This window comes from Rhodanobacter sp. FW021-MT20, from assembly GCF_041107475.1.
In the GTDB taxonomy this organism is placed as follows: Bacteria; Pseudomonadota; Gammaproteobacteria; order Xanthomonadales; family Rhodanobacteraceae; genus Rhodanobacter_A; species Rhodanobacter_A glycinis.
The window spans coordinates 1-57,354 of sequence record NZ_JBGBPX010000013.1 but is presented as its reverse complement, the minus strand read 5'-3'; the positions used below and the strand labels follow the sequence as shown (position 1 = coordinate 57,354).

Sequence of the window (57,354 nt, the reverse complement as noted above, 5' to 3'; positions counted from 1 at the left end):
TGCACGCTTGACGGTAGCCACGAAGTCGTGCCGTGCGGCAACCAGCGCATCGGAGGTGGCATGCGGCCATGCCGCGACCTGGGCGATCACCAAATCGCGTGCCGGATCGACGTAGACCATCTGGCCGAAGATGCCGATGGCGGCATAGCTGCCGTCCTTGTCGGTCCACCACAGGTAGCCGTAACCGCGATCCGGCGAATCGACGTTTTCCTGATGGCGAATGGCGCCGTGCAGCCACGCGCTGGCCACCACTTGCTTGCCGTCGATGCGCCCGCCGCCGAGCATGAATTGCCCCAGTCGCGCGTAATCACCCAGCGTGGCCGACAGCCCGCTGCCGCCGGTATCGCTGCCATCGCATTCGTCCTTGATCCAGAACGCATCGGAAGCCATGCCGTAGGGCTTCCACACCGTTTGCGAAAGGTAAGCCCCCAGCGAACGATGCGTGGCACGCTGCACCAGGATGCCGAGCAGATCGGTTTCGGCGGTGTTGTAGTTCCAGTGCGTACCGGCCGGCCATTGCCGCGGCATCTTCATCAGGTACGACAGCACGTGTGCGCGGCCATCGGCGCAGGCGCCCATGTACATCTGCGCCACGTCGGACTTGGCATCAGCGTAATCCTCGTTCCAGCGCACGCCCGAGGTCATGGTCAGCAACTGTTGCACGGTGACATCGGCGTAGGCGGTACCGCGCAGTTCCGGGATATAGGTGCCCAATGTGTCCTGCATGCTGTGGATGTAACCCTGCTGCAAGGCGATGCCGAGCAAGGTGGACGTGACCGACTTGGCCACCGAGAACGAGGTCCAGCGCTGCGTCGGCCCGAACCCCAGCGCGTAGCGTTGCAGGCGCACGCGGCCATGCTGCAGCACCATCACGCCGGCCACGTGGTACTTGGCCATGTAATTAGCCAGCCACGCCGAATCGCCCTTCACGCCCAGTGACAGCGGCTTGCCTTGCGGCAGTGCGTGAACCTGCGCGCCATGCGCAACGCGGTCGCTGGGGAAGCGCGCATTCATCTGCCGAAAGCGGGATTCGCGCTGCGCCTGGGTCCAGAACAGCACCGCCTCGCGCTGCTGGCCGATCGTCGGAGCACTTGTCGGCGTCGCCTCGCCGGCCATCGAGGGCACGGCGATGGATACGCACAACACGGCGGCCAACAGGCAGCGACTGATCTTCGAATACATGCTGGCGTGTACCTGGCAATGGCGAAGTCGTCATTTTAACGCGCATGTTGGTATGACTCGGGACTCAGGTGACGGAGCGCTTCGCGCCATGGGTGCTCGTCAGATCGTCCTGCAACACCGACTGTTCCATCCAAGAAAACGCCTATCGCGTCGATTGAAAAAACCGAATGGCCTGCCTGTGCCGTCGCAGGCACACTCGATGAACAAAGCCACTCCCCTCCCCATTCGCCAAAAGGAACTACGCCATGTCCGATTCCACGAGCAAGCCTGCAGGCGCATCCACCACCGGTGCCGGCGCCCCCGCCGTCAGTGACCGCAATTCGCTGACCGTCGGCGCCAATGGCCCGATCCTGCTGCACGACACACATCTGCTGGAGCAATTGGCGCACTTCAACCGCGAGAAGGTGCCCGAGCGCCAGCCGCACGCCAAGGGCGCCGGCGCATTCGGCGTGCTGAAGGTCACCGAGGATGTTTCCCGTTACACCAAGGCCGCACTGTTCCAGCAAGGTGTGAGCACCGACATGCTGGCGCGCTTCTCCACCGTCGCCGGCGAGATGGGCAGCCCGGACACCTGGCGCGATGTGCGCGGCTTCTCGCTGAAGTTCTATACCGACGAGGGCAACTACGACCTGGTCGGCAACAACACGCCGGTGTTCTTCCTGCGCGATCCGATCAAGTTCCCGCATTTCATCCGCAGCCAGAAGCGGCTGCCGGATTCGGGCCTGCGCGACAACCACATGCAATGGGACTTCTGGACAAGCAACCCGGAAACCGCGCACCAGGTTACCTACGTGATGGGCGAACGTGGCCTGCCGCGCACCTGGCGTCACATGAACGGCTACGGCTCGCATACCTACATGTGGATCAACGCCGCCGGCGAGAAGTTCTGGGTGAAGTACCACTTCCACACCCGCCAGGGCATGGCCTTCTTCAACAACGCCGAAGCCGCCGCGATGGCCGGTGAGAATGCCGACTTCCATCGCGCCGACCTGTTCAACGCGATCAAGCGTGGCGATTACCCCGTGTGGGATTTGTCGGTACAGGTGATGCCGTACGCCGAGGCGAAGGACTATCGCTTCAATCCGTTCGACCTGACCAAGACCTGGTCGCACAAGGATTACCCGCTGATCAAGGTCGGCACGATGACCTTGAACCGCAACCCGGAGAACTTCTTCGCGCAGATCGAGCAGGCCGCGTTCTCGCCGGGCAACACCGTGCCTGGCATCGGCCTGTCGCCTGACAAGATGCTGCTGGGTCGTGCATTCGCCTATGCTGACGCGCAGCGCCATCGCATCGGCGCCAACTTCCACCAGTTGCCGGTGAACCAGCCCAAGGTGTCGGTGAACAGCTACCTGTTCGACGGCCAGATGGCGTATCACCACAGCGGCAGTGCGCCGGTATACGCGCCCAACAGTGGCGGGCGCCCCTGGTCCGATGACACCGGCCCGGTCGCCGATGGCTGGGAAACCGATGGCGAGATGGTGCGCAGCGCCTACACGCTGCATGCGGAAGACGACGACTTCGGTCAGGCCGGCACGTTGGTGCGCGAGATATGGAACGATGCCCAGCGCGCCCAGTTCGTCGACCAGGTCGCCGGCAGTTTGCTCGGTGGCGTGCGCAGCCCGGTGCTGGAACGCGCCTTCGAATACTGGAAAAGCGTGGACGCGAAGATCGGCCAGCAGATCGAGGACAAGGTGCGCGCCGGCAGTGCAGCGGAGCCGTCCGAGGGCATGGGCGAAAGCTGAGAGTTCGTGAACTTTTCAAACTCAAAGCACTGGCCATGGCGAGGGCATGGAGGCCCGAGTTGAGGCAACACAGGAGCGGTTGTCCGATGGCCGGTCGTCAGCAGTCACACGAGTGGCTGGTTCGCATGAGCCAGTCCGGGCATGTACAGGACTGGCGATGGAAGAAAACCACGGGAAGTGGTTTTCTTCCATCGCCCCGAACGTCTCCCGCATCGTGAAGAACGCCCGCGAGCCTAGCGGCACAAATCATCCGGGCTGCAAGGCGTACCATGCGGCGCATCTTTCCGCCCCGGATGTTTGCACCGCCCAGGCTCCGAGGCGCACCGTCAATAGGTGGCGCTCCCCGGTCGCGGGTTTGCCGGCATGCTCGCGGCGTTGCCGCCATCGCTTAGCACGCGCCGCAGGAAAGCCATCACCACGCGGTCCTGCCCCGCCCGCATCAGCTGTACGGCGGTATTGCCGTACGGATGGATGGGCGTTTCGTGCAGCCACTCCCACACCGCGCGCCGATCGGGTTCGATGCGCATCGCCAGTGCAAGAATGTCCGGCAGCAGACCGTCTTCGCGTGCAGCGCAACCCTGCAACGACAGCCACCGCCCGGCGACTTGCTTTGCGCGCGCTGCCGCGCCTGTCTCATGAGTGCATGCGTGCATGCGCGATCTCCGCAGGTTCGCGCATGAGATCGACGCCCATGCGTCCCCTCATGCAAAGCCGTGGAAACCAGCCGTCAGCTTCCACATGGATTTCAGGCCAGCCGCATGGACAGTTCGACATCCTCGTCGAACGGCAGCGACAGATAGCCATTGGCCGGTGAACGCACGTAGGCCAGGTATTCGGGGCTGTAGTCGGCGTTGTCGGCCAGCACGAAGGCACCCGCTACGAGACGGCTTTCCAATAGGCCAAGCACTTCCGGATACAGCGCCTTGGCGCCATCGAGCAGCACCAGATCGATACGCTCGGGAAGATCGACGCGCAGCGTCTCAAGCGCATCGCCCTGACGGATTTCCACCAGGTCGGCCAGGCCGCCAGCGGCCAGGTTGTCTCGTGCACGCGCCACCTTGGACGGCTCGAACTCGCTGGTGATCAGCCGACCACCGCCGTTGTCGCGCAGCGCCGCAGCCAAGTGCAAGGTGGAGATGCCGAACGAGGTGCCAAACTCGACGATGCTGCGCGCCCGGCAGCCGCGCGCCAGCATGTACAGCAGGCTGCCGGTAGCACGCGACACCGGAAGCGGCAGGTCCTTCAGGCGACCATACAGGTCGAGGTATTCGGTCTTGCTTCGCATCAGCCGCTCGCGCTCGTCGGACGACAGCGCGGCCACTGCCGGACTGGTCGCGGGGGACGCCGCATCGGCCTGGACAAACAGGCGATCGAGCAGCGATGCAAGGGGATCGGTGGTCAAGGTATTCACGGCGGATCTCCGGTTGAAAGTGCACGTTTTGGAACGCCGGACTAGAATGCGATGGATTCGTCAGTTTCGCTATTCGCATTGGTACCCACGCCATGAACGAACCACGCAAACCAATGATTTCACAGCGGAAACTGCCGCAGCAGGCGCGCTCGACCGCCTCGGTGGCGATCATCCTGGAAGCCGCCACTCAGGTTCTGGCCAAGGAAGGCGCGCAGCGTTTCACCACGGCCCGCGTGGCCGAGAAAGCCGGCGTCAGCGTCGGCACGCTGTACCAGTATTTTCCGAACAAGGCGGCAATCCTGTTCCGTCTGCAAAGCGACGAATGGCGACAGACCACCGACCTGCTGCGCGGGATCCTGGAAGACACCGACAAGCCGCCACTGCAGCGTCTGCGTGCGCTGGTGCTCGCCTTCATCCGCTCCGAATGCGAGGAAGCCCGCATGCGCGTGGCGCTGGACGACACAGCACCGCTCTACCGCGACGCACCCGAGGCGCACGAGGCCCGGGCATCGGGACATCGCGCCATGCAAACCTTCATGGCCGAGATCCTTCCCAAGGCTTCACCGGCCAGCCGCAAGCTGGCCGGTGACCTGATCGTGAGCACCTTCAGCGCGGTCGGAAAGCAGTTTTCGGAAAGCCCGCGCACGGCGAGGGAGATCGAGCACTACGCCGCAGCGATGGCGGACATGTTCTGCGCCTACCTGGAACGCCTTGGCGGGGCTTGAACCACCAAGGCGCACGGGGCCGCGTGCCCCGCGCTAGTCCTCGAGCATGCTGACGTCGCGCACCGCGCCCTTGTCGGCACTGGTCACCAGCTTGGCGTAGGCCTTCAGCGCGGAGCTGACCTTGCGCTTGCGCGGTGATTTCGGCTTCCAGCCCGCGGCCGCCTGGGCACTGCGTCGGCGCTCCAGTTCCTCGTCGCTGACCTCGAAACGCACGATGCGGTTGGGGATGTCGATGACGATGGTGTCGCCGGTCTGCACCAGGCCGATATTGCCGCCTTCGGCCGCCTCGGGCGATACGTGGCCGATCGACAGGCCAGCCGTACCACCGGAGAAACGGCCGTCGGTGATCAGCGCGCAGACCTTGCCCAGGCCCTTGGATTTCAGATAGCTGGTGGGGTACAGCATTTCCTGCATGCCGGGGCCACCGCGCGGACCTTCGTAGCGGATGAGGACGACATCGCCGGGCTTGACCATGCCGCTGAGGATGGCCGCCACGGCGGCATCCTGGCTTTCGAGCACCACGGCCGGACCGCTGAAGGTGAGAATGCTCTTGTCGACGCCGGCGGTCTTCACGATGCAGCCGCGCTCGGCGAGGTTGCCGTAGAGCACGGCCAGGCCACCGTCCTGGCTGTAGGCGTGCTCGCGCGTGCGGATGCAGCCAGCCTCACGATCGGTATCCAGCGTGTCGTAGCGGCAACCCTGCGAAAACGCGACCTGGGTGCGCACGCCGGCCGGGCCGGCACGGTAGAACTCGTGCACGGCGGGATCTTTCGTGCGCGCCACGTCCCACTGGTCCAGCGCCTCGGCCAGCGAGGGGCTGTGGACCACGGGCACCGAGGTATCCAACAGGCCGGCACGATCCAGCTCGCCCAGGATCGCCATCACGCCACCGGCGCGATGCACGTCCTCCAGGTGATAACTGCTCGATGGCGCCACCTTGCACAGGTTGGGCACCTTGCGCGACAGGCGGTCGATGTCGCTCATGGTGAAATCGATCTCGCCTTCCTGCGCGGCTGCCAACAGGTGCAGCACGGTATTGGTCGAACCACCCATGGCGATATCCAGCGAGATGGCGTTCTCGAACGCGGCCTTGCTGGCGATGTTGCGCGGCAGTGCCCGCGCATCGTCTTCTTCGTAGAAGCGTCGCGCCAGTTCGACCACGGTGCGGCCCGCCTGGCGGAACAACTGTTCGCGATCCGCGTGCGTGGCCACCAGCGAACCATTGCCCGGCAGCGACAAACCCAGCGCCTCGGTCAGGCAGTTCATCGAGTTGGCGGTGAACATGCCCGAGCACGAGCCGCAGGTGGGACAGGCGGAGCGCTCGATTTCCTGCACCTCGGCGTCGGGCACGTTGTCGTCCGCGGCGGCCACCATCGCGTCGATCAGGTCGAGCGCAACCTCCTTGCCGGCCAGCCGGGTCTTGCCCGCTTCCATCGGACCACCCGACACGAACACCACCGGAATGTTCAGGCGCAACGCAGCCATGAGCATGCCGGGGGTGATCTTGTCGCAATTGGAAATGCACACCAGCGCGTCGGCACAATGCGCGTTGCACATGTACTCCACGCTGTCGGCGATGATGTCGCGCGATGGCAGGCTGTAGAGCATGCCGTCGTGGCCCATGGCAATGCCGTCGTCCACCGCGATGGTGTTGAACTCCTTGCCGACGCCACCGGCGCGCTCGATCTCCTCGATCACCAGTTGCCCCATGTCCTTCAGGTGCACATGACCGGGCACGAACTGGGTAAAGGAGTTGGCCACCGCGATGATCGGCTTCTTGAAATCGCCATCCTTCATGCCGGTGGCGCGCCACAGCGCGCGGGCGCCGGCCATGTTGCGGCCGGAGGTGCTGGTACGGGAGCGATGGACTGGCATAAGGTTTCCCCGAGGACATTGGCTGGTGGCTGAAACCATTCTGGTTGGACGCTCACCATAGCGTCCAATACAATACAGATAGTCCAGCCATATGGAACGCGAATAGTGGAATTCAGGCAGCTACGCTACTTCGTGGCCATCGTCGAGGAAGGCGGTTTCTCGCGCGCCGCCGAACGCCTGCACATTTCGCAGCCGCCGCTGTCGATCCAGATCCGCAACCTCGAAAACGAGCTGGGCGTGCAATTGCTCGAACGCAGCAACCGCGGCGTGTTGCTGACCGCGGCGGGCACGGTGTTCTACGAGGAAGCACAGGCCATGCTGGCGCGGATGGAGCACGCCCGGGTCAAGACGCAGCAGACCGATCGCGGCGACATCGGCATGCTTTCGGTCGGCTTCGTCTCGATTGCGGACTACAGCATTCTGCCGCCGGCACTGAAAAACTTCCGCGCCGCGTTCCCGATGGTTGAAGTGCAGCTGCACGAACTGACCACCGATGCGCAAATCCGCGAGCTGCGCGCGGCGCGGCTCGACCTGGGCATCGCCCTGGCTCCGGTCGACGAACCGGACCTGGCGTTCAAGGGCATCATGCGCGAGGAACTGGTGCTGGCCGCGCCGTCGACCCACCCCGCAGCGAAAGGCGACGGCCCGCTGGATCTGCGCACGCTGTCGCGAGCCAGCTTCATCGTGCCGCCGCGCGAGATCGCCTCGGGCCTGTACGACCTCACCATCCGCCACTGCCACGCCTCCGGCTTCGCCCCGCAGATCACCCAGCATGCGCGGCAGATGCAGACCGTGATCGGGCTGGTCTCCAGCGGCATGGGCGTGGCGCTGGTGCCCTCCTCCGTGCGCAACCTGCAACGCGCCGGTGTCCGCTATCGACAACTGCGCGGCAAGCCGGCCCAGATCGAGCTTGGCACCGTGCGCCTACGCAACGCCGGCAGTCCGCAGGCGGAGAATTTCATCGCGGCGCTGACCCATGTCGCGAACGCAGCCACGCGCGGCGAGTGACGATACCGCTTTCGTTCATTTTTCCCGGCAAGGCCGGCAAATGGCCCTGCACATCGAGCGGCGCGGCTCACTGGTGCCGTTCTTTCACCGAAGCATCACGCGCGCGTTCACGCCATCGTGCAAAACACGGTGATTCCATCCACGGCACACCGGCCCACGCCGCCATGGCGCGGGCTCACAGGGGCTGGGCCCGTGCAAACAGCACGGCCCTGCCTTCCATGTCGCAAGGAGTTTCCGATGATCAAGCGTACGCTTCCCCTGTTGATTGGCCTGTCGGTCTGCAGCCTTGCCTTTGCACAGGACACGCCGCCCGCCACGCATACGGCGACGACCACCACGCGAACCACCACCACGGTTTCCAACTGGACCTCGCGTCGACCCGAGGGCGCGTTGAGCGAAGCGCGCATCAAGACGGCGATCGCCAATGCCGGCTTCAAGGAGGTCAAGGGCCTGAAGTTCAAGGATGGCGTGTGGCAGAGCAAGGCCCGCGGCGGCGGCAAGCAGTGGGTCGACCTGCGCGTGGGCCCGGTCAACGGCAAGGTCTATGTCGACGACGCTCCGTCGAAACTCAACCAGGACGAAGTCAGCGCCAAGCTGGCGGCCGCCGGTTACCAGAATGTCCACGACGTGGACTACAAGCACGGCCTTTGGAGCGCCGAGGCCAAGAACGCCCATGGCCACGATGTCGACCTGCTGGTGGATCCGGATGACGGCAGCGTGGTCGCCAAATCGCACGATTGACGGGTGAATGCCACAGGTATTCCGAAAGCCCGGCGCGAGTCATGGCGCCGGGTTCTTTTCGCTCCAAGCAGCTCCGGCGCGAGGCATGCCGGTCTTGCCTGAACCCTCGTGATTCGCCCACGCGACCCGACGGCAATGGTAGCCTGCAGGCCACGCGGTGCGACCGGTGCTGCGGTTGCCCAAGCGAACGGGGGCCTGATTCATGGTGGATGTGTCGTTTCTCGCCGGCGGCGGCGAAATGGGGGCGTTGATACGCTCGCATGACTGGACCGTGCATCCACTGGGCAATCCGGATGGCTGGCCGCAGGCATTGCGCACCGCCATTCGACTGATTCTCAACTCGCGCCACCAGTTGTGCGTGTTCTGGGGCAAGGACGGCATCTGGTTCTACAACGATGCCTACCGACAGACGCTTACCGACGAGCGTCATCCCTCGTCGCTCGGCCTGCCCGCGCAACAGGTGTGGCCCGAAATATGGAACGAGATCGGACCGCAGATCGCGCAGGTCATGTCCGGTGGCAATGCCACCTGGCACGAGAACCAGCACCTCGTCATGCGTCGCGATGGTCGCGACGAAGACACCTACTGGACCTACAGCTACGGTCCGATCGACGACAGATCGGCGCCCGGCGGTGTCGGCGGCGTGCTGGTGGTGTGCACCGAAACCACCGAACAGGTGCTGGTTTCGATGCGGGCGATGGAAGAACGCCAGAGCATGGCCGAACTGTTCGAGCAGGCCCCGTCGTTCATGGCCATGCTGCGCGGACCCGAGCATGTGTTCGAATTGGCCAACCCCGGCTACATCCGCCTGGTCGGCGAGCGCGAGATCCTGGGACGGACCGTGGCCGATGCCCTGCCCGATGCCGCCGCACAGGGCTTTGTCGACCTGCTGGACGTGGTCTACGAAAGCGGCATGCCGTACACGGCCACGGCGACGCCTTTCGCCATGCAGCCGGCGCCCGATGCGCCAGTCCGCCAGTTCTACCTCGATTTCGTCTACCAGCCGATCAAGGACTGCCGGGGCGAAGTCATCGGGATCTTCGTCGAGGGAACCGATGCCACCGAACGCACCCGGGCCGAAAATGCCTTGCGCGCCAGCGAGGCCAGGCTGCGGGCGCTGAATGCCGACCTCGAGCTCCAGATCGCGCATCGCATGCACGGCCGTGCGCGTACGTGGCAGTTGAGCACCGACATCATGGGCGTGCTCAATGCGGAGGGCATCTTCGAGCTGTCCAACCCCGCCTGGCAGGCCATCCTCGGGTGGCCGGAAGAGACCATCGTCCGCACCTCGTTCTTCGACTTCCTGCATCCCGATGACCTGGCCCGCACCCGGGTGGCGTTCGCCCGGGCCATCGAACTGGGCGAGCCGGCGCTGCGCTTCGAGAATCGCTACCGCCACGCCGCCGGGGGCTACCGCTGGCTGTCATGGGTGGCCATCCCCGAGGATGACAAGATCTACTGCAGCGCGCGCGACATCACCGCCGAGAAGGAAGCCACCGAATCACTGGCGCGCGCCGAGGCTGCGCTGCGCCAGGCACAGAAGATGGAGGCGGTAGGCCAGCTCACCGGGGGTATCGCCCACGACTTCAACAACCTGCTCGGCGGCATCATGGGCGCGATGGAGGCGGCGCGCGCAAAGCTCGACCAGGGCAAGCCCGAAGAGGTACCGCGCTACCTGGAGCTCAGCGAGACCGCGCTGCGCCGCGCCGCGTCGCTGACTCAGCGCCTGCTCGCCTTTTCACGGCAACAGACGCTTGACCCCCGCCCGACCAACATCAACCGATTGGTCGCCGGCATGGAGGACCTGATCCGCCGCACCATCGGCCCATCGGTCCATCTGAAGGTGGTCCGCGCCCCCGACCTGTGGTCGACCCTGGTCGACCCGCCGCAACTGGAAAACGCCCTGCTCAACCTGTGCATCAACGCACGCGATGCGATGCCCGAGGGCGGCCACCTGACCATCGAGACCGCCAACCACGTGCTGGGCGAACGCAGTGCTGCCGCCTGCGAACTCGAACCGGGCCCGTATGTCTCGCTATGCGTCACCGACACCGGCACCGGCATGACGCCGGACGTGATCGCCCGCGCCTTCGATCCCTTTTTCACCACCAAGCCAATCGGCCAGGGCACCGGTCTCGGCCTGTCGATGATTTACGGCTTCGCCCGCCAGTCTGGCGGCCAGGTGCGCATCCACTCCGAACCCGGCGCCGGCTCCACGTTCTGCATCTACCTGCCAAGCCACCAGGCAGGCACAGCCGACAATCCGGCCGTGCAGCCAGCCCGGCCACCGCAGCCGGTACGACAGAGCGAAACGATCCTGGTGGTCGAAGACGAGCCGTCGATCCGCGAACTGGTCTGCGAAATCCTGGCCGACACCGGCTACACCGTGTTGCAGGCCGACGACGGCGATGCCGGCCTGGCCATCCTGCAATCCGATGTACCGATCGACCTGCTGGTCAGCGATGTCGGACTGCCCGGTTCGATGAACGGCCGCGAGATGGCCGACCAGGCACGCATCACGCGTCCCGGTCTCAAGATCCTGTTCATGACCGGCTATGCCGAGCATTCCACGGTCGGCAGCGGCCAACTGGAATCGGACATGCACGTGCTGATCAAGCCGTTCTCGCTGGACACGCTGCGACAGCGGATTCGCGACATCCTGTTCGGACTGGGCTGACCCGGGCCGCGCGAAGCGAGGGCCCGACGGCGCGCCCAATCCGTCTGAACCGTCCACCATTACTGTCGCGTGAAATTCACGATCGGCTTTGCAGAGTACGCCGACGATAGCGGTCAGACGTCGCAAGCTGACCCGAAAACGCGGCGCAAAGGGGACGTAGACATGCGGTATCTCATCACCATGACTGGACTGGCCTTGCTGACACTGGCACTGGCCGCTTGCTCGCCGCCGGCCCCGGTAGTCAAGCAACCATCGAAAGCCTTGCCGCCAACGCAGGGCACGCCGGCGGCGCGCTACGTGCATGCCGAAGCGGATCAGCACCAGGGCGAGTCCGGCTTTCGCCTGCTCATGCGCAGCACCAATGCACTGATGAGCCGCGTGTCGCTGGCCGACCATGCCAAGCATTCGCTGGACCTGCAGTACTACATCTTCGACAACGACGCGACCGGGCGGCTGATGGCGCAACGGCTGCTGGCCGCGGCGGATCGCGGCGTACGCGTGCGTCTGCTGGTAGACGACATCAACGCCAGCAAGTCGATCGACCTGTTCGACGCGCTGGACACCCATCCGAACATCGAAGTGCGCCTGTTCAACCCGTTTGCCACGAAGAAGCCGTCACTGCTGTCCAAGGCCGCCCAGTTCATGCTGGACATGCACCGGCTCAACCGCCGCATGCACAACAAGTCGTTCATTGCCGACGCGAACGTGGCCATCATCGGCGGCCGCAATATCGGCGACGCGTATTTCGATGCCGGCGAGAACACCAACTTCCGCGACCTCGACCTGATCGCGATCGGTCCGGTGGTGCAACAGGCCGAACATGCGTTCGACGAATACTGGAACTGCGCCGCGGCGTATCCGGTGAAGGCGTTCGCCGGCAAGCATGCCGACCACTACGATCTGGCGAAGCTGCGCGTGGAGCTGGCGCATGACGCGCGCAAGTTCGCGCAATCGGATTACGCGCAAGCGACGCTGAGCGAGCTGCCGAATGGCCCTTCCGCCGATCGCCCGGGCAAGTGGTTCTGGGGGCCGGCCACGCTGGTGGCCGACCAGCCGGCCAAGATCGAGGCCAGCTCGGACCAGCCCGAACTGCGCATAGGTCCGGACATCAAGGCGATGACCGACGCCACCCAACACGAGTTGCTGCTGATCTCGCCCTATTTCATCCCCGGCGATCGCGGCACGGCCTATCTCGACGCGCTCGCCCAACGCGGCGTGACCATCAAGGTACTGACCAATTCGCTTGCCTCCGACGACGAACCGATCGTCTATGCGGGCTATTCGCGCTATCGCCGACCGCTGCTGGAACACGGCGTGCAACTGTATGAACTGCAGCCGGCCACCGGTGCGCCGCAGCCCCCCACCGTCGGTGGTACCTCCTCCGGTGTCAGCCTGCATGCCAAGGCCATCGTGGTGGATCGGCAAAAAGTGTTCATCGGTTCGATGAACATGGACGCCCGGTCGAAGCTGCTCAATACCGAGATGGGCATCATCGTCGACAGCCCGGCGCTGGCCGAAGCCGTGACCGCGTTCTTCGACACCGCCACGCAACCCCAATACGCCTACCACGTGACGCTGAAGGCCGATGGCTCCGCGCACGGCGGCACGATGCAATGGCAAGCCACCGAACACGGCAAGCCAGTGACCTACGACCATGATCCCGGCGTCACCACCACGCGCCGGGTGGAAGTGCAAATGCTCAAGCTGCTGCCGGTGGAAAGCCTGCTTTAGTAGCGGCCAGCCACGCGGCACGTGATGGCCATCAGGCAGGCATGCATGGCGTGCATGGCGAAACTGGGCTGTCGTTCGACGTGATGGTGGCAGCCGGATGGCATCCTTGCCGTCCCGGCTCTCGCCGGATTCCAGCCGTCGTCAGCCGCGAAACGTCTTCAGATGCACGCTGGTTTCCGTGGCGGTGATGCCTGGAATGCCGCGAATGCGTTCGAGCACGCTGGACAGCTCGGTCAGCGATGCCACCTGCAAACCGGCGAGCAGGTCCCAGCGGCCGTTGGTGTCATGCAGTTCGGCCACGCCGGGTTCGCCCAGCAGGGCGCGAATCACCGCATGCTGGTTGCCTTCCACGGCGATGCAGGCCCATGCGTGGATGTCGTCCGGTGCACTGTCCGGGCGCAGGCGCACGGTATAGCCGGTGATGACGCCATCGCGTTCGAGCCGGGCCAGCCGATTGCCGACCGTACCCCGGGAGACCTGCAGGTGCTTGGCCAGGTCGGCCACCGAAGCACGGGCATCGTGGCGAAGCTTGGCAATCAATTGGTGGTCGAGATCATCCATCGGTCATTCCGTCAGTCACTCCTGTCATAAAGGCAGAAAACTGGTGATATGCGGTCAATTGTGCCATATCGCGCTGTCACTGCCATCCGGAGAATGGGGTGGGAACGGCTATCCCGCCGACCTGCCAGGAGATTTCCATGCCCCGGACCACCTTGCTCACCACCTCCGACATCGCCCGTATCGTCGCCACTCATGGCTTGCCGGCCGTGTTGTCGCGCATGGTGGAATATCTTGAGGCCGATTACCGCCGCTGGCAGGCCTTCGAGAAAACGCCGCGCCTGGCCTCGCATTCGCCGGTGGGCGTGATCGAGCTGATGCCGATCTGCGATGACCGCGAATACAGCTTCAAATACGTCAACGGTCACCCGGGCAACCCGGCCAAGGGCTTGTCGACCGTGGTCGCGTTCGGCGTGCTGGCCGACGTGCCGACCGGTTACCCGGCGGTGATCAGCGAACTGACCCTGACCACGGCGATCCGCACCGCCGGCACCTCGGTGATGGCAGCGCGCCTGCTGGCGCGTGCGGATTCAAAGGTGATGGCGTTGATCGGCAATGGCGCGCAGAGCGAATTCCAGGCCAACGCCTTCCATCACCTGATGGACATCGAGGAAGTGCGTCTGTTCGACGTCGACCCGGCCGCCACCGACAAGCTGGTCGCCAATCTGGCACTGTCGGCGCCGAAGCTGCGCGTGGTGCGTTGCACCGATGCCACCGACGCCGTTCGCGGCGCGGACATCGTCACCACGGTCACCGCCGACAAGACCAATGCCACCATCATCACCGCCGACATGATCGCCCCGGGCGTGCATTTCAACGCGGTAGGCGGCGACTGCCCGGGCAAGACCGAGATGGCCGCCGGCGTGCTGGAGCGTGCCCGCGTGTTCGTCGAATTCGAGCCGCAGAGCCGCATCGAGGGCGAGCTGCAGCAGATGCCGGCCGACTTCCGCGTGTGCGAACTGTGGCGCGTGCTGGCCGGTGAAATGGCCGGGCGTCGCGAGGCCTCGGAAGTGACCCTGTTCGACTCGGTCGGCTTTGCGCTGGAAGACTATGCCTCGCTGCGCATGATGCGCGACTACGCCCGCGAAATGGGCATGGGCCGCGACGCCGGCCTGATCCCGGACATGGCCGACCCGAAGAACCTGTTCGGTTACATGACCGACACGGCCGCCAAGCCTGGCAGCAAGGTCGCCTGAGCCACGGCATGGAACGGAAGCAGGCCAAGCCTGCCTCCGTTCCGCCGACCGCCTGGCGCGCTGTTGCGCAGCCCGCAGCAAGACCGCCCTCGCCCGTGGCATATCGCGGAAACCGATGATGTCGTGGATGGCCACGCATGCGGCGTTCCCGTCGACACCATGGGCTCCGCGGGTCACTGGCACAGGTCGGCCTGCGCTAACATCGCGGCTTTCCCTCGAACTGCCGGAAGCCCATGGTCGCGAAACTGTTCAGCCTGCTCGCCGCGAGCATCATCGGCCTGATCACGCGCAGCGGTTATCTCGGCATCGCGCTGTTGATGGGAATCGAGAGCGCCTGCATTCCGTTGCCGTCGGAAGTGATCATGCCGTTCTCCGGCTACCTCGTTTTCAAGGGCACCCTGGTGTTGTGGATCGTGGCACTGGCCGGCGCTGTCGGCTGCGTGCTCGGCTCGCTGCTGGCCTATGCAGTCGGCGCGTGGGGTGGTCGAAAACTGGTGGAGCGCTACGGCAGGTATCTGCTGGTTTCGCGCAGGGACCTGGACCTGGCCGACCGCTGGTTTCGCGAACATGGCGGCATCATCATTTTCGTGGGACGGCTTTTGCCCGTGGTGCGCACCTTCATCTCCTTTCCCGCCGGCGTGGCACGCATGCCGATCTGGCGGTTCTGCCTTTACACCTTCCTGGGCTCGCTCATCTGGTGCGCGCTACTGGCCTGGATCGGCGAAAAGCTGGGGCAGCACTGGGACACCCTGGGCAACTGGTTCCACCGCTTCGATGCAGTGATCCTGGCCATGCTCCTGATCGCCTTCGGCTTGTATGTCTGGCGCCATGTGAAACATTTGCGCGAAGAGTGACGCGCGCCTCCGGAGCATGCCGGCAGGAAGAGTTTCTGCCCCGGACACCACGCACATCGGCCTTAGGGACGGCGGGCCAGGAAGCGCCCCATGGCCTGCCTTCCGAGCAGCGGCGACGGCGTGTCGTTTTCGAACGCCAGCTGGCCCCGGATCAGCGTGCAGCGGATCACCCCGTCGTTGCGGTTGACCACGCGTTGCAGCCCGCCCATGGCTTCGAACGGGGCCTCGGCATAACGATCCAGTCGTGTGCGTTTCAACGCAACGGGATCCAGCAGCACGATATCGGCCTGGGCCCCGGGTGCGAGCTTGCCGGTGTCCAGGTCGTACCAGTCGGCGATCTCGCCGGTCAGTCGCCACACCGCCTTCTCGGGCGTCATCACCGGGGCGTCCTGCACCGTCAGCTGCAGCAGCGCCAGGCCGAAGTTGTAGAACGCCATGTTGCGCAGGTGCGCGCCGGCATCGGAGAAGCCCATGATCGCGTAAGGCTGGTTGAGGTTGATCGCCACCCGTTTCGGATTGTGGTTGCCGATCAAGGTCGACCAACGCAGCCTGGGGCCGTGATCGATCACCAGGTCGAGGAAGGTGTCCACCTCGTGCTCGCCGCGTTCGTCGGCGATCTGCCGGATGGTCTTGCCGACCAGTGACTTGTCCGGGCAATCGATCACATGCGCGTCGCCGAAGTCGCGATGCCACACGCGTCCGCCCCACTTTTTTTTGTAATCCGCCTTGAATTTCGTGCGGTAGTCAGGGCTGGCAAACAACTTCTGGCGGTCGAATTCGCGCTTCAGATGCAGCGCCGCCTCGCCGGCGGGAAACTCCTCGAAGATCACGAAGTCGATGCCGTCGGCATACACCTGGAATGGCTGCGGCAACGCCTGCCAGCGGAACGAGGCACCCAGGCAGGCGTTGAAGAAACGCGTGACCGCGCCCATCACGATGTCGATCTTCGGCTTCGCCTTGACGTCCATCAGGGTGATCAGCGTGGTCTTCAGCCGGCGGCGCACGGCCAGGCTGGCCGAAGTGAACAGGTAGAACACCGCGTTGATCGGATTGTTGAGATTGGGCGCGGATTGCAGGATCGCGCCGCGCCGACGCAGCAGCTTGTGCAGGCGCCGATACTCGCTCCAGCGCGCATACACCGACGGCAAGGCGGAGGAACGGTAGCGATCGCCATCGACCTTGTCCCAGGGATTGGTCATGCCCGACATGCCGAGCAGGCCGTGGTCGATGCCCTCGTTGAGGTGCTTCTCCATGAGCTGCAGTTCGGCCTCGGTCGGTACCTGCTTCGGGTCGACCGAGCGGCCCAGCCCCATCGCCGCCACGCGCAGGTCCGAGTGACCCATGTAGCTGGCGATGTTCGGCCCCAGCGGCAGGCTTTGCAGATGCGCCACGTAACTGGCCGCGTCGTTCCAGGTCTTCTTTTCGCGCAGCGCGGGCAATACGTACTCGCGCGGGATCGACTCCACGCGGGTGAAAATATCCGAGGCATCCTCGGCGTCGCTGTAGATCATGCTGATCGAGCAGCTGCCGACGAAACAGGTGGTGACGCCGTGGCGCACCGATTCCTGCAGTCCCGGTTCCAGCAGCAGCTCGGCGTCGTAATGGGTGTGGATGTCGATGAAGCCCGGCGTGACCCACAGGCCGTTGGCATCCATCACTTTCGTCGCATCCGCTTCGGCCAGCGGGGTTTCGCTGATGGCGACAATGTGGCCTTCGCGCACGCCGATGTCCGCGATACGCGGTGGTGCGCCGGTGCCGTCGAACACGGTGCCGCGCCGGATCAGTACATCGTAGGGAGTTGGCATCGTTGGAACCCCTCGCGCTGTCGGCGCCGTGGCATGGCCTGTCACGATCCTGTCAGACGCCACGCACCTCGTCTTGACAATTTGCGCCACCACGCCAAGCTGCACGTTCACCTCCGCGGAGCCTGATCGTGGCCAAATCGATGCCCGGCCCAAGCGTTTCGCCCGCGTTCGTCCGCCTGCTGCACGACTACCTGCATGCGCTCGGACTCGATGGCCAGGACCTGCTGGGCGAGGCCCGGCCCGACGAATCGCCCGAGCCGGCCGCCGGCGTTCCCATGGCGCACTGGATGGCGCTGCTGCAACGCGCATCGCAGCGACTGGGCGATCCGCTACTGGGTCTGCGCGTGGGCCAGACGATCCAGCCGCAGCACTTTGGCACGCTGGGATTCCTGCTGCAGTCGATGCCCACGCTGGGTACCGCGCTGCAAAAGCTGCAGCGCTACCAGCGGCTGGTGTACGACCAGACGCCCATGCTGCAACTGGCCGAGGCCGAGTACGTCGACCTGATCTGGGGCATCGACTACGGCCAACCCGGCCCCCTGGTCGATGAAACATCCATCACGGTGTTGATCTGCTACTGCCGCGCCATCGCCGCCGGCCCGGTGGTGCCGCAATGCGTGCAATTCGTCAATCCGGCACCACGCGACACTGCCGCGTATCGCGCGGCCTATGGCTGCCCGGTCGAATTCACCGCACCCGTGACCCGCGTGCGCTTCGACCTCGCGACCCTGGCCCAGCCCCTGCGTTCGGCGAACGCGGAACTGTCAGCCCTGATGGAGCGGCAGGCCGAACAGTTGCTCGCGCGGTGGCCGGCACACGACGAACCCTTCGTCATGCAGATCCGCACGGCCACCGGCGCGCTGCTGCATGACGGTGAACCCACCCTGCCCCGCGTGGCCCGACGGCTCGGCCTCACGCCCCGCACGGCGCAACGCCGCCTGCAACAATCCGGCACGCGCTTCCGTGCCGAACTGGAAACCGTGCGCCGCCAGATGGCCGAAATCTACCTGCGCGACCCGCGCCTGTCGGTAGCCGACATCGCCCAGTTGCTCGGCTACTCCGAGCACAGCGCACTCACGCGCAGTTACCGGCAATGGACCGGGCACACGCCGCGGGATGGACGATGAACGCGTGGGTGGGCACTACGCCCAGCCTCATTGCACGTACCCCAAAGCGATGAAGTCGTCATCCGACCCATCGCCTCATCGAACGGCTTTCAAAGCTCCACGCAATCAAACCGACGGTCCGCTTCGACTTCCGCGTCGTAGTCCACATCCGCCCGATCGAAGCCGAACAACTTCAGGAACTCGTGCTTGTAGCCGGCGTAGTCGGTGATCTCACGCAGATTTTCGGTGGTGACCGTGGGCCACAGGGTTTTGCAGGCGTTCTGCACTTCGTCGCGCAGTTCCCAGTCGTCCAGGCGCAGGCGACCTTCGTCGTCGGTGGCTGCGGGAGCGCTGTCGGCCCGATACAGGCGGTCGTGGAACAGGCGGTTGGCCTGTTCGATCGGGTTTTCGTGGATGCCCTTCTCCTTCATGATCTTGAAGGCGATGGACACGTACAGCGGGATCACCGGGATGGCGGCGCTGGCCTGGGTGACGACTGACTTCATTACGCCGACATAGGCTTCAAGGCCGGGGTGACGGCTGCGCAGTTGCTTCGCCGTGTTGTCCAGGTGCTGCTTGGCCTGGCCCAGCGTGCCGTGCCAGTACATCGGCCAAGTGATCTCGGTGCCGATGTAGCTGTAGGCGATGGTTTTGGCGTGGTCGGCGAGCACGCCGGCATTGCTCAACGCGTCGATCCACAGCGCCCAGTCTTCGCCGCCCATGACGGTGACGGTGTCCTTGATCTCCTGCTCGGTGGCCGGCTCGATGCTGGCCTCGATCACGGTGTCCTTGTTGGTGTCGACCGAGGTATTGGTGAATTTTTCGCCAATGGTCTTCAGCGCCGAGCGCACCACTTCACCGCTGTCCGGCAGCTTGCGCACGGGTGAAGCCAGCGAGTAGACCACCAGGTCGATCGGGCCGCCCATTTCGTTCTTGATGATCTCGATGGCCTTGGCGCGGGTCTCGTGGGCGAACGCGTCGCCGTTGATCGACTTGCTGTACAGGCCAGCCGCCTTGGCGGCCTTGTCGAACGCGGCGGCGTTGTACCAGCCGGCGGTACCGGTCTTCTCCGGGCTGCTGGGCTTTTCGAAGAACACGCCGAGCGTGGCCGCGCCGTAACCGAAGGCCGCGGTAATCCGCGAGGCCAGGCCGTAGCCGGTGGACGCGCCGATCACCAGCACGCGCTTGGGGCCCTGGCCGGCATGGCCGGCGGCCTTGGTGATCGCAATCTGGTCGAGCACATTGCGCTCGCAGCCCTCGGGATGGGCCGTGACACAGATGAAGCCGCGCACTTTGGGTTTGATAATCACTTGGATCGCTCCGCTGGAGATTCGCAGTGCGCCATAGTAACCAAGGCGGCGGTCCATGCGCTGCGGTAGGGAGGCAAAACGCGGCGTTGTGGCAGGCCGCGCGACTTCTATCGCCCCGGTTCCCGGGCCAGCGTCTGTAGCGCCGTCACCAACGCACGCACCTGTTCCTCGTCGCTGCGCCATTCGCCCGTCTGCATGTCGGCCAGCCTCGGGACGTGATACCGCATGCCGGAGGGACGCTGCTGCTTGGCGGACGCATGGAATTCACGGGCGCCGGTGGCGGCAGCTAGCCCGACGATGTTGTCCGCATGCACGCCGGCCCCCGGCATCACCGAAAGACGTCCGGCGGATTGGGTCGTCAGCTCGCGGATCAGGCCGGCGCCTTCCATCGCGCTGGATTGCCCGCCGGAGGTGAGCACCCGCTCGCAGCCGAGGGCCACGACATCTTCCAGCGCGCGATGCAGGTCGCGGGCGAGGTCGAAGGCGCGGTGAAAAGTGATGCCCATGCGCCCGGCTGCACCGATCAGGGCACGACAACGCAGCATGTCCACCTGACCCTCGGCATCGAGCACGCCCAGCACCACGCCATCGCAGCCGAGCGCCGCGCAGGTTTCGATATCGCGCTGCATCACTTCGATGTCGAGATCGTTGTAGAGGAAGTCGCCGGCGCGTGGGCGAATCAGCACGTAGAGCGGAATGCGCAAGCGCTCGCGCACCAGCGCGATGGTGGCGTGCGATGGCGTGAGGCCGCCGAGTTCCAGCGCAGAACACAATTCCACGCGCCCGGCACCACCGTCCTGTGCCGCGCAGGCCGAAGCCACCGAGTTGGCAGCCACCTCGAGCAATGCATTACGCATGGGCCGCGGACGCCTTGCAATGAACGTCGCGTTGCATCATCAACGCCCGCGCCGACGCACCACGCAAAGCTGCCTCCGGCAGTGACCCGTCATACCTCATCTTTCGTCTCCCGCATGGCAAGTCGCCATCATGCACGCGGTTTTCTCGTCGGGCGAGCCTGCTTGCCCGGCGAGAACTCGCGTCCCGGAAAGATCGGCAATGATCTTCCGGAGTGGCCTATGGATAGTCCGAAATCCCATGAAGCAAAAAAGCCCCACGCCGTGGGCGCGGGGCTTTCGTACTGCATGTGGCCGACGCGAAGGACGGCCGGCAAAACTCAGGCGGCGATTTCGACGCCGGAAGCCTGGGCACCTTTCGGGCCCGGAGTGACTTCGAACTTCACGCGCTGGCCTTCCTGCAGGCTACGGAAGCCCTTGGAATTGATCGCGGAGAAGTGGACAAACACGTCCTCACCACCATCCTCGGGCGCGATGAAACCGAAACCCTTCGCATCGTTGAACCATTTGACCGTACCGAAACGCATTGCGGGAACCTCTGACTCATGGACAGGATGTGCCAAAGCCTTTGCGAGAACCAACTGAACCCCCCGGCCCCTCGCCGCCGACACAAGGAGAAGTATCAACATGTTTGCAGTCAAAGCGCAATATGTTGAACGGCTTGATGTGCGCGAGGCCCCGCTATCATGCTCAATTTTTGAGCAATGCCTCGATGATCGGCGGCACATTTGCCGTGGCCGCGGCCAGATGCGCAAAGATTTCCTCGATGCTGATTTCCGCTTCGTCACCGCAACCGGCAGCGAAATTCGCCACCAGCGCAAGGCACGCGTAAGCAAGTTCGAGTTCCCGCGCGAGTGCCGCCTCGGGCATGCCGGTCATGCCGACCAGATCGCAACCGTCGCGCTTCATCCGCGCAATCTCTGCGCGAGTTTCCAGCCGCGGCCCCTGAGTGGCGCCGTAGCAGCCGCCATTGATGACCGCCACGTTCGCCCTGCCCGCCGCCGCCAACACGTCGCGCCGCAACGACTCGGTATACGGCTCGCTGAAGTCGATGTGCTTGACCTCGGCGCCGTCGGCGTCGCAGAAACTGGTGTAGCGACCGTGGGTGTAATCGATGACCTGGTCGGGCACCACGGTGACACGCGGCCCCATGTCGGCCCGGATGCCACCTACCGCGTTGACGCCGATGACCCGTTGCGCGCCAAGCTTGTGCAACGCCCACAGGTTTGCGCGGTAGTTGACCCGATGCGGCGGCAGGTTGTGGCTTTCGCCATGACGCGCCAGGAAGGCCACGCGCTTGCCGGCGAAATCGCCCACCACGATATCGCCCGAGGCGGCACCGTAAGGCGTGTCCACCGTGTGGCGCTCGGCATGCTGCAGGCCCGGAAAGTTGTACAGGCCACTACCGCCGATGACGGCGAGGTCGATGGAGGTCGGCTTGGGCTGGGGCATCGTCGTGATCCGCTTGCGGGGTAATCGAAAATGTGGGAGCGCACTCTGCGCACGATGCTATTCGTTACGCGGCGAAAAGCATCGCCCGCTAGCGGGCTCCTACACGGTTTCCTTCAGCGCGTAGATCGCCGGCAGGTTGCGGCCCTGCTCGTGGTAGTCCATGCCGTAGCCGAACACGTAGCGATCAGGCAGCTCGACGCCGTTGAAATCCGTGGCGATACCTTCCACCAGGCGGTCGTGTCGTTTGCAGCACAGGCTGGCGATCAGCACGCGTTTCGCCCCCTGGCCCAGGCAATGGTCGCGCACGGCTTTCAGCGTGTGGCCTTCGTCGAGAATGTCGTCCACCAGCAACACGGTGCGCCCCGTCATCTCCGCCACCGGTTCGCGCAACCAGTGCAGCTCGCTGCCGCTGGTCTCGCCGCGATAGCGGGTGGCATGCACGTAGTCGAATTCCAGGTCGGTGCGAATCGACAACGCCAACTGGCCGGCGAACATCAACGCGCCGTTCATCACGGTCAGGAACACGGCGCGCTCGCCGTTCAATTCGGCGTCAATGCGGCGCCCCAGGTCGGCAATCACGGATTCGATCTCGGCGTGTTCAAACAAGACCTCGGATTGGCTCAGCGCATCCGATAGGGAAGGAGTCGGAGTGGTCATGCGTGGTCCTCGGCGTCGAGCGCCGTGATGCGGGCGACGAAACGGTCGCGTTGCGGGTTGTCGAGCAATCCGTCCCAGCTGGCGCCAAGGGCGCCGCGCAAGGCGGACATGCGTTCGGCGGTGGCAGGCGGCAGTGCCGGCAGCGCGGCAATGGCTTCAGCCACCACGTTCGGGAAGCAGGCCAGCACCAGGTCGCAGCCAGCGGCCAGGTGCCCCTGCACGCGGCCGGTCACGCTGCCAGCCACGCCGGCTGCGGCCATGCTGATATCGTCGCTGATCACCAGCCCGGCGAAACCCAGTTCGCCGCGCAGGATCTCGTCGATCCACACGCGGGAATAGCCGGCCGGTTGCGCATCGACGGCAGGATAGACGACGTGCGCCATCATCACCGCCTCGGCGTGTGCATCCAGCGCCTCGACGAACGGGCGCAGGTCGGCCGCGCGGATCTCGTCCAGCGAGCGCGGGTCGATCGCCTGCGCCTTGTGTGTGTCGGCGGCCACGGAGCCGTGTCCCGGGAAATGCTTGAGCACCGCCGCCATACCGCCCAGGTGCATGCCACGCACATAGGCGGTGGCCAGTTCGCCGGCCACGGCCGGATCAGCGTGAAAAGCGCGCGGACCGATGGCGGCATTGCCGCGGGCCAGGTCCACCACCGGTGCGAAGCTGAAATCCACGCCGCTGGCGCGCAGTTCGCTGGACATCACCCAAGCGTGTTCCTCGGCCAGCCGGATCGCGTCCTCGGGATCGCGATCGTATGCCGCGCCGATCTTCGACAGTGCCGGCAAGCGGGTGAAGCCTTCGCGGAAGCGCTGCACCGGTCCGCCTTCCTGATCCACCGCGACCAGCAGGTGCTCGCCTCCGACCGTACGGATGGATTCGGTGAGCGCGATCAGTTGATCGCGGCTGGCGAAATTGCGCGCAAACAGGATCACGCCGGCCACGCCCGGCGCGGTCAGCCAGGCACGTTCGGTTTCGGCAATGTCGGTTCCGGCCAGACCAATCAGCAACATCAGGCAGATTCTCCCTCGGCAGCATCGCGCTCGGCCACCGACCATTCGGCGTAGGGATGCACGATCAGATTGACGTTGTAATAGCGCGCCAACGCACTCACCTCGCGACCCAGCCAAATCGGGCGCGGGAAGCAGGCATCGGCCGTCGGCAGCTCGATCTCGGCCACCACCAGGCCGGCATTGGCGCCCAGGAATTCGTCGATCTCGAAAAGCATGCCATCGAGTGTGACGTAATGGCGGATCTTCTCCAGCACGCCATCGCACAAGGTGGCCAGCATCTCGTCGGCTTCATCCGGCGGCAACGCCACCTCGTACTCCGCCCGCTCGATGCCCAGCCGCGCGGCCTTGATATTGAGCCAGGCCTCATCGCCGCTGCGACGCACCCGCACTGAAGCGCGAGCATGCCCGGCCTGCAATGCCGCTGCGCCGACCAGATAGCCCTGTGCCATGCGTTCGCTGCGCGTGACCTGCCCGCGCCAGCCGTCGCCGTTCAACAGGAATTTTCGTTCGATTTCGATGGGCATGGGGATCAGGAGTGAGCAAAGAGGAATGCGCCGTGAGCGAAAACCGGTGCACGATCCGCGCTGTCGCCAAATCGAATGAAGTGGGCAGCGTCCGTCCGGCGCGCCTGCTTTCTCTCGCTGCTCACTTCTCCCCCCTCACTTCTCGCTTTTTCATCGTTCGAACAGCGCAATCGATTCCACATGTGCCGTATGCGGGAACATGTCCATCACGCCGGCCGACGTCAACCTGAACCCGTGTCGCTGCACCAGAATGCCCGCGTCGCGCGCCAGCGATGCCGGATGGCAGGAGACGTAGACAATGCGCTTCGTGGCCTTGTGCGGCAGGTAGTCGAGCAGCTTGTCGGCGCCGGCACGCGGTGGATCGAGCAGCAATTTGTCCCAGGGTTGACGGGCCCATTCGGCACCGCGCTGGTCCTCGAACAGGTTCGCGACATGGAAGTGCGCGTTGGCGATGCCGTTGCGGCGCGCGTTTTCGGTGGCGCGCTCGACCAGTCCGTGTTCGCCTTCCACGCCAGCCACTTCGGCCACGCGCCGGGCCATCGGCAAGGTGAAGTTGCCCAGTCCGCAGAACAGGTCGAGCACGCGATCGGACGGCTGCGGGTCGAGCAGATCCATGGCGCGTGCCAGCATGCGCCGATTCATGCCGGCGTTGACCTGGACGAAATCCAGCGGCTGGAATTCCAGCTCCACATCATCGGCTCCGCCGCCGGCCGGCAGCGTGAACGCCAGTCGCGGGTGCTCCGGCCACAGCGGGTGCACACTGCTGTGCCCGCCCGGCTGCAGGTAGATGGCAAAGCCGTGCTGCCGGCCAAAGGCAACCAACGCGGCCTGGTCGCGTTCGCTGAGCGGATTCATGTGACGGAACACCAGCGCGATGGTGTCGTCGCCGGCGGCGAATTCGATCTGCGGGATATCGGCCACCGCATCCATGCCGTCGATCAATTCGGCCAGCAGCGCGATCCGTTCGCCGAGCACGGGATGCACCACTTCGCAGCGCCGGATATCGGCAACGAGACGGGGGTTGGCCTCTTCGCGAAAACCGACCAGCACCCGCCCCTTCTTTGGCACCGCGCGTACCGACAGGCGTCCCTTGCGGCGATAGCCCCACGGTTCGTCGGTCAGTGGCGGCAACCAGCTTGCCGGCGTCACCTTGCCGATGCGCGTGAAGTTGTCGGCCAGCACTCGCTGCTTCATGCCGATCTGCACCTCGGCATCCAGGTGTTGCAAGGTACAACCGCCACACAGGCCGAAGTGCGGACATTTCGGCTCGACGCGATGCGGCGAGCGCTGCAGCAGTTCGACCACCTCGGCTTCGTCGTAGTGGCGATGCCGCTTGCTGATGCGCAGAAGCACCCGCTCATCCAGCAGGGCGCCACTGACGAACACCGCCTTGCCGTCGATGCGCGTGACGCCCTTGCCGTCGTGAGTGAGGTCGGTGATGGTGGCTTCGATGGCTGCTGGCATGGGCTCTCGGAGTCTGTCGGGCTTGGGTGGTCGAGGCAAAAATCGGGCAGTGTGTGGACAGGTTTTCGACGATTCGCCGCCCATAGGGATTCCATGGGACCAGATTCGGCGGAAAGATGGACCACATCGCCCGATTTATGGACCACATCGCCCGATTTGCAGCCCGGCCAACCCGAGTCCGACAGACTCCTGGACAAGCGCGCCCGAGTCGCTGGACCCGGGCGCGTCAATCGGGCGAAAAATCCAGGGCGCGGCGCGCTTACTTGCGCTTCCAGGCGCCGGAGGCGTCCTGATAATACCAGCCGGCGCGGGCGTGGCTAATCCAGCCCTTGGCGAAGGTGGCGCGAATCTGCGCTTCCCACTCCGGATGGTTGTTGGCGTTGGCGATCTCGCGGTACAGCGCGTTGCGGTCGCGATTTTCGTCGGCGATGGTCGCGTTGAGCTGGGCACGCTGGGCCAGCGGAATCTTGCTGGCGTCATGCAGCGCGACGAGGCCGTCGTTGGTGAAACCGACTGCACCACTGTCCAGCATGGCCTCGAGGCTATTCTCGAAGCGGGTGCGCATGCGCTGGCGCAAGGCTTCGGTGGTGGCCGTCTGCACGCGCAGGTTCGGTGTCGCGGCGGCTTGCGCGGCGGGCACCAGCAGGTCCAGCAGCATGGCTGAGGGATCGCTGCCCTGGGTCGGCGCGTTGTCCGTGTCGTGCTTCGGTGTCGGCTGCGCGGCGGCTCCGCTGCCGTCGAGCACGTTGCCGATGAACTGGTCGGCCGCTTTCTGCGCGGCGGCGGCAGGGAAATACACGTTGATCGTGACGCAACCCACCAGGGCGATGAACAGCGTGGTCAGCAATCCGTAAACAATCTTGCGCATGGGTGGCTCCGGTGGGGAAACAGCAGGCATGGCCGGACTCAACGAATTTCCGGCCCCGATCCTTCGACAGCGGCCTTCAGGCGCCGCACCAGGGTCGGCCAGTCCACGCGGGTCTGGTGGCCAATCACTTCCAGATGCGGCAAGCCGCTGCCTTCGACGATAGTGTAGCCGTCCGGACTGCTGTCGAGACCACCCATCTGGCACACATTCGCCTGCAGCGTGCAATTCAGGCCGATGCGCTTGTAGGAAAAGTTCTTGAACAGCTTCAGCACGGCGCCCTGCAGGCCACCGGCAATGCCGCCGCCACCGACCGTGGTGAGGTTGTTTACCGCGCGCTGGCTGATGCGGCCACCACCGCCGGCCAGCAGCGAGGCCTGGAACGCCACCGGCGTCCAGTCGACCAGCCGCAGGTTGTTGATATGGCCATCCATGCGCCCGGTGATGCTGCCGAAATCGAACACGCTGGTGAATGCGGCAAGGTCAAGCTGCTTCAGCGAGACATTGCCGGTCAGCACCGGATTGGCGCCAAACGGCTGCTGCAGCGTCATCCCCGTGATGTCGATGAAGCCGCCAAACACGCTGACCGACAAGCCGCCATCCAGCTCGATGCGGTCATCCACCCAATGCAGCGAGGGTATCGCGCCAGCAAGCGTGCCCGGGAACTGCGGCCAGCCCATGGCCTTGCTGAAGGCCGCCATGTCCACTCCGGTCACGGCCAGCGAGGTCGACAGCCGCTGGCCCTTGGCTGCGGCCGGGCGCCAATCCAGCGACCCCAGCCGCAACTGGCCACCCAGTACCGACATCGTCAGCGGCTGTTGCAAGGCAAGGCTGCCGCCGCGGCTTTGCCAGTGCGACACGGCAGCGCCATTGGCGAGGTGGTACACCTTGAGGTTGTCCCAGGCCAGCGTGGTGGCGGGACGTTCACCCTGTGCCGACCAGTCCAGCCCGCCACGCAGGTTCCCGACGCCAAGGCGCCCGGCGCCATCCGCCATGTCCAGCCCATCGGTACGGAAGGCAAAGCTGCGCAAGCCGTCTGCCGCCAGGTCCAGATGCCCGTCGATCTGGCCATCGATGTGCAGGTTCTGCAAACCCAGCGTGTTCAGCCAGGCCTGGCCGTAACGCTGATAGGCCACCGGGAATGCGGCATGGAAGCGAGTCAGGTGAAGCTTCTGCAGATGGCCGCGGGCATCGAAGGCCAGGCTGCCGTCGATCTGCATGGCCCCGGGATCATTGACCCGCAGACGACTCAACGCCACGGCGCCGTGATCGGCTTCGGCGGTCAGCGCCAATTGCACCGGATGGGCGGGCAACTTCGCGAAAATCGTGCCCAGCAGCAACTGCCCATCGTGCAGGTTGCCGTCGAAATCGATGCGCGCGGCACCGCCGGTGGTATCGATACCGAGTCGTCCGCGGCCCGCCAGCCCTTGCCCGGCCAAGGTGCCGGCCGGCGTGTCGAAACCGATCCCGGCCAGGGTGAAATCGCCCGAGGACTGGATCCCGTGGTCGCGCACGTCGAGCGCCAGCTCCGCATCCAGCCTGCCACCGGTGACATGGCCCGACCACACCGACCCGAGCAAGCCCTGCAGCCAGGCCGCCGGCAACTGCTTCAGGCTGATCTGCGCGTGAGTGGTCTGGTCCAGCGGCAACGCGGCATTCACCTGCGTCTTGCCCTGTTCCAGATCGATCTGCAGGGTGTTGGAGGTGGTATCCATCACCAGCGCGAGCAGCGCATGGTCGAGTGCCCGCCCCGGTGCACCGGTCACCTTGGTCGAACCGTCGAACATCCAGCGCAATTGCGGATCGCGTTGCAGCGTGCCATCGAGATCAAGACCCACGCGCCGCCAGCCGAGCCCAGGGATATCCGCCTTGTCGGCCTGCAAGGTCAGCTGCAGGGTACCCGCCGAGGTACCGGGCGTTATGCGCGCCTGCACGTTCTGCAAATCGACACCGGCCACCGTGATCCGCTTGGCGGCCAGCACGATGTCGGCCCGCGCGGGCGCAACCCATGACGCGGCGCACAGGACACAAAGGAACAGCAACAGGCGGCTTGATATGGAACTCATGTCGCGCCATTCTGCCAAAGTCTGATGAACGACAAGGAATTCGTCATGCCGAACCCCGTTTCCTGCCCGGCTCCCGACGCTCCCGCACTCCGGGTGCTGGTGGCTGACGACGATCCGGCCAGCCGGCGTTTCCTTGGTGATGGCCTGCGCCACTTGGGCGCCGAGGTAGAGACCTGCGACGACGGCCCGGCCGCGCTGGAGCTGGCTCGCCGCAAGCATTTCGACCTGCTGCTGCTGGATTGCCGCATGCCCGGCGCCGGTGCGCGGGAGGTGCTCGACGCCTTGCGGGCCAGCCCCGATGCCGCCTCGCATGCCAGCCCGGCAGTGGCCAGCAGCGCGGAATCGGGATCGCTCGATCGCCGCGGCCTGCTGCGGGCCGGCTTCGGTGAAATCCTGATCAAGCCTTGCGATCTGAAGGCACTGCGTCGTGTGCTGGCCTTGAGCCGTTGCGAAGGTGGCGCCCCGTTGCTTGACGATGCCGCCGCCCTGAACAGCACCGGCGACGCGCGCACCATGCAGGCATTGCGCGGCCTGCTGCACGACGAACTGACCAATCTGGAGCGCGAGCTGGCACCACTCTGCAACGACCGCGTGGCCCTGGCCGAACGCCTGCATCGCCTGCGCTCGTCCTGCGGCTTTTGCGGCGCGGCGGCGTTGGCCGAATGCACGGTTACCCTGCAGCAATGGCTGCGTGACGCTCCGGCCGATGCCCCGATTCCGCTGGAGCCCTTCCGCGACACGCTGCAAGCCACCTTGCACGCACTGGGACCGGTGCGCAACTGACCCGGCATCACACCGCTACCGTTGCCGGCCGCGCGACGTCAGCGCCATCGACAGCACCCGCCACGCGCGCAACTCGCCGCCGCCGAGATGGAAGCGGATCACCTCGCGCATCATGTCGCGCAGGACGGCAAGGCCTGCGGCATCGGGAGCACGATCCTGCGCCAGACCAAGCAGGTCGGCGCCGCGCACCGCACGCACGTTGGCGCCGTGCAGCCGCACCGGACCTTGCTCCACGTCGTAACGGTAAAGGCCTTCCGCGGCGACCGGTTCGCCGGAATCCGCCTCGAATTCCAGCTGCAAGGCATAACCCAGGGCATCGAGCAGATCGCGCTCGAAGCGCCGCAGCGTCCACGCCAGCGGATCGTCACTACCCAGCCGCGCCAGCGTCCGGGCGTAGGCATCGAACAGCGTGGGCGAAGGGTCCTGCCGCTCGGTGAGGCGCACCACCAGTTCATTGAGATAGAGCCCGGCCATGGCCGCATCGCCTTGCAGGCGAAGCCCGTTGGCCAGCGTGTCGGCGGCCCGCAAGGTGGCCAGTTCACCGCGCATCAACAGGTCCAGCGCCAGCGGCTGGAACGGCTCAAGCTGCGAACGCAGCAGCCGACCGCGCTCGCTGCGCACCCCGCGAGCAACCACCCCAAGCCGACCGTGGTCGCGGGTCAGGCACTCAAGCAGCAACGAGGTCTCCCGGTAGGGCCGCGCGTGCAGGACGTAGGCGGGTTGCTGGTCGATGCGCATGGGGGGAATCAGGAGTGAGGCGGGAGGAGTGAGAAGTGAGAGAAAAGCGGGAAAGCCACGGTTACCAAGGCTTTTCTCTCACTGCTCACTCCTCTCCACTCATCTCCTCGCTCTAATCCGTATAGCCGAGTTTCTTCAGCATGGCCTCGTCATCCACCCAGCCCTCGCGCACTTTCACCCACAACTTGAGGAACACCTTGCGCTCGAACATGCGCTCCATGTGTCGGCGCGCGGCACTGCCGACGGCCTTGAGCTGGGCACCGCCCTGCCCGATCACGATGGCTTTCTGGCCATCACGTTCAACCCAGATCACCGCATGGATCTCGGCCACCCCGTCGGGACGGTCGTTGAACTGCTCGATCTCGACCGTGGTGGCGTACGGCAATTCCTGGTCGAGCCGCAGCATCAACTGCTCGCGCACCATTTCGGCGGCCAGGAAGCGCTCGCTGCGATCGGTGATTTCGTCCTCGCCGAATACCGGCGGACGCACCGGCAGGCGGCTGAGGATGTCGCGCTGCAGTTGCTCCAGCCCCTTGCGCTTGAGCGCGCTGACATAGTGGATCGCGTCGAAATGGTGGGTGCTGCCCAGCTCGGCCACGAACGGCAGCAGCGCGGTCTTGTCCTTGCTCAGGTCGACCTTGTTGATCACCAGCAGGCGCGGCAGCTTCTGCTCGGCCAACGCGGCGTAGAGCGCCTCGTCTTCGTCGGTCCAGCGTCCGGCCTCGATCACCTGCACGGCCAGCTCCACCTCGCTGATCGCCGAACGCACGGCCCGGTTGAGGCTGCGATTCATCGCCCGTTTGGCACCACGATGCAGGCCAGGCGTATCCACGTACATGATCTGCCCGGCGTCGCTGTTGGCAATGCCCAGGATGCGATGGCGCGTGGTCTGCGGCCGCGGACTGACGATGGACAGGCGAAAACCGATCAAGGCATTGAGCAAGGTCGACTTGCCCACGTTGGGGCGGCCGGCCAGCGCGACCAGCCCGCAACGGTAATCCTCGTGAGGCAATTCGCCGGCGAAACCGGCTTCCAGTTCGTCGTTCATGGGGAAAGTGTGCTCTCGAAACGGATGACAAGCATGGCGCCATGCGCCTACGGGCGCCAGCGCCCGATGGGCGGCGATATCGCCGAAATTAAGCTCAGGGCCGGAATTCAGCCCTTGTCCGAGCTGTCGAGCAGGCGCGCCAATACCACCTCGGCCGCTTCCTGCTCGGCCGCCCGGCGGCTGTTGCCGCTGCCCTCGGCGATGATGTCCTGCGGCTCGGATACGGCGCAACTGACGTCGAAGGTGCGCGCATGATCCTCGCCGTAGCTATCTTTGAGCTCGTAATGCGGCAGCGGCAAGCCATGGCCTTGCAGCCACTCCTGCAGGCGTGTCTTGGCATCCTTGGAGGAGCGCGGCAAGGCGGCGATGCGGTCGGTGAAGATTTCGCGCACGGTATTGCGACAGGCCTCCAGTCCACCATCGAGATGAATGGCCGCGAGCATGGCCTCGAAGGCATCGGCCAGGATCGAGTCGCGCCGGAAGCCGCCGCTCTTGAGCTCGCCCGAGCCCAGCTTGAGCCGATCACCCAGTTCCAGCTCGCGCGCAATCACCGCCAGAGCCTGGCCATTGACCAATTGCGCGCGCAACCGCGACAACTCGCCCTCACTGGCCTTCGGATGAACTTCATAGAGCATTTCGGCCACGAACGCGCCCAACAACGCATCGCCCAGGAATTCCAGACGCTCGTTGTTGGGCTTGCCCATGCTGCGATGGGTCAGCGCCAGCTCGGCCAGCGCGGGATCACGGAAGCGGTAAGTCAGTTGCACGGAATCACTGGGCAATGGTGCCTTGCAGCGGCACGCTTTTCTCGAAATGGACAAGGAAATCGATGTTGTAGATGAATGGCATCTGCTTGTCGTAGGCGATGTTCAGCTGGTTGCCGCCGTTGACGTGGGTGATGGTGATGTCGCTGGGCGTGATGGTGCCATCGTCCACGTATTGCATGCTGAACTTGTAGGACAGGTCGCGCCGGATGCTGTCCAGCGTCTTGCCATCCACGCCATTGGTGGCTTCCTGGTTCATGGCCTTCACCACGCCCATGTACTCGCTGTAGGCCGGCACCAGTTTCATCGCCATATAGCCGAAAAAACCCACCACGATCAGCACGATCAGAAACCCGATCAGGGTGATCCCCGCTTGCTTCGATTTCATAGTCCCCTCGCCATGCCGTCGATGCGGCTCGTACGTGTATCCACAGGCCGGTTGGCCATTGTCGCTGCGTACTGTGCCGCGACAGCGGCCCGGCCGCCAGTCCGCACGATCACGGAATGACATATCCGGGCCATGCCGCGACGCTTCAGTGGATCAGCTTGCCGATCCGGTGGAAGCCTACGCCACCCGTGCCCCAGCCCTTCCAGCTCATCCAGATCAGGAACGCCTTGCCCGCCAGCGCCGTTTCCGGCATGCAGCCCCAGTAACGGCTGTCTTCGCTGTTCTCGCGATCGTCGCCCATCACCAGGTAGCAGCCCTGCGGCACCACCGACGGCACACGCGAATTCGGAATCGGCGGCGTCGGGCCACGCTCCGGCATGCGCGCAATCAGGTGGGTCACATTGCCCAGGTGTTCGTTCCAGATGGTCGCGTTGTAGGACATCAGCAGGTTGTCATCGGTACGCGCGGGATTGCCCTTGAACGGGCCCACCTCGTCGGCGATGACTGGCTTGCCGTTGATGATGATCTGGCTGTCGTGAACCTGGATGGTGTCGCCCGGCAGGCCGATCACGCGCTTGATCCAGTTCTGCCGCGGCACCGGCGTGGTGCATTCCGGGTCACCGCCATGCACCACCTTGCCGTCCGCCTCGTGGCAGGTGTAGCCGGGCCAGCGGAACACCACCACGTCACCCCGCTTCGGTTCGCCGATACCGACGACCTTGGTGTTGGACACCGGCAGGCGCAAGCCGTAGGCGAACTTGTTGACGAGGATGAAATCGCCCACGTCCAGCGTCGGCATCATCGAACCGGATGGAATGCGAAACGGCTCGGCCACGAAGGTGCGCAGCAACAGCACGATCAGCACAACCGGGAACAGCGAGCGCGACCAATCCACCGGCACCGGGTCGCGATATTCCTTGCCGGCAGCGGCAAGCTTCGCCTGGCGCTTCTTGTACAGGAACAGACGATCCAGCCCCCAGATCACACCGAACAGGATGGTGAGACCCAGCAGGATCGCCGAAAAATCGTACTCCATGCCCTACTCCTTCAGTGCCGCGTCTACTTGTCTACTTTCAGGACGGCGAGGAAGGCTTCCTGTGGAATTTCCACCCGGCCGACCTGCTTCATGCGCTTCTTGCCTTCCTTCTGTTTTTCCAGAAGTTTCTTCTTGCGGCTGACGTCACCGCCATAGCACTTGGCCAACACATTCTTGCGTAGGGCCTTCACGGTGGAGCGCGCAATCACCTGCGCGCCAACCGCCGCCTGGATCGCCACGTCGAACTGCTGGCGCGGGATCAGGTCCTTCATCCGCTCGACCAGGTCGCGGCCACGGCGATCGGCATGCGAACGATGCACGATCAGGCTGAGCGCGTCCACGCGATCGCCGTTGATCAGCACATCGGTACGCACGAACGGACCGGCGTCGAAACGCTCGAAGTGATAATCCATCGAGGCGTAACCGCGCGAGACCGACTTCAGCCGGTCGAAGAAATCGAGCACCACCTCGGCCAGCGGCAATTCGTAGGTGATCTGCACCTGGGTCGCCAGGTACTGGATCGAACGCTGCACGCCGCGCTTTTCCTGGCACAAGGTGACGATGTTGCCGATATAGGCCTCCGGCGTGAGGATGCTGGCCACGATGATCGGTTCGCGGATCTCGCTGACTTGTGGCGAAGGTGGCAACTTGGCCGGATTGTCCAGCATCAGGATCGAGCCGTCGGTCTTCAGCACCTCGTAGACCACCGTCGGTGCGGTGGTGATCAGGTTCAGATCGTATTCGCGCTCCAGCCGCTCCTGCACGATTTCCATGTGCAGCATGCCAAGGAAGCCGCAGCGAAAGCCGAAGCCCATCGCCTCGGAGGATTCCGGCTCAAAGAACAGCGCGGCGTCGTTGAGGCGCAGCTTGTCCAGCGCCTCGCGCATCGCCGGAAAGTCGTCAGACGACACCGGGAACAGACCGGCGAACACGCGCGGCTGCATGGTCTGGAAGCCTGGCAACGCATGTTCAGCCGGCTTGCCGGCATGAGTCAGCGTGTCGCCGACCGGAGCGCCATGCACGTCCTTGATCGAGGCATTGATCCAGCCCACTTCGCCTGCGCCAAGCTTCTCCAGCTTCTTGCGCTTGGGCGTGAATACGCCAACGTCATCGACCTGATGGGTGCGTCCGGTCGACATCACCAGCAGCTTGTCGCCGGGCTTGATCTCGCCCTGCATCACCCGCACCAGCGACACCACGCCGAGGTAGTTGTCGAACCAGGAATCGATGATCAGCGCCTGCAACTTGTCGGTGTCGCGCGGCTTCGGTGGCGGAATGCGGGCCACGATCGCCTCCAGCACCTCGACCACGTTGAGGCCGGTCTTCGCACTGATCGCCACCGCATCGGTGGCGTCGATGCCGATCACGGCTTCGATCTCGCCCTTGACCTTCTCGACGTCGGCCGTGGGCAGGTCGATCTTGTTCAACACCGGCACCACTTCCAGGCCCATCTCGACGGCGGTGTAGCAATTCGCCACCGACTGCGCCTCCACACCCTGCGCCGCATCCACCACCAGCAACGCGCCTTCGCAGGCAGCCAGCGAGCGGCTCACTTCATAGGAGAAGTCCACGTGACCCGGGGTATCGATGAAGTTCAACTGATAGGTCTTGCCGTCGCGCGCGGTATACGGCAGCGACACCGACTGCGCCTTGATGGTGATGCCGCGCTCGCGCTCGATCGGATTGTTGTCCAGCACCTGCGCTTCCATCTCGCGGGTGGCCAGGCCGCCACACAAATGGATGATGCGATCGGCAAGCGTCGACTTGCCATGATCGATGTGGGCGATGATGGAGAAATTGCGAATCAGTTCCATGGAGCACGCTGTCTGCTTGCGCCACCGCGCAAGGTTGCCGGCAGCGTATCACCGGGGTGGCGATATGAACCCGGCATTATCGCATGGAAAAGCCATCCGGCCGCGGCATGCGCGACCGGATGGCAAGTGGCCAGCCCGCCCGGACGGGCCACGGAGGACGGCGCCAGATTCAGTCTCCCGACTTGCCGGAAGGCACGCTCAGGCTGATGAAGTTGGTCTGATCGCCGTGACGTACCAGCAACAGCACGGTATCGCCCGCCTTCACATGGTCCGTGGCCTTGCGGAAAGCCTCCACGCTGCCGATCTTCTGCTGGTTCACCATCAGGATCACGTCACCAGCCTGCAGGCCAGCCTGTGCAGCGACCTCACCAGTGATATCGGAGATCACTACGCCCTCACCGGACTTCAACCCGAGCTGCTGGCGCGTGTCATGGTCCAGCGACTTCACCACCAGGCCCAACGCCGCGGCGCCGCTGCTGGCTGCCGCACCGACATGGCCCATCTGGGCGTTCTTGTCGCGCGGCATTGTGCCGACAGTGGCATGCAGGGTGAGCTTCTTGCCGTTGCGCAGCACTTCCACCGGCACCTTGGTGCCCGGCTTGGTCATCGCCACCAGCGGCGGCAGATCCGCGCCCTGGTCAATGGCATGGCCGTTGAAGCCGATGATGATGTCGCCCGGCTGGATGCCGGCCTTGTCCGCACCGCTGTCCGGGGTCACCTCAGCCACGATGGCACCATTGGCACTCTCGAGCTTCAGTGCCTTGACGACGCTGTCGTCCACTGGCCGCACCATTACGCCCAACATGCCACGGGTCACGTAGCCCTTGGTCTTGAGCTGCTGCACCGCGTTCATGGCCGTGTCGATCGGGATCGAGAACGACACGCCGAGATAGCCACCGGTGTTGGAATAGATCTGCGAGTTGATGCCGACCACCTGGCCTTGCAGGTTGAACAGCGGACCGCCGGAGTTGCCCCGGTTGATCGGCACGTCGGTCTGGATGAACGCCGTGTCCTGCTGGTCCCCTGCGCCGAGGTTGCGGCCCACCGCACTGACGATGCCCTGGGTCACGGTGTAATCGAAACCGAACGGCGAGCCGATCGCCAGCACCCACTGGCCGGGTTTGAGCGTGTGCGAATCGCCAATGTGCACGGTCGGCAGCGGGCCGCCGGCATTCACCTTGAGCAATGCGATGTCGTAGGTGGGGTCGGTGCCGACCACCTTGGCGGTGAGGATGCGACGATCCTGCAAGCGCACGGTGACCTGGTCGGCATGCGCGACCACATGGTTGTTGGTGAGAATGTAGCCGTCACTGGAAATGATGAAACCCGAACCCAGCGAGGTATGCGCCTGTTCTTCGGGCGAAGGCATCATCGGCATGCCGAAGAAGTGCCGCAGGATCCACTGCGGATCGTTCGAACCGGGGCCCTGGGGCCCGGAGCCCGGCCCCTGCATCTGCATGGCACTGGCATGTTTGCCGTTGTACTTGGCTTCGACATGCACCACCGCAGGCGCATTTTCCTTCACGATGCCAGTGAAATCAGGCAGCGCGGCAGCGGCAGCCGCGCCTTGCGCCTGCACACTGCCCGTAACGACAAAGCCCATGGCCAATGCGCAACAAACCAGGTTGCGCCAAACGGATCGATTCATGGTTTCCTCCTTGGGATTTTCGGGCACACCCCGGGGAGGCGGCCCATGCGATGGGCCGACCGGGGCGGAACTGATGAAGACGGAGATGGCCGGAGCATCGCTCAAGGCCACCGGGATTACTGGGCAGCAGCAGCTTGCGGATTGCGGCTGTTGGCCACCTGGCTCGGGTCGATCAGCAGCAGATAACTGCCATCGCCGTTGTTGAGCGTACGGTACCCGCGCACCTGGTACGGGCGCATCGGATCATTGGCCGGGCTGCCCAGGGTCATCGAGGCGCGCTCGCTCAGTCGCGAAGCGGCATTGCCGCTCAGCCACGGCGGCACGGTAGCCGGAGCATTGGTGCCCTGCAGCGTTGACGGGGAAGGCGTCGACACGGCGGCGATCTGTTGCTGTGGCGCCGGTGCAGTCGATGGCGTACTGGCCACCTGCGCGGTCGCGGAACGGGTGTCGCTGTCGGCGGTGGGCTGGGCCACCATCAGTGCGGCCACCGCAACGCCGGCCGCGATCGCCCCGCCAGCCGACCAGCGCAGCCAGTGACGGCGACGACCACCGGCCTGGGCTTGCGCAGCGGCAACGGTTTGCGTGGGGGCCGCCGCTTCGGCGTCGATCGCCAGCATGACCCTTGCCGCAAAGCCACTCGACGCCAGCACGGGCAATTCTCGCCGCATGCCATCGCGCGCCGCGTGGTAACGCGTCCACGTGGCCAGCAAGTCCGCTTCGTGGTCGAGCCGCCGCAGCAGGAAGCGGAGCTCCTCCTTCGACAGTTCGCCGTCGATACCGGCGGAAAGGTTTTCCTGATGCATTTCAGTCATGGTGTCCGGTCCTCGCGGTTCGACAACAGCGGCCGCAACTTTTCATCAATCGCCTCACGCGCCCGGAAGATGCGCGAACGCACCGTTCCGATCGGGCAATCCATGGCGGTGGCGATCTCCTCGTAGCTGAGGCCATCCATCTCGCGCAGCGTAATGGCTGTCCGCAATTCCTCAGGCAGGGCTTGGACAGTGGAAAACACCGTTTGTTCAATTTCCTGCCGCATCAACTCGCGTTCGGGGGTGGCGTTGTCCTGCATGCGATCGGCCCCCGGCACGAACACCGCATCCTCGATGGCGATATCGTCGCTGGGTGGCCGCCGCCCCTGTGCCACCAGATGGTTCTTGGCGGTATTCACCGCGATCTTGTACATCCAGGTGTAGAACTGGCTGTCGCCGCGGAACGAGCCAATGGCGCGCCAGGCACGCACGAAAGCCTCCTGCGCCACGTCTTCGCATTCGGCGTGGTTGTGCACGTAGCGGGAAATCAGGCCGATGACCTTGTGCTGGTACTTGCGCACCAGCAGGTCGAAAGCGCGCTTGTCGCCCCCCTGTACCCGCTCGACCAGCGCACTATCGAGTTCGTTTTCGCCCATCCGGGCCATCTCCTTCGTTGCTGCCGCCGCCCCCGGGGATGTTGCCGGATGGATTGAGGTGCTTCAGACAGACATTACGCCTGCAAGTTCAGCACGAATACGATCCTCGGCCAACTCTCCGGCGCTCGCGCCCGATCATCATCGCCCGGCGATCCCCGCTTCGGCCGTCAAGGCCCGATCCACTCCGTGAGATGGGGGCGTGCCGCGGCCACTCAAGCGGCCGACTGGCCGGCCACGCCAGCCAGCAGGCTCTCGCGCTCGGCCAGCAGGCGATCGAAACTGGCCTGGGGCAACGGGCGGCAGAACAGATAACCCTGCAACTCGTCACAGCCGTTCTGACGCAGGAATTGCAGGTGTTGTTCGATCTCCACGCCTTCGGCCACCACCTCGCGGTTGAGCCGGTGCGCCATGTCGATGGTGGCGCGCACGATGGCCTCGTCGTCCGGATCCACGCCGATGTTGCGCACGAAGCTCTGGTCGATCTTGATCCGATCGGCCGGCAGCTTGCGCAGATAATCCAGCGAAGCGGCACCGGTACCGAAATCGTCGATGGCGATGCGGCACCCCAGTCGATGCAGGCCATGCAGGTTTTCCATCAAGTGGGGAACGGCCTTGATACTGATGCTTTCGGTCACTTCCAGCTCAAGCAATGTCGGATCGAGCCCGGTTTCCTGCAGCACCCGCTCCACCACGCCCACCAGGTCCGGCTGCGTCAGCTGGACCACGGACAGGTTCACGCCCAGGCGCAGGCGCAGACCATGCCGGTCCTCCCAGACCCGCGCCTGCTGACAGGCGGTACGCAAGACCCATTCGCCAATGGAAACGATCAGCCCGGTTTCTTCGGCCAACGGAATGAAGAAGCCTGGTCCGATCGCCCCCAGTTCGGGATGTTCCCAGCGCACCAGCGCCTCCATCCCGACGATGTCTTCGCTGTCCGCGTTCACCTGTGGCTGGTAGAACACCCGCAGCTCGCCGTTGCCTTCGGCATGGCGCAGGCTGCGTTTCAATGCCGCGTTCTGCTGCTCCTGCTCGGGGCTGACGTCGTAGATCTGGTAGTTGTTGCGGCCCTGCCCCTTGGCGGCATACATCGCCTCGTCGGCATGCTTGAGCAGGGTCTCCGCGTCCGGTGCATCCTCGGGGAAGAAGCTGATGCCGATGGACGCGGTGACCTGCAGTTCGGTTTCGTCCTCCAGCCGCAATGGCTTTTCCATCAGCTGGACGATCTTTTCGGCCACGCGCAGCACGTCGTCGTTCTTCACGATGTGGCGCAGGACAAGGATGAATTCGTCGCCGGCGTAACGTGCCACCGTATCGGACGCGCGCACGCTGCTGCGCAGGCGCTGGGTCACGGCCACCAGTACCTGGTCGCCCACGGCATGGCCCAGGTTGTCGTTGATCGACTTGAAACGGTCCAGGTCGACGAACAGTACTGCGAAGCATTCGCCGGTGCGGTTGGCTTCGCGAATGATGGTATCCAGCCGATCGTTGAACAGCAGGCGGTTGGGCAAGCCGGTGAGCGCATCGAGCAGGCCTTCGGCCCGGCCCTGCTCGCGCGTGCGACGCAATTCCAGCGCATGGGCGAAATGGGCCGCCGCGCAACGCAGCACTGGCTCGGCGATTTCCGGCTCCGCAAACGGCTGCCGACTGCCGGCCAGCAGGGCGCCGAGCACGTTGCGCCGTTCATCGAGCAGCGGCAGGCCGACGAAACCGCACAGGCCCAGGTCGGCCACCAGCGGATCGGCCGTGGCCAGCCGCTGGGCATCCGCCGCGTGCACCAGGGTCTTGCCACCCAAGACCAGGCGCAACGAGCTCTGCAGCTGCGCCGCCGGCCAGGAACGCTCGCCGCCGCGCCAGCGCTGCGCCAGTTGCACCGGTGCCCCGCTGTCTTCCGGCCGACCCGACCATACGGCGAGGTAATCCAGCCCCATGTCATCGACCAGCAACTGCACCGCCACGCTCATGTCGCCGTCGTTGCCGCCACTGGCAAACAGTCGCGCCAGCAAGGTCAGCGCCACGCCCGGGCGGACCCCGGCGCGGTCACTGCGGAACGCGAGTGCCGCCACGTCGCGCCCGGCATGCCGCACGCGTCGCGAGCTCACCTCGCCGCTGTCGGCCCCCTGGACGGAGCGGCGCCCGCAGGGATACCACTGGCGATTGCTTTCGCGCAGCAGCTGTTCCGCACTCACACTTTCGAACACCAGCAGTTCGGTCAATGTACGATCGAGCACCGCCCCATCGCCCAGTCCGCTGTGGCGCCCCCATGCCGGGCTCGCCTCCAGCACGCGCTCGGTGGACGGATCGACAATCACCCACTCGCTGTCATCTTCATCGAAGACGAAGCGGTAATCGCCATCGCTGGCCGGGGCCGGCGCACGTCCCGGTCCGGCCCAGGCGGTACGCCGCAGGCGTTGCCAACGCGGCCCCAGTTCACTGGCGATCTGGCTGGCATGCAGCCAGTCGCCCACGCCGGCCGGCAGTTGCGCGGGGCGAATCGTGGCGCCATCGGTCAGCACGACGATCAGCAGCGCATCGGCGCAGGCAGGAATGCGTCGCAACTGCTCGCAACTGGCCAGTGCCGCGCGTCCGTCGCCTTCCAGCGCCACCACCATCAAGGTCAGCGGCGCGCGCCCCTCCAGCAGGATCGCCGCATGCGCGGAGTCGCGGGCCGAATGAATCAGCGGATGCCCCTCATGGTCGAGCGCATCGAACAAGGCGCGGCGAAGATCGCGCTGTGGCGCCACCACCAGCACGCCAGTCTCGCGGGACAGTTCGTCGCTCACGGCAGCCAGCGGCCGTCGCGCAGACGCGGGCGCTGGGCGGGGCGTGACGAACCATCCAGTCGCACGGCCACGTCATCCAGGCCGGCTACCAGGGCCGGCTCCGCATCCAGCAGCACCACCCGTCGCACGTGCCCGGCCGGCGAACGCGCCAGTTGCCGCAGCAGGTTGTTGTCCATGGTGGAGATCGGCAGCGGGAATTTCGCCAGCAGATATATGCCGAAATGGTTGCTCTGCTGCATGTAGCGCAAGGCATTGCCCAGCCGCTGCAGGCCCGGCACCCGTGCATGCACCTCGCGCAGGTTGCCCATGCCCGCCTCCGGGTCCCACAGGTAGATCGACTGCCCGCTGTGTCTGGCGATGGCGCGAAACTGCTCGACAAGAGCCGCACTGTCGTCGCAGTCGAGCAGAACCAGACCTCCTGGCACGGCCAGGATGCGCTCGAATATCTCGCTGCCGGCGACCGGACCGGGGGCCATCAAGGTAGTCATCCCGGTCTAAGTTACGCGTTCGCGGAGGAAGCGCAATAGGACGTTGATCGCTTCGTGACGCAGGCATCGGCAAGTGGCGGCAAGCCCTTTGTCCATGAAGCCGGAAGCGTCTCGCAATCCACGCTACGGGACGGTATGGTGCAATTTCCATCCACCACCCAACTTGAGCCCATGTTCGAAGGACTGCGCTTCAACCATTGGAAAACGAACCTGGATGACAGCGGCATCGTCACGCTGACCCTCGACCGCGCCAGCAGCAGCGTCAACGCCATTTCGCGCGAGGTGCTGGACGAGCTGGGCCAGATCGTCGAGCGGCTGGCGATCGAGCGGCCGGCCGGGGTGATCATCCACTCCGCCAAGGCCTCCGGCTTCGCCGTGGGGGCCGACATCAAGGAGTTCGTGGGTTACGCGAAGCACGGCACCGTGCTGGAGAACATCCAGAACGGCCAGCGCGTCTACGAATCGCTGGCACGCCTGCCCTGCCCGACCGTGGCCGCCGTGCACGGCGCCTGCATGGGCGGCGGCACCGAACTGATCCTGGCCTGTCGCCAACGCATCGCCGCGGATGACGAGAAAACCCGAATCGGCCTGCCCGAAGTCATGCTCGGCATCCATCCCGGCTGGGGCGGCAGCGCGCGCTTGCCACGCCTGATCGGCGCCCCCGACGCGCTGCCGGTGATGCTCACCGGCAAGCCATTGTCGGCAAAGCGGGCACTGGCGCTCGGCGTGGTCGATCGCACCGCCCGGCTCGACGAGCTGCTGACCGAAGCGAAGCATCTGTTGCGCCGCCCCATCACGCGCCCGTTCGTGCGGCGGACCAAGGCCTGGGCCACGAACACCTGGCTGGCGCGGCAGATCCTCGCCCCGATGGTGCTCAAGCAGACGGCCGCCAAGGTGCGCAAGGAACACTACCCGGCCCCATTCGCGCTGATCGACGTGTGGAAGCGCGGCGGCGGCGACATCCGGCAACGGCTGAAACTGGAAGCGCTGTCGGTGTCCAAGCTGGCGCAGACGCCGACCGCGCAGAACCTGATTCGCATCTTCTTCCTGCAGGAGCGTCTGAAAGGCGCCGGCGGCGGCATCGACCCCGCCATCAAGCACGTGCACGTGGTCGGTGCCGGCGTCATGGGCGGCGATATCGCGGCCTGGGCGGCGCTGAAGGGTTTCGACGTGACCCTGCAGGATCGCGAGATGAAGTACGTCCAGCCTGCGCTGGACCGCGCCCGCAAGCTCTACGAGAAAAAACTGAAAACGCCGGAAAAAATCGAGGCCGCCACGCGTCGCCTGCGCGCCGACGTCGAGGGCAAGGGCGTGGCCGATGCCGACCTGGCGATCGAGGCGATCTACGAGAACGCCGAAGCCAAGGAAGCGCTTTACGCCACCATCGAACCTCAGTTCCAGGCCGACGAGATCCTCGCTACCAACACCTCCAGCATTCCGCTGGATGAACTGCGCGGCAAGCTGGCGGCGCCGCAACGTTTCCTCGGCTTGCACTTCTTCAACCCGGTGGCGCAAATGCCGCTGGTCGAGGTGGTGCGCCACGAGCGGCTCGATCCGGCCATCGAGAAACGCGCACTGGCGTTCTGCAAGGCCATCGGCAAACTGCCGGTGGCGGTCAAGGGCACGCCCGGCTTCCTGGTCAATCGCATCCTGATGCCTTACCTGCTCGAAGCCATGCGCCTGTACAACGAAGGCGTGCCCGGGCCAGTGCTGGACAAGGTCGCCACGAAGTTCGGCATGCCGATGGGACCGATCGAGCTGGCCGACACGGTCGGGCTGGACGTGTGCGCCTCGGTCGGCAAGGAACTGGCACCCTTCCTCGGCCTGGAGTTGCCCCCCGGCCTCGAAGACAAAATGGAAGCCGGCAAGCGCGGCAAGAAGGATGGCCAGGGCCTGTACGTCTGGCACGAAGGCAAGCCGCAGAAGCCCGAGGTCGATCCGGACTACGCCGCCTCGCCCGATCTGCAGGACCGCATGGTGCTGTCGATGGTCAACGAAGCCGTGGCCTGCCTGGCCGACGGCGTGGTCGACGATGCCGACCTGCTCGATGCCGGGGTGATCTTCGGTACCGGCTTCGCGCCCTTCCGCGGTGGCCCGATCCAGTACATCCGCAGCGAAGGCGCGGCCAAGCTCAAGACACGCTTGGAAGCGCTGGCAGCACAATACGGCGAACGCTTCACGCCGAAGCCGGGCTGGGACAACCCGGTACTGGCGCAAAGCGGTTTTGAATTGGCGGACTAAGGAACCGCTGCGGCTTTATCGAGTCTCACCGCCAGATGGGTCCCTGACCCCAACCCTCTCCCTTAACGGGGAGAGGGTGCAAGGCGCTACCACATCAAGTCGTCAGGCACGCCGTCGTCGCCGATGCCGCCGGCGCCCGGCTCCACCAGCAACGCGAGCAGGTGTGCATCGATGTCGCGTACCTGCTCGGCAATCGCACGCTCGACCAGTACATAGCGTCCCGCCTGCTGCACGATGCCCAGCTCGCCGCCATTGAGCGCGGCCAGTTGCGCGGGGTCCACGTGGACACGACGGATCTTGCCGCCGTATTCGAAATGCCGGACATGCTCGGCGTCAGCCTTGTTCAGGGCCTTGCCCTGCAAAAGCTGCTGGATCTTCTGCTTGCGCTCGCGCTTCAGGCGCGCCTGTTCGGCGGCCTCGCGTTCGGCCTGCTTGCGTTCATTGGCTTCGGTGCGGGCGCGGATCGCATAGGCCTTGGCCAGATCGACCTCGTCGCTGGAGGCAGCGCGCGCCTTCGGCCCTTTCGAGCCTTTCTTGAACGCAGGCGTGCGCCCGCTGTTGGGCGCGCTCGGGCGCTTTTCTTCGCGAACCTGTTTGACGATGCCGCTTTTCAGCAGCTGATCGCGCAGGGAATCGGCCATGGTCGGAATCCGGTGTGAGCGTAATGCCAGAGTCGGTTCAATAATGCGGCGGCGGTGGTTCGCTGTGCGGGTCGTGGCCCTGCCCCAGCCGCAACGAGGCCAGCTCGCTGCGCAAGTCGTGCACCAGCCGCTCCAGCGTGGCGATGCGCATGGACTGCTCGCCATCGGCGTTGGCCAGCCCAAGCACGGTATCGTCGATGAAAGTGAGTCGGACTTCCAGCTCGGTCAGTCGCTGTTCGAGATTGTCCATCAGCGTTTCACGCCCAGCGAACGTCCGCGCCCGATGCCGTAATAGGCCAGCCCGGCCTCTTCCACGGCCGCCGGCTCGTACAGATTGCGTCCGTCGAAGATCGCCGGTTCTTTCAGTGCGGCGCGAATCGCCGCGAAATCCGGGCTGCGGAACAGCTTCCACTCGGTGACGATGGCCAGCACGTCGGCGCCCTTCAGCGCGTCATGGGGCTGCCCGCACAAGACCAGGTCGTCGCGTTCACCGTAGATACGCTGCGCTTCCTCGCGCGCTTCCGGATCAAAGGCACGCACCGTTGCACCGGCTTGCCACAACGCCTCGATCAGGCGCCGGCTGGGCGCTTCGCGCATGTCGTCGGTATTCGGCTTGAAGGCCAGGCCCCACAACGCGATGGTCTTGCCCTTGAGCTGGCCGTCGAAGTGGCGCGAGATCAGCTCGAACAACTTGGTCTTCTGGTCGTGGTTGACCGCTTCCACCGCCCCCAGCAGGCGCGCCTGGTAACCCACGCCGCGCGCGGTGCGCTCCAGCGCCTGCACGTCCTTGGGGAAGCACGAGCCACCGTAGCCGGCGCCCGGGTAGATGAAGTGGTAGCCGATGCGCGGATCCGCACCGATACCGTGGCGCACCAGTTCCACATCCGCGCCCACGCGTTCGGCGATGTTGGCAATCTCGTTCATGAAGCTGATCTTGGTCGCCAACATGGCGTTGGCGGCGTACTTGGTCAGCTCGGCCGAACGCTCGTCCATCACCACCATGCGATCGTGGTTGCGGTTGAACGGTGCGTACAGCTTGCGCAGCACGTCGACGGCGCGCGCGCTGGAACTGCCCACCACGATGCGGTCCGGGCGCAGGCAATCGGCCACCGCGTCGCCTTCCTTGAGGAACTCGGGGTTGGAGACCACGTCGAATGCGATCGTCGCGCCGCGCGCGGCCAGCTCGGCGGCAATCGCCTCGCGCACGCGATCGGCGGTGCCCACCGGCACGGTCGACTTGTTCACCACCACGGTATAGCGATCCATGTGCTGGCCGATGGTCTTCGCCACGCTCAACACATATTGCAGATCGGCGCTGCCATCTTCGTCCGGCGGCGTGCCGACCGCGATGAACACCACCTGCCCGTGCGCGATGGCCGGCGCCGGATCAGTGGTGAAGGCCAACTGGCCATTCGCGTGGTTGCGCGTGACGATCGGCTCCAGGCCCGGCTCGTAGATCGGGATATCGCCCTGTTCCAGGCGCGCCACCTTGCCCGCATCGATATCGACGCAGACCACGTGATTGCCCATTTCCGCCAGGCAGGCACCGGTGACGAGGCCTACATAACCGGTTCCGAAGATGGTGACGTTCATCGGTTGCCCAGGTATTCGTGTGAAGCCGCACATTCTAACAGGCGCGGCGTGCGGGATCGCGCAAAAAACCGAGCCAGCAGCCCGTGGCCCGCGACCAAAGCGAAGGGGCGCGAATCGCTTCGCGCCCCTTCGGTTCACAACGCTGGCAGCATGGCTGCCGCGCGCTTACTTCTGTCCGGCGTCCGGTGCAGCGCCGCCCTTGGTGGGACCGGTGCTGACCAGGGTCACGTCGAAGATCAGCGTTTCATTCGGCGGCATCTCGCTACGCGGTTCGGAGCCGTAGGCGAGGTTCGACGGGATGAAGAACTGGTAATGGCCACCGGTCTGCATCAGCTCCAGGCCTTCGCGGAAGCCCGGGATCACGTTGGCCAGCGGAATCGACGCCGGGCCGCTGCTGCCATGCTTCGACGAATCGTCGAACACGGTGCCGTCGACCAGCTTGCCGACATAGTTGACCTTGACCGTGTCGTTCGGGCCCGGGCGAGCGCCGGAACCCTGCGACAGCACCTTGTACTGCAGGCCCGAGGCCGTGACCTTCACGCCAGCGGCGTGGCGGTTCTTGGCCAGGAAGGCCTCACCGGCTGCCTTGTTCTTGGCCGCTTCCTTGTCGAACTCGGCCTTGGCCTTGGCGCGCAACTGGGTGACAAACGCTTCCTTGACCGACTTGTACTCGGTCTCGGACATGGTCGGCTTCTGGCCGGACAGCTCCGACTGGACCGCACGAGCGACAGTGGCCGGATCGATCTCTTGGCGCACGATCGGCGGCAACGAGCTGGCCAGATCCCAGCCGACCACGTAGCTGGCCTTGGTCTTGTCGACCGTGCTGCTCTTGGTGGTCTGGGCCGCTTGCACGCTGGCCGTCATGCCCAGCGCAACGGCCAACGTGGCCATTGTCAGCGTGGGACGCAAAAGATGCTTCATTCGGAACTCCCTCGTCATGGATATACCGGCGTGCCGGCCGCCCCTCCCCGTTGGAGGGCAGAATCCGCATTGTGCGGGTCCCGTTCGGTCTTGGCAACGACGTTTTGTGTCCGACAATCCGCCACATGAAAGGTTCAACCATGACGCCTGCGGGATGAGACTTCAGTCACGCGAATCGGCTTCCGGCTTGTTCAGCGTGTCGCGCAGTGCAGCCTGCAGGCGCGCATGCATCTTCACCAGCGAACGCCACAGCATCACCGCCAGCACCAGCACCACGCCCCCCACCGACAACGCCACCCCGCGTGGCGGCAGGATCGTCGAGCCCAACGCCCCCACCAGCAGGGCCAGCAGTACCAGCGCCGCCACCGGGATCAGTCGCGCCAACACCTGGCGGATGGCCTGGGTATAGCCTCCGGCAAAGCGCTCGCGAATACCCAATTCAGCCAGCAGCATGCCCAGCGCCTCGGCTTTGCGGTAAATGGCAATCAGGAACGGCAGCGACAGCACCAGCGCCACCGCCCAGATCAGCGAATGGCGCATTTCCCGATCGATCCCCACCTTCGAAAACCAGCCCCAGCCGTGCGCATTGACATAGGCGCCGATCGTGAACAGCGTGACCACCAGGATCACATTGACCACGATATGCCACAGCAGGCGGCGGAACATCGCCGCAATCGCCGCGTTTTCCGCCACCGGCCGCAAATTCTCCAGCCAGCCGCTATAGCTGGTGACCAGCAGGCGCAACGACTGCGGCAACACCTTGCGGCCTCCGTTCGCCAGGGCATCCGTCGAGCGCATCAGGTACGGTGACGCCACCATGCAGATCAGCGACGAGGCGACCGCGATCGGGTAGATGAACTTGCTTACCGCATTCAGCGACAGACCCAACGTGGCGATCACGAACGAGAACTCGCCGATCTGCGCCATGCTCAGGCCTGCGCGCAAGGCGGTGCGGGCGTCATGGCCCACGAAGAAACAGCCCACGCTGCACGCCAGCGTCTTGCCCAGCATGACGACCATCGCCACCAGCAACGCCGGCAAGGCGTACTGCATCAGCAAGGCGGGGTCGATCTTCAGCCCGATGGACACGAAGAATAGCGCGGCAAACATGTCGCGCAACGGTTCCACCATATGCACCACGCGTGTCGCGTTGCGCGCCTCGGCCACCACCGCACCGGCAAGGAAAGCCCCCAGCGCCACGCTGAAACCCAGCAAGGCCGCCAGCAGGCTGGCACCGAAGCAGATGCCCAGCACGCTGACCAGCAGCATTTCGTCATTGCCAAACCCGGCCACGTAATCCACCAAGCGTGGCAGCAGCAGCAAGCCAACCAGCATGCCGGCCACCACGAACAGGCCCAGGTGACCGATCAGGCTGAACGCCACGCCGGTTTCCACCACCCCGCCAATGGCCACCGCGGTCAGCAGGGTCAGTATGACGATGGTCAGCATGTCTTCCGCGACCAGCATGCCGATCACCACCCGCGCGAACGGCCATTGCCGCATCCCGCCCTCACTCAGGGTGCGCGTGGCCACCATCGTCGAGGACAACGACATGATCGCGCCCAGGAACAGCGCATCGCGGGTGCTCCAGCCAAAGGCCGTGCCCAGTGTGTAGCCGACCCACAGCATGAAACCGACCTCGGCCACCGTCACCAGCAGCACGCCCGCACCTACCTCGCGCAACTTGCGCACGCTGAACTCCAGGCCCAGCGTGAACATCAGCAGCACCACGCCGAGATTCGAGATGTCGCCAATGGTGCGTGGATCCGTGATCAGCACGCCCGGCGTATGCGGGCCGATCAGTACACCCGCAAGGATGTAGCCCGGCAGTACCGGCAGGCGCAGCCGGTGCAACAGGACCGTCGTGGCGCCCGCCACCAGCATCACGATGGCCAGGTCGCGAATGAATCCGATATCGTGCATGCCTTCCTCTGGGCGCGCTGACGGGTTTACCAGCTTAGGCCCTGCGGCGCGTCTTCGCCTAGCGCGTGTTGCATCTGCGCATGCACTGCGTGACGCGTCCGTCACGGCTGAACTTGATCAGCGACGAAGCTCAGCGAAAAGTGCGTTCGTGCTGAGCGCAGTTTGCTGCCAGCGAGCAGAGTCGAAGCGCCCATCGGCGATCATCCTTCGACTCTGGCCCGGCGGGCCGACGCTCAGGGCGAACGATGAGATATCGACTGAATCTTGTCGCCCACCAAACGGCCGGATGAAGCGAGGACCCGGAGCTTCGGTACCCGACCATTGCGCAGGCACACTGCGCGCTCGCAACGAACGCATCGCCATTTTCACTTCGGTAAAAAATTTCTGGAAAAAATGCTTGACGGAATCGCGAACCACACCTATTCTTTCGGGCTTCCAGCGGCGGGGCCATAGCTCAGCTGGGAGAGCGCCTGCATGGCATGCAGGAGGTCGGCGGTTCGATCCCGCCTGGCTCCACCAACTTGAATTGTCCCCATCGTCTAGAGGCCTAGGACACCACCCTTTCACGGTGGCGACCGGGGTTCGAATCCCCGTGGGGACGCCAAGTTGGCTCGCAACGCTGGTTATACAATGTGGAGCGGTAGTTCAGCTGGTTAGAATGCTGGCCTGTCACGCCGGAGGTCGCGGGTTCGAGTCCCGTCCGCTCCGCCACTGTAAGCAGGAAACCCGCCTTGTGCGGGTTTTTTGTTGCTTGCATGGATACCCATCGGGCTGGCGCCCGCTCGCGGGCGCCTGCCAGGCGTCCCTACGATGTCTTCTGACCCTCACGTCCGGGCATCGGTGCCAGCGTGGCGACGGAATGTCCCTGCCCCGCCAGGTATTCCAGCCAGCGCGAGAGAAACCCGTTCATCTGCAGCCGGTGCTGGAACACCGTGTGCGCCGGCGGAAACGGGCCGAGCACTTGCCACAGGTGGCGTCCGGGATGGCAGTGCATCGCTTCGGCCACATGCGCGTCGGTATACATGCGCAACTGTGCCGAGGGCGACCGATGCCCCGTCTGCGCATCGACAAAGCCGTAGGTGAGTTCCAGTTCCAGCGTGTACGGATGGCATTCCTGCACCACCAGGTGCACCGGCAAGCCATCGGAAACATCCGACACGTAATCGCCCGCTTCCAGTGTCTGCGGTGCGAACAGTCGCACGAGCCGATGATAATTTTCGGCATACAACCCCATCAGGAACTCGAAGCGTCCCGGCAGCAGGCTGTGGCGATTGTCGAGTACGGCACTCATGCGGAAATGGAGACTCCGGAAAAGGTCAGAACATGGTTCGTTCGATACCGAAACGATCGAAGATCTTGCTGGCGATCTCCTCGATCGAGACGTGCGTGGTGTTGAGCGACGGAATGCCTGCCTGGCGCATCAGCCGATCAGCCTGCTCCAGCTCCCAGCGGCACTGCTTGAGCGTGGCATAACGGCTTCCCGGTCGACGCTGTTCGCGGATCTGTGCGAGCCGTACCGGGTCGATGGTCAGGCCATACAGGCGATCCTTCCAGGGCCGCAGCCGCGCGGGCAGTTCCAGTTTTTCGAGATCCTCGTCGGTCAACGGATAGTTGGCGGCACTGACCCCGTAATGCAAGGCCATGTAGAGGCAGGTTGGCGTCTTGCCCGAGCGCGATACACCCACCAGGATCAGATCCGACTCGGCGTAATTCACGTCGATGCCATCATCATGCGACAGCGCATAGTTGGTTGCGTTGATGCGCGCTTCGTACTTGTCGAAATCGACCAGTCCGTGCGAACGGTTCACCGCACCGGAACGCTTGGCGCCCAGCTCGTCCTCCAGCGGACCGATGAACGGCGCGAACACATCCAGCATCAACGCACCGGTACCGGCCACGATCTCGCACAGCGCGCGATCGGCCATCGTGTTGACCACGATCGGCCGCTCGCCGCTCTTCGCGTAATGCGTCTTGATGCGCAACGCGGCATTCTCCGCCTTGTGCACGTTGTCGATGAACGGCAAGCGGTGCTTGATGAAGCTCACCCCCTCGAACTGGGCAAGAATGCTGTTGCCGATCGTCTCGGCCGTAATACCAGTGGAATCGGAGATGAAAAATACCGTGCGCTGCATGGGTTGCCCGAGAGCCTTTGAAATATCCTCGACGAACATTAGCGCATGCGTCGTCGCCTGTCTTTTCTGGACTCGAGCTGACTGGTATGCAGTTGGAGCGGCGATGGTTTGCAATGGTCTTCTTGTGCCACGCACCATCGACAGCGGACAATACCAGTCTTTGCGCGGCCTGATTCCAGCGCCGCCCGACGTCTTTACCACTATCGAGCTCTTTAAGGAGACTCCCTTGAACAACCTGGTGCTCTGGCTGGACCAACTGCGCATGACCGACCTCGGCAAGGTCGGCGGCAAGAACGCTTCGCTCGGCGAAATGATCGGCAACCTCGCCAAGCTCGGCGTCTCCGTGCCGGGTGGTTTCGCCACCACCGCCGATGCCTTCCAGCAATACCTGGAAAAGAGCGGCGTGGCCAAGCGCATCCAGGAACGCCTTTCCGGCCTCGACGTGGACGACGTCGATGAACTTACCCGCGCCGGCAAGGAAATCCGCGAATGGGTCACCGAAACCCCGCTGCCCGCCGAGCTGGACCAGGCGATTCGCGAGGCCTACATCAAGCTGTGCAAGGACGCCGGCGCCAACGACATCGCCGTGGCGGTTCGCTCCTCGGCCACCGCCGAAGACCTGCCCGATGCCTCGTTCGCCGGCCAGCAGGAAACCTTCCTCAACGTGGTCGGCATCGACGACGTGCTGCACAAGGTGAAGGAAGTCTTCGCCTCGCTGTACAACGACCGCGCCATCGCCTACCGCGTGCACCAGGGCTTCAAGCACGAGGACGTGTTCCTGTCCGCCGGCGTGCAGCTGATGGTGCGCTCGGATATCGGCGCCGCCGGCGTGCTGTTCACGCTGGACACCGAGTCCGGCTTCCGCGACGTGGTGTTCGTCACCGGTTCGTACGGCCTCGGCGAGATGGTCGTGCAAGGTGCGGTCAACCCGGACGAGTTCTATGTGTTCAAGCCCACGTTGAATGCCGGCAAGCCGGCTGTCCTGCGTCGCAATATCGGTGCCAAGCAGTTGCGCATGGTTTATTCCGATGCGCCGGGCGAGCGGGTCAAGACCGAAGACACCCCAGTCGAGATGCGCACCAAATTCTGCATCAGCGACGATGACGTGCAGGAACTCGCGCGCCAGTCGCTGATCATCGAGAAGCACTACGGCCGTCCGATGGATATCGAATGGGCGAAGGACGGCAACACCGGCAAGCTGTACATCGTGCAGGCACGCCCGGAGACGGTGAAATCGCGCGCGCACGCCACCCAGCTCGAGCGCTTCCACCTCGGCGAAAAGGGCAAGGTGCTGGCCGAGGGTCGCTCGATCGGCCAGAAGATCGGTGCCGGCAAGGCGCGCGTGGTGCGCTCGCTGGCCGACATGAACAAGGTGCAGCCCGGCGACGTGCTGATCGCCGACATGACCGATCCCGATTGGGAGCCGGTGATGAAGCGCGCTTCGGCCATCGTCACCAACCGCGGCGGCCGCACCTGCCACGCGGCGATCATCGCGCGCGAGCTGGGCGTGCCCGCCGTGGTCGGCACCGGCAACGCGCTGGAGCTGATCCCTGACGGCACCGACGTCACCGTGTCCTGCGCCGAAGGCGACACCGGCACGATCTACGAGGGCATCCTGAAGTTCGAGCGGATCACCGCCGATCTCGGCGACATGCCCGAGGCGCCGCTGAAGATCATGATGAACGTGGCCAACCCCGAGCGCGCGTTCGACTTCGGCATGCTGCCCAATGCCGGCATCGGCCTGGCCCGTCTGGAGATGATCATCGCCAGCCATATCGGCATCCATCCCAGGGCGTTGCTGGAATACGGCAAGCAGGATGCCGAGATCCGCGCGAAGATCGACGAGCGCATCGCCGGTTACGCCGGCCCGGTGGAGTTCTATGTCGACCGGCTGGCCGAAGGCATCGCCACCATCGCCGCCTCGGTATTCCCGAAGCCGGTGATCGTGCGCATGTCCGACTTCAAGTCGAACGAATACGCCAATCTGCTCGGTGGCGCGCGTTACGAGCCGCACGAGGAAAACCCGATGCTCGGCTTCCGTGGCGCCAGCCGCTATGTCGATCCCAGCTTCGCCGAATCCTTCGGGCTGGAATGCCGGGCGGTGAAGAAGGTCCGCGAGACCATGGGGCTGGACAACGTGTGGGTGATGATCCCGTTCGTGCGCACGCTGGAGGAAGGCCGCAAGGTGGTCCAGGTGCTGGAAAAGAATGGCCTCAAGCAGGGTGTGTCCCATGCCCAGGGCGACAAGCCGCTGAAGATCATCATGATGTGCGAGGTGCCGTCCAACGCCCTGCTCGCCGAGGAATTCCTCGAGATCTTCGACGGTTTCTCGATCGGCTCGAACGACCTCACCCAGCTCACCCTGGGCCTGGACCGCGACTCCAGCATCGTGGCCGGCCTGTTCGACGAGCGCAATCCGGCGGTGAAGAAGCTGCTGTCCATGGCCATCAAGACGGCTCGCGCCAAAGGCAAGTACGTCGGCATCTGCGGCCAGGGTCCCAGTGATCACCCCGACCTTGCCGAATGGCTGATGGAACAGGGGATCGAGTCGCTGTCGCTCAACCCCGACACCGTGGTCGATACCTGGCTGCGCCTGGCGAAGAAAAAGGCCGCCTGACGCACCCGGTCGCACACCGCGTCACTCATGAAAAAGGCGGGCCCGCGGGCTCGCCTTTTTCGTTTCCCCGTTCGCCCCGCCCTTTTCATCGTGCAACGCAACTTGCTCCATCCACGAGCAACCGCTAGCGTCATACACACGTTTGAACCATGCGCCAGTCCAGCACTGACGCAGCAAAGGGGAATCCATGGCCGTTCGCGAACATCCGCCCGGCGTCGACACGCGACACCGCCTGCTCGAGGCAGCCGAGTGGTTGTTCATCGAACGGGGTTATGAAGCGCTGTCGATGCGTCTGGTCACCGCGCGCGCCGAGGCCAACCTCGCCGCCGTCAACTACCACTTCGGCAGCAAGGAAGCGATGCTGCAGGAGCTGCTGGCACAGCGACTGGACCGGTTGAACGAGGACCGCCTGCGCCTGCTCGACGCCTGCGAAGCGGATGGCCACGTGCCGGATTACGAGACCATCCTAGGCATCCTGTTCGCGCCGGCATTGCAACTGGGCCGTTCACCTGCCGGTGGTCCGGCGTTCCTGCGCCTGCTGGGCCGCGTCTACAGCGATGCATCGCCGTTTATCCGCGATTATCTGCAACGTCATTACCGCCCGATCTTCGAGCGCTTCTTCGAAGCCTTCGCGCGTGCCCTGCCCCAAACCCCCCGCAACGAACTGGGCCTGCGCCTGCACTTCGCGCTGAAGGCCTTGTCGGGCATGCTGGCCGCCGACGACATGAACGACCTGCTGGCCGAACTCAGCATGGGCCAGTCACTCGGCGATGCCGAACTGCTGGCGCGGCTGGTCTCGCTGGTTTCGCCGGCACTGGTCGCCCCGCTGGGCAATCCGCGGCAAGTGAACCTGATCGAGCAACTGCTGCGCCAGAGCAATCAGCTTGCGGAAACGGCCCAGCCCGGCAGCACCGAACCGGATCGCTCCCGCGGCAAACGCGTGGTCAGCGTACGCGCGCCACGATAGCCGTCACATTGTCCTTGCCACCGCCATCGAGGGCGGCCAGCAACAGGTGATCCACGCACTCTTGCGCGGCCAGGTCCTGGCGCCCGACCACGCCGGCGATCGCCTTGTCACCCACATCCTCGGTCAGGCCGTCACTGCACAACAAAAAAGCCATGCCGCGCGCCAGTTGCCCGCGTGCCATGCCAACGTGCAATTGATCGCTGGCCGTGATCCCGAGAGCCTGGGTAATCACGTTGCGATGCGGATGTCGGGCTGCCAGCGCGGGGTCGAGCGAGCCGATGGCGACCAGCTCCTGTACCAGCGAATGGTCATGGCTGATCTGCCGCAAACCGTCCTGCCAGAGGTAAACCCGACTGTCACCGACCCAGGCCACTTCATAACCGTCGCCAACCAGGCGCAGCGCCGCCACCGTCGTCCCCATCGGCAGCGCATCGACACCGTGGTCGCGCGCATGCCCGAGCAAGCGGGCACCGGCACCACGCACGGCGTCCGCCAGGGATTGCCCCCGCGCCACCATGTCGACCACCGCATCGCGCACCAGCGCCGCGGCGACTTCGCCGTGCTGATGCCCGCCCATGCCATCCGCCACCAGGAACAGGCCCAGTGCCGCGTCGGCGTAATAGGTGTCCTCGTTGCGCGTACGGCGCAATCCGACGTGGGTTCCGTGTCCGAATTCGATCATGGCCTGCAGCACTCGTTATGCCGATGCAGCATGCCGGATACACCGACTGTTGTCACGGCAGATTTGCCCGCGTATGATTGCCGGCTCGCACGCACCACCGTGCACCCCATCGGAGAGGTGGCAGAGTGGTCGAATGTACCTGACTCGAAATCAGGCGTACGTGTAAGCGTACCGTGGGTTCGAATCCCACCCTCTCCGCCAGTTGTACCAAGGCCTCGCAGCGATGTGAGGCCTTATTTTTGGCCGTCTAAAGGTGAGCCAGTTTTTCGCTGTGTACGATTGGTGTACGAATTTCGCGCGGCCTCGTGCACAGCACCAGCACGCCCCGGCGACGCCGCAACCCGCCATTCAGCACCACGCGCATGCACCTGTGGCCACAAGGCCCGTGCAGCGTCTCGTTGAGGCCTTGCGCGAGGGGGCTGGCACGCGCTGCCCAGCGGTGCCGGGCAGCAAAAAGGCGCCAGGGTTGCCGGTGCCTTGGGCGGTATGCAACGGGGTTGGATAGAGTGTCTCGATCATTGGCTGTCACAGGCTAAAGGCTAATCACCTTCCTGTGCTTCAGGCATATCTGCAACCACTGGTGTGTCCTCAACAACTGTCAAGCTTTCCAGCGCCAAGTCTCCAGGATACTTTTCGTCAAGAAGCGCGACCATAGCATTTACCAAACAAACTGCATCAAGCTCAATTGAGTTTAGGTTTCTATGTCGTATGCGAGGAATTCGGTGAAGACGATGCAGAGGGTTGCCACAAGTCACGAAGTTCGTATCTCGTATAGCACCCCAATGGCAATGAACAAATGTTGACGACCAATCATAATATTTGTCGTATAGTTCTTTACATTCACCTTCTGTAGCTAGTTTTCTCAGATTGCTATTGGCCCAGTGCCCAATATTTATGTCAAGAAATTCTTGCCACCTGTCTTCATTAGATATTGCGTGAAGCATGTCTTCGTCAATGAATGATGGTAAATCACCCTCTAATTCTTGGGCCTTCAAAAAGGCCAGCTTTGCTTGGCCAGCACCATAGACGCGGTAGGATGCCCACAGTTCATCCTTGTCAATCTTAAAAAGATAATTCAGAGTAATGCAAGCATCAACCAAAGACCTCAGGGCAAGCCGACCAAGAATCCTTGATTGAACTCGATTAGCGCAGACCTCTTCGACGATTGAAAGTGCGTACAGCAATAATCCAAACGACGAATCTAGCCGCGCATCGACCTTGCTCACCTTTATGCTTTGCAAGAACCTCTCCATGATTTGATCACGGAGATTGTAAAGCGATTTGCCGTCTACAATCGGCACAGGGAATCGCCCATCTTCGTCAGGAGATGGTCCCATGCAAAGAGTTTTTTTAAAAACCTCTTCCCAAAACCTTGCGATCCATTCTGACGGTGGCGAACGGCGAGCCATAATCTCCATAGATCGAATAAATGGGCGAACACTGCGCATGTCTCCGTGGTCTGGATATAGACGCATGCACTCTATTCGATCAGCCATCGACTCGGGAAAGTGCACGATCCCCGAAATCATGGGCACAATCATCTTAAACCAACGGATATCCGTTGACGCCTCGGACTGGTGATCAAGCACGCCAGTGACCGCGACTCCCAAAGCTCGCCATTCTTCTTCTTCGTCTTCCGAAACCAAATGCCGCTTCCAACGATCCAATCTTGGAAGGGAGTCAATCAGAACAAGAGGACGTAATGCAGCTGTCGCCCCTGGACAGGAAAGGACAACTGACATGAAGTCTTCAAATCTCTCTTCCGACACTTCGGACAAAGTCGTGTGGTCTACAGTCTTAGTGAAATTTATTCCAGGCTCTTCATCTTTGTTTTCTTGTTCATCCTTTTCTTGGCTCTCTCGCGTCTGGTGTGGTTGACACGACGGCGATCTTGCCTCGGATGCGGTGCTGAGTGCACGCTTGGCGGAT

General features: G+C 64.3%; 50 protein-coding genes and 4 tRNA genes (1 of these 54 only partly in view). 17 read left to right on the top strand and 37 right to left on the bottom strand.

From position 1 onward, the window contains the following. Nucleotides 1–1,182 carry the 5' portion of a serine hydrolase domain-containing protein gene (locus tag AB7849_RS13890; RefSeq protein WP_008215620.1) on the bottom strand. Its footprint begins 33 nt before the window's first position, so the window shows 1,182 of its 1,215 coding nt (coding positions 1–1,182); the start codon lies at nt 1,180–1,182; its stop codon lies beyond the left edge, outside the window. 245 nt (nt 1,183–1,427) lie between these two features. Here AB7849_RS13890 and AB7849_RS13885 point away from each other — a divergent pair, with 245 nt between their 5' ends. Then, a complete protein-coding gene (locus AB7849_RS13885; protein WP_369501180.1) occupies nt 1,428–2,927 on the top strand; it encodes a catalase in 1,500 nt (499 codons plus the stop codon). Nucleotides 2,928–3,253: 326 nt separating this feature from the next. Here AB7849_RS13885 and AB7849_RS13880 read toward each other — a convergent pair whose 3' ends face one another. Next, on the bottom strand, nt 3,254–3,580 hold the full coding sequence (locus AB7849_RS13880; RefSeq protein ID WP_008215624.1) for a hypothetical protein: 327 nt from the start codon (nt 3,578–3,580) through the stop codon (nt 3,254–3,256). Nucleotides 3,581–3,672: 92 nt separating this feature from the next. After that, nucleotides 3,673–4,338, bottom strand: coding sequence for an O-methyltransferase (locus AB7849_RS13875; protein ID WP_008215626.1), 666 nt, complete (start codon nt 4,336–4,338; stop codon nt 3,673–3,675). Between the two features lie 92 nt (nt 4,339–4,430). Here AB7849_RS13875 and AB7849_RS13870 point away from each other — a divergent pair, with 92 nt between their 5' ends. Continuing rightward, nucleotides 4,431–5,063 (top strand): TetR family transcriptional regulator, encoded by a 633-nt coding sequence (locus AB7849_RS13870; protein ID WP_037102028.1) that lies wholly within the window; start codon nt 4,431–4,433, stop codon nt 5,061–5,063. Nucleotides 5,064–5,096: 33 nt separating this feature from the next. Here the strand turns inward: AB7849_RS13870 and ilvD are convergent, their stop codons facing one another. Continuing rightward, entirely contained in the window at nt 5,097–6,938 is a 1,842-nt protein-coding gene (gene ilvD, locus AB7849_RS13865; RefSeq protein ID WP_369501179.1) for a dihydroxy-acid dehydratase, read from the bottom strand. Nucleotides 6,939–7,043: 105 nt separating this feature from the next. On the opposite strand from ilvD, the gene AB7849_RS13860 reads away from it, so the two are divergent. The 4 genes from AB7849_RS13860 to AB7849_RS13845 all read left to right on the top strand — a co-directional run bounded on the left by AB7849_RS13860 (nt 7,044) and on the right by AB7849_RS13845 (nt 13,095). Further along, complete coding sequence (locus tag AB7849_RS13860) at nt 7,044–7,946, top strand: LysR family transcriptional regulator (protein ID WP_008215632.1); 903 nt, start codon at nt 7,044–7,046, stop codon at nt 7,944–7,946. Between the two features lie 237 nt (nt 7,947–8,183). Then, a complete protein-coding gene (locus AB7849_RS13855) occupies nt 8,184–8,687 on the top strand; it encodes a PepSY domain-containing protein (protein ID WP_008215633.1) in 504 nt (167 codons plus the stop codon). Nucleotides 8,688–8,889: 202 nt separating this feature from the next. Beyond that, a complete protein-coding gene (locus AB7849_RS13850; protein WP_008215636.1) occupies nt 8,890–11,364 on the top strand; it encodes a hybrid sensor histidine kinase/response regulator in 2,475 nt (824 codons plus the stop codon). A 162-nt stretch (nt 11,365–11,526) separates the two neighbouring features. Then, nucleotides 11,527–13,095, top strand: coding sequence for a phospholipase D-like domain-containing protein (locus tag AB7849_RS13845; RefSeq protein ID WP_369501178.1), 1,569 nt, complete (start codon nt 11,527–11,529; stop codon nt 13,093–13,095). 141 nt (nt 13,096–13,236) lie between these two features. Here AB7849_RS13845 and AB7849_RS13840 read toward each other — a convergent pair whose 3' ends face one another. Continuing rightward, entirely contained in the window at nt 13,237–13,656 is a 420-nt protein-coding gene (locus tag AB7849_RS13840; protein WP_008215641.1) for an Lrp/AsnC family transcriptional regulator, read from the bottom strand. A gap of 137 nt (nt 13,657–13,793) precedes the next feature. Here AB7849_RS13840 and AB7849_RS13835 point away from each other — a divergent pair, with 137 nt between their 5' ends. Both AB7849_RS13835 and AB7849_RS13830 read left to right on the top strand, forming a co-directional pair. Continuing rightward, on the top strand, nt 13,794–14,849 hold the full coding sequence (locus tag AB7849_RS13835) for an ornithine cyclodeaminase (protein ID WP_369501176.1): 1,056 nt from the start codon (nt 13,794–13,796) through the stop codon (nt 14,847–14,849). Between the two features lie 233 nt (nt 14,850–15,082). After that, nucleotides 15,083–15,703 carry a DedA family protein gene (locus tag AB7849_RS13830; RefSeq protein ID WP_092704819.1) on the top strand — a complete coding sequence of 207 codons (621 nt, stop codon included), beginning with the start codon at nt 15,083–15,085 and terminating at the stop codon, nt 15,701–15,703. A 62-nt stretch (nt 15,704–15,765) separates the two neighbouring features. Here AB7849_RS13830 and AB7849_RS13825 read toward each other — a convergent pair whose 3' ends face one another. Then, the gene (locus AB7849_RS13825; RefSeq protein WP_008215648.1) at nt 15,766–17,508 is read right to left on the bottom strand and encodes an N-acyl-D-amino-acid deacylase family protein; all 1,743 of its coding nucleotides are present in this window, start codon (nt 17,506–17,508) and stop codon (nt 15,766–15,768) included. A 128-nt stretch (nt 17,509–17,636) separates the two neighbouring features. On the opposite strand from AB7849_RS13825, the gene AB7849_RS13820 reads away from it, so the two are divergent. Next, complete coding sequence (locus AB7849_RS13820; RefSeq protein WP_008215649.1) at nt 17,637–18,635, top strand: AraC family transcriptional regulator; 999 nt, start codon at nt 17,637–17,639, stop codon at nt 18,633–18,635. An 89-nt stretch (nt 18,636–18,724) separates the two neighbouring features. Here the strand turns inward: AB7849_RS13820 and fabV are convergent, their stop codons facing one another. The 10 genes from fabV to AB7849_RS13770 form a co-directional block, all read right to left on the bottom strand. After that, nucleotides 18,725–19,924, bottom strand: coding sequence for an enoyl-ACP reductase FabV (gene fabV / locus AB7849_RS13815; protein ID WP_008215651.1), 1,200 nt, complete (start codon nt 19,922–19,924; stop codon nt 18,725–18,727). 107 nt (nt 19,925–20,031) lie between these two features. Continuing rightward, nucleotides 20,032–20,781: a copper homeostasis protein CutC gene (locus AB7849_RS13810; protein ID WP_008215653.1), complete on the bottom strand. Its 750-nt coding sequence runs from the start codon at nt 20,779–20,781 to the stop codon at nt 20,032–20,034. A 317-nt stretch (nt 20,782–21,098) separates the two neighbouring features. Beyond that, nucleotides 21,099–21,305 (bottom strand): cold-shock protein, encoded by a 207-nt coding sequence (locus AB7849_RS13805; protein ID WP_008215655.1) that lies wholly within the window; start codon nt 21,303–21,305, stop codon nt 21,099–21,101. 163 nt (nt 21,306–21,468) lie between these two features. Next, nucleotides 21,469–22,230, bottom strand: a complete 762-nt coding sequence (locus AB7849_RS13800; protein WP_008215657.1) for an S-methyl-5'-thioinosine phosphorylase — start codon at nt 22,228–22,230, stop codon at nt 21,469–21,471. A 99-nt stretch (nt 22,231–22,329) separates the two neighbouring features. Then, on the bottom strand, nt 22,330–22,887 hold the full coding sequence (locus AB7849_RS13795; RefSeq protein WP_008215659.1) for a hypoxanthine-guanine phosphoribosyltransferase: 558 nt from the start codon (nt 22,885–22,887) through the stop codon (nt 22,330–22,332). Then, entirely contained in the window at nt 22,884–23,897 is a 1,014-nt protein-coding gene (nagZ, locus tag AB7849_RS13790; RefSeq protein WP_008215660.1) for a beta-N-acetylhexosaminidase, read from the bottom strand. Before nagZ ends, AB7849_RS13795 begins: the two co-directional genes overlap by 4 nt. Then, on the bottom strand, nt 23,897–24,421 hold the full coding sequence (locus tag AB7849_RS13785; RefSeq protein WP_008215662.1) for a CYTH domain-containing protein: 525 nt from the start codon (nt 24,419–24,421) through the stop codon (nt 23,897–23,899). Before AB7849_RS13785 ends, nagZ begins: the two co-directional genes overlap by 1 nt. Before the next feature lie 150 nt (nt 24,422–24,571). Then, nucleotides 24,572–25,885 (bottom strand): 23S rRNA (uracil(1939)-C(5))-methyltransferase RlmD, encoded by a 1,314-nt coding sequence (gene rlmD, locus AB7849_RS13780; protein ID WP_008215663.1) that lies wholly within the window; start codon nt 25,883–25,885, stop codon nt 24,572–24,574. 259 nt (nt 25,886–26,144) lie between these two features. Continuing rightward, nucleotides 26,145–26,753, bottom strand: a complete 609-nt coding sequence (locus AB7849_RS13775; protein WP_008215666.1) for a YdbL family protein — start codon at nt 26,751–26,753, stop codon at nt 26,145–26,147. 38 nt (nt 26,754–26,791) lie between these two features. After that, nucleotides 26,792–28,816: a hypothetical protein gene (locus AB7849_RS13770; protein WP_008215667.1), complete on the bottom strand. Its 2,025-nt coding sequence runs from the start codon at nt 28,814–28,816 to the stop codon at nt 26,792–26,794. A 45-nt stretch (nt 28,817–28,861) separates the two neighbouring features. Between AB7849_RS13770 and AB7849_RS13765 the strand changes: the two genes are divergently transcribed. Then, the gene (locus AB7849_RS13765) at nt 28,862–29,599 is read left to right on the top strand and encodes a response regulator (RefSeq protein ID WP_237711924.1); all 738 of its coding nucleotides are present in this window, start codon (nt 28,862–28,864) and stop codon (nt 29,597–29,599) included. Nucleotides 29,600–29,614: 15 nt separating this feature from the next. Here the strand turns inward: AB7849_RS13765 and recO are convergent, their stop codons facing one another. The 11 genes from recO to AB7849_RS13710 all read right to left on the bottom strand — a co-directional run bounded on the left by recO (nt 29,615) and on the right by AB7849_RS13710 (nt 41,708). Then, nucleotides 29,615–30,337, bottom strand: a complete 723-nt coding sequence (gene recO, locus AB7849_RS13760) for a DNA repair protein RecO (RefSeq protein WP_008215672.1) — start codon at nt 30,335–30,337, stop codon at nt 29,615–29,617. A gap of 112 nt (nt 30,338–30,449) precedes the next feature. Beyond that, on the bottom strand, nt 30,450–31,385 hold the full coding sequence (era, locus tag AB7849_RS13755) for a GTPase Era (RefSeq protein ID WP_008215674.1): 936 nt from the start codon (nt 31,383–31,385) through the stop codon (nt 30,450–30,452). A gap of 107 nt (nt 31,386–31,492) precedes the next feature. Next, a complete protein-coding gene (rnc, locus tag AB7849_RS13750; protein ID WP_008215676.1) occupies nt 31,493–32,152 on the bottom strand; it encodes a ribonuclease III in 660 nt (219 codons plus the stop codon). 4 nt (nt 32,153–32,156) lie between these two features. Next, nucleotides 32,157–32,537 (bottom strand): DUF4845 domain-containing protein, encoded by a 381-nt coding sequence (locus AB7849_RS13745; protein WP_008215679.1) that lies wholly within the window; start codon nt 32,535–32,537, stop codon nt 32,157–32,159. A gap of 145 nt (nt 32,538–32,682) precedes the next feature. Continuing rightward, nucleotides 32,683–33,573, bottom strand: coding sequence for a signal peptidase I (lepB, locus tag AB7849_RS13740; protein WP_008215680.1), 891 nt, complete (start codon nt 33,571–33,573; stop codon nt 32,683–32,685). A 23-nt stretch (nt 33,574–33,596) separates the two neighbouring features. Beyond that, nucleotides 33,597–35,387 carry a translation elongation factor 4 gene (gene lepA / locus AB7849_RS13735; protein ID WP_008215681.1) on the bottom strand — a complete coding sequence of 597 codons (1,791 nt, stop codon included), beginning with the start codon at nt 35,385–35,387 and terminating at the stop codon, nt 33,597–33,599. 169 nt (nt 35,388–35,556) lie between these two features. Continuing rightward, entirely contained in the window at nt 35,557–37,035 is a 1,479-nt protein-coding gene (locus AB7849_RS13730) for a Do family serine endopeptidase (RefSeq protein WP_369501175.1), read from the bottom strand. Nucleotides 37,036–37,151: 116 nt separating this feature from the next. Beyond that, nucleotides 37,152–37,847 (bottom strand): sigma-E factor negative regulatory protein, encoded by a 696-nt coding sequence (locus AB7849_RS13725; protein ID WP_008215684.1) that lies wholly within the window; start codon nt 37,845–37,847, stop codon nt 37,152–37,154. Further along, entirely contained in the window at nt 37,844–38,440 is a 597-nt protein-coding gene (gene rpoE, locus AB7849_RS13720; RefSeq protein ID WP_008215685.1) for an RNA polymerase sigma factor RpoE, read from the bottom strand. Before rpoE ends, AB7849_RS13725 begins: the two co-directional genes overlap by 4 nt. Before the next feature lie 212 nt (nt 38,441–38,652). Further along, nucleotides 38,653–41,220, bottom strand: a complete 2,568-nt coding sequence (locus tag AB7849_RS13715) for a putative bifunctional diguanylate cyclase/phosphodiesterase (RefSeq protein ID WP_369501174.1) — start codon at nt 41,218–41,220, stop codon at nt 38,653–38,655. After that, complete coding sequence (locus tag AB7849_RS13710) at nt 41,217–41,708, bottom strand: hypothetical protein (RefSeq protein WP_037100651.1); 492 nt, start codon at nt 41,706–41,708, stop codon at nt 41,217–41,219. The genes AB7849_RS13715 and AB7849_RS13710 overlap by 4 nt, the downstream gene beginning before the upstream one ends. A 171-nt stretch (nt 41,709–41,879) precedes the next feature. Here AB7849_RS13710 and AB7849_RS13705 point away from each other — a divergent pair, with 171 nt between their 5' ends. Next, nucleotides 41,880–43,949, top strand: a complete 2,070-nt coding sequence (locus AB7849_RS13705) for a 3-hydroxyacyl-CoA dehydrogenase NAD-binding domain-containing protein (protein ID WP_369501173.1) — start codon at nt 41,880–41,882, stop codon at nt 43,947–43,949. Nucleotides 43,950–44,035: 86 nt separating this feature from the next. On the opposite strand, the gene AB7849_RS13700 is transcribed toward AB7849_RS13705, so the two are convergent. The 6 genes from AB7849_RS13700 to AB7849_RS13675 all read right to left on the bottom strand — a co-directional run bounded on the left by AB7849_RS13700 (nt 44,036) and on the right by AB7849_RS13675 (nt 49,444). Next, entirely contained in the window at nt 44,036–44,590 is a 555-nt protein-coding gene (locus AB7849_RS13700; protein WP_008213860.1) for a DUF2058 domain-containing protein, read from the bottom strand. A 37-nt stretch (nt 44,591–44,627) separates the two neighbouring features. Beyond that, nucleotides 44,628–44,840 carry a SlyX family protein gene (locus AB7849_RS13695; RefSeq protein WP_008213859.1) on the bottom strand — a complete coding sequence of 71 codons (213 nt, stop codon included), beginning with the start codon at nt 44,838–44,840 and terminating at the stop codon, nt 44,628–44,630. Next, nucleotides 44,840–46,183 (bottom strand): UDP-glucose dehydrogenase family protein, encoded by a 1,344-nt coding sequence (locus AB7849_RS13690; protein WP_008213858.1) that lies wholly within the window; start codon nt 46,181–46,183, stop codon nt 44,840–44,842. The genes AB7849_RS13695 and AB7849_RS13690 overlap by 1 nt, the downstream gene beginning before the upstream one ends. Before the next feature lie 165 nt (nt 46,184–46,348). Then, nucleotides 46,349–47,104, bottom strand: a complete 756-nt coding sequence (locus AB7849_RS13685; RefSeq protein WP_008213857.1) for an FKBP-type peptidyl-prolyl cis-trans isomerase — start codon at nt 47,102–47,104, stop codon at nt 46,349–46,351. A gap of 162 nt (nt 47,105–47,266) precedes the next feature. Further along, nucleotides 47,267–49,027, bottom strand: a complete 1,761-nt coding sequence (locus AB7849_RS13680; RefSeq protein ID WP_369501172.1) for a cation:proton antiporter — start codon at nt 49,025–49,027, stop codon at nt 47,267–47,269. Between the two features lie 117 nt (nt 49,028–49,144). After that, complete coding sequence (locus tag AB7849_RS13675) at nt 49,145–49,444, bottom strand: hypothetical protein (protein WP_157618154.1); 300 nt, start codon at nt 49,442–49,444, stop codon at nt 49,145–49,147. Between the two features lie 26 nt (nt 49,445–49,470). Here AB7849_RS13675 and AB7849_RS13670 point away from each other — a divergent pair. The 3 genes from AB7849_RS13670 (at nt 49,471) to AB7849_RS13660 (ending at nt 49,738) form a co-directional block, all read left to right on the top strand. Then, a tRNA-Ala gene (locus AB7849_RS13670) sits at nt 49,471–49,546 on the top strand. 9 nt (nt 49,547–49,555) lie between these two features. Continuing rightward, nucleotides 49,556–49,631 (top strand) — tRNA-Glu (locus AB7849_RS13665). Between the two features lie 30 nt (nt 49,632–49,661). Beyond that, nucleotides 49,662–49,738: transfer RNA gene (locus AB7849_RS13660), tRNA-Asp, on the top strand. Between the two features lie 94 nt (nt 49,739–49,832). On the opposite strand, the gene AB7849_RS13655 is transcribed toward AB7849_RS13660, so the two are convergent. Together AB7849_RS13655 and ppsR are read right to left on the bottom strand one after the other, a co-directional pair. After that, complete coding sequence (locus AB7849_RS13655; RefSeq protein ID WP_008213855.1) at nt 49,833–50,318, bottom strand: DUF1249 domain-containing protein; 486 nt, start codon at nt 50,316–50,318, stop codon at nt 49,833–49,835. Between the two features lie 25 nt (nt 50,319–50,343). Continuing rightward, on the bottom strand, nt 50,344–51,159 hold the full coding sequence (gene ppsR, locus AB7849_RS13650) for a posphoenolpyruvate synthetase regulatory kinase/phosphorylase PpsR (protein ID WP_008213854.1): 816 nt from the start codon (nt 51,157–51,159) through the stop codon (nt 50,344–50,346). A 226-nt stretch (nt 51,160–51,385) separates the two neighbouring features. Between ppsR and ppsA the strand changes: the two genes are divergently transcribed. Together ppsA and AB7849_RS13640 are read left to right on the top strand one after the other, a co-directional pair. Then, a complete protein-coding gene (gene ppsA, locus AB7849_RS13645) occupies nt 51,386–53,776 on the top strand; it encodes a phosphoenolpyruvate synthase (protein ID WP_369501171.1) in 2,391 nt (796 codons plus the stop codon). Nucleotides 53,777–53,963: 187 nt separating this feature from the next. Beyond that, nucleotides 53,964–54,743, top strand: a complete 780-nt coding sequence (locus AB7849_RS13640; RefSeq protein ID WP_008213851.1) for a TetR/AcrR family transcriptional regulator — start codon at nt 53,964–53,966, stop codon at nt 54,741–54,743. On the opposite strand, the gene AB7849_RS13635 is transcribed toward AB7849_RS13640, so the two are convergent. Continuing rightward, nucleotides 54,721–55,425 (bottom strand): PP2C family protein-serine/threonine phosphatase, encoded by a 705-nt coding sequence (locus AB7849_RS13635; protein ID WP_037101152.1) that lies wholly within the window; start codon nt 55,423–55,425, stop codon nt 54,721–54,723. The genes AB7849_RS13640 and AB7849_RS13635 overlap by 23 nt on opposite strands. 111 nt (nt 55,426–55,536) lie before the next feature. Here AB7849_RS13635 and AB7849_RS13630 point away from each other — a divergent pair. After that, nucleotides 55,537–55,626 (top strand) — tRNA-Ser (locus AB7849_RS13630). Nucleotides 55,627–55,964: 338 nt separating this feature from the next. Here AB7849_RS13630 and AB7849_RS13625 read toward each other — a convergent pair. Continuing rightward, nucleotides 55,965–57,354 (bottom strand): DUF5677 domain-containing protein (locus AB7849_RS13625; RefSeq protein ID WP_369501170.1); only part of this gene is annotated, 1,390 nt, incomplete at its 5' end.

Bases quoted from the DNA above. Each gene is read 5' to 3' on its own strand.
- AB7849_RS13885 (WP_369501180.1), top strand. From the start codon at position 1,428: ATGTCCGATTCCACGAGCAAGCCTGCAGGCGCATCCACCACCGGTGCC.
- AB7849_RS13880 (WP_008215624.1), bottom strand. From the start codon at position 3,580: ATGCACGCATGCACTCATGAGACAGGCGCGGCAGCGCGCGCAAAGCAA.
- AB7849_RS13870 (WP_037102028.1), top strand. From the start codon at position 4,431: ATGAACGAACCACGCAAACCAATGATTTCACAGCGGAAACTGCCGCAG.
- ilvD (WP_369501179.1), bottom strand. From the start codon at position 6,938: ATGCCAGTCCATCGCTCCCGTACCAGCACCTCCGGCCGCAACATGGCC.
- AB7849_RS13855 (WP_008215633.1), top strand. From the start codon at position 8,184: ATGATCAAGCGTACGCTTCCCCTGTTGATTGGCCTGTCGGTCTGCAGC.
- AB7849_RS13850 (WP_008215636.1), top strand. From the start codon at position 8,890: ATGGTGGATGTGTCGTTTCTCGCCGGCGGCGGCGAAATGGGGGCGTTG.
- AB7849_RS13845 (WP_369501178.1), top strand. From the start codon at position 11,527: ATGCGGTATCTCATCACCATGACTGGACTGGCCTTGCTGACACTGGCA.
- AB7849_RS13840 (WP_008215641.1), bottom strand. From the start codon at position 13,656: ATGGATGATCTCGACCACCAATTGATTGCCAAGCTTCGCCACGATGCC.
- AB7849_RS13835 (WP_369501176.1), top strand. From the start codon at position 13,794: ATGCCCCGGACCACCTTGCTCACCACCTCCGACATCGCCCGTATCGTC.
- AB7849_RS13830 (WP_092704819.1), top strand. From the start codon at position 15,083: ATGGTCGCGAAACTGTTCAGCCTGCTCGCCGCGAGCATCATCGGCCTG.
- AB7849_RS13825 (WP_008215648.1), bottom strand. From the start codon at position 17,508: ATGCCAACTCCCTACGATGTACTGATCCGGCGCGGCACCGTGTTCGAC.
- AB7849_RS13810 (WP_008215653.1), bottom strand. From the start codon at position 20,781: ATGCGTAATGCATTGCTCGAGGTGGCTGCCAACTCGGTGGCTTCGGCC.
- AB7849_RS13805 (WP_008215655.1), bottom strand. From the start codon at position 21,305: ATGCGTTTCGGTACGGTCAAATGGTTCAACGATGCGAAGGGTTTCGGT.
- AB7849_RS13800 (WP_008215657.1), bottom strand. From the start codon at position 22,230: ATGCCCCAGCCCAAGCCGACCTCCATCGACCTCGCCGTCATCGGCGGT.
- AB7849_RS13795 (WP_008215659.1), bottom strand. From the start codon at position 22,887: ATGACCACTCCGACTCCTTCCCTATCGGATGCGCTGAGCCAATCCGAG.
- nagZ (WP_008215660.1), bottom strand. From the start codon at position 23,897: ATGTTGCTGATTGGTCTGGCCGGAACCGACATTGCCGAAACCGAACGT.
- AB7849_RS13785 (WP_008215662.1), bottom strand. From the start codon at position 24,421: ATGCCCATCGAAATCGAACGAAAATTCCTGTTGAACGGCGACGGCTGG.
- rlmD (WP_008215663.1), bottom strand. From the start codon at position 25,885: ATGCCAGCAGCCATCGAAGCCACCATCACCGACCTCACTCACGACGGC.
- AB7849_RS13775 (WP_008215666.1), bottom strand. From the start codon at position 26,753: ATGCGCAAGATTGTTTACGGATTGCTGACCACGCTGTTCATCGCCCTG.
- AB7849_RS13770 (WP_008215667.1), bottom strand. From the start codon at position 28,816: ATGAGTTCCATATCAAGCCGCCTGTTGCTGTTCCTTTGTGTCCTGTGC.
- AB7849_RS13765 (WP_237711924.1), top strand. From the start codon at position 28,862: ATGCCGAACCCCGTTTCCTGCCCGGCTCCCGACGCTCCCGCACTCCGG.
- recO (WP_008215672.1), bottom strand. From the start codon at position 30,337: ATGCGCATCGACCAGCAACCCGCCTACGTCCTGCACGCGCGGCCCTAC.
- era (WP_008215674.1), bottom strand. From the start codon at position 31,385: ATGAACGACGAACTGGAAGCCGGTTTCGCCGGCGAATTGCCTCACGAG.
- AB7849_RS13745 (WP_008215679.1), bottom strand. From the start codon at position 32,537: ATGAAATCGAAGCAAGCGGGGATCACCCTGATCGGGTTTCTGATCGTG.
- lepB (WP_008215680.1), bottom strand. From the start codon at position 33,573: ATGGAGTACGATTTTTCGGCGATCCTGCTGGGTCTCACCATCCTGTTC.
- lepA (WP_008215681.1), bottom strand. From the start codon at position 35,387: ATGGAACTGATTCGCAATTTCTCCATCATCGCCCACATCGATCATGGC.
- AB7849_RS13730 (WP_369501175.1), bottom strand. From the start codon at position 37,035: ATGAATCGATCCGTTTGGCGCAACCTGGTTTGTTGCGCATTGGCCATG.
- AB7849_RS13725 (WP_008215684.1), bottom strand. From the start codon at position 37,847: ATGACTGAAATGCATCAGGAAAACCTTTCCGCCGGTATCGACGGCGAA.
- rpoE (WP_008215685.1), bottom strand. From the start codon at position 38,440: ATGGGCGAAAACGAACTCGATAGTGCGCTGGTCGAGCGGGTACAGGGG.
- AB7849_RS13710 (WP_037100651.1), bottom strand. From the start codon at position 41,708: ATGACTACCTTGATGGCCCCCGGTCCGGTCGCCGGCAGCGAGATATTC.
- AB7849_RS13705 (WP_369501173.1), top strand. From the start codon at position 41,880: ATGTTCGAAGGACTGCGCTTCAACCATTGGAAAACGAACCTGGATGAC.
- AB7849_RS13700 (WP_008213860.1), bottom strand. From the start codon at position 44,590: ATGGCCGATTCCCTGCGCGATCAGCTGCTGAAAAGCGGCATCGTCAAA.
- AB7849_RS13695 (WP_008213859.1), bottom strand. From the start codon at position 44,840: ATGGACAATCTCGAACAGCGACTGACCGAGCTGGAAGTCCGACTCACT.
- AB7849_RS13690 (WP_008213858.1), bottom strand. From the start codon at position 46,183: ATGAACGTCACCATCTTCGGAACCGGTTATGTAGGCCTCGTCACCGGT.
- AB7849_RS13685 (WP_008213857.1), bottom strand. From the start codon at position 47,104: ATGAAGCATCTTTTGCGTCCCACGCTGACAATGGCCACGTTGGCCGTT.
- AB7849_RS13680 (WP_369501172.1), bottom strand. From the start codon at position 49,027: ATGCACGATATCGGATTCATTCGCGACCTGGCCATCGTGATGCTGGTG.
- AB7849_RS13655 (WP_008213855.1), bottom strand. From the start codon at position 50,318: ATGAGTGCCGTACTCGACAATCGCCACAGCCTGCTGCCGGGACGCTTC.
- ppsR (WP_008213854.1), bottom strand. From the start codon at position 51,159: ATGCAGCGCACGGTATTTTTCATCTCCGATTCCACTGGTATTACGGCC.
- AB7849_RS13640 (WP_008213851.1), top strand. From the start codon at position 53,964: ATGGCCGTTCGCGAACATCCGCCCGGCGTCGACACGCGACACCGCCTG.
- AB7849_RS13635 (WP_037101152.1), bottom strand. From the start codon at position 55,425: ATGATCGAATTCGGACACGGAACCCACGTCGGATTGCGCCGTACGCGC.